The organism is Streptomyces pyxinicus (genome assembly GCF_024753135.1).
GTDB lineage: Bacteria > Actinomycetota > Actinomycetes > Streptomycetales > Streptomycetaceae > Streptomyces > Streptomyces pyxinicus.
Genome location: NZ_JANUGP010000012.1, coordinates 57,672 through 115,342, shown reverse-complemented (window position 1 = coordinate 115,342; position 57,671 = coordinate 57,672). Strand labels below are relative to the sequence as shown.

The 57,671-nt window shown below is 75.5% G+C and carries 21 protein-coding genes and 4 pseudogenes (2 of these 25 cut by a window edge); 19 read left to right on the top strand and 6 right to left on the bottom strand.

Features of this window, described 5'->3' with window-relative positions; all coding sequences use genetic code 11:
• Together NX794_RS17945 and NX794_RS17940 are read left to right on the top strand one after the other, a co-directional pair.
• A protein-coding gene (locus NX794_RS17945; protein WP_258779561.1) for a type I polyketide synthase crosses the window boundary here: on the top strand, nt 1-15,136 show its 3' portion. It extends 359 nt beyond the left edge of the window; the window shows 15,136 of its 15,495 coding nt (coding positions 360-15,495); its start codon lies beyond the left edge, outside the window; it ends in the stop codon at nt 15,134-15,136.
• Nucleotides 15,137-15,176: 40 nt separating this feature from the next.
• Nucleotides 15,177-19,046 carry a type I polyketide synthase gene (locus tag NX794_RS17940; RefSeq protein WP_258779560.1) on the top strand — a complete coding sequence of 1,290 codons (3,870 nt, stop codon included), beginning with the start codon at nt 15,177-15,179 and terminating at the stop codon, nt 19,044-19,046.
• A 64-nt stretch (nt 19,047-19,110) separates the two neighbouring features.
• On the opposite strand, the gene NX794_RS17935 is transcribed toward NX794_RS17940, so the two are convergent.
• Nucleotides 19,111-19,365: a hypothetical protein gene (locus tag NX794_RS17935; protein ID WP_258779559.1), complete on the bottom strand. Its 255-nt coding sequence runs from the start codon at nt 19,363-19,365 to the stop codon at nt 19,111-19,113.
• Between the two features lie 287 nt (nt 19,366-19,652).
• On the opposite strand from NX794_RS17935, the gene NX794_RS17930 reads away from it, so the two are divergent.
• The 7 genes and pseudogenes from NX794_RS17930 to NX794_RS17900 all read left to right on the top strand — a co-directional run bounded on the left by NX794_RS17930 (nt 19,653) and on the right by NX794_RS17900 (nt 27,372).
• Nucleotides 19,653-20,459, top strand: a complete 807-nt coding sequence (locus NX794_RS17930; protein WP_258779558.1) for an ABC transporter ATP-binding protein — start codon at nt 19,653-19,655, stop codon at nt 20,457-20,459.
• Nucleotides 20,459-22,969, top strand: a complete 2,511-nt coding sequence (locus tag NX794_RS17925) for an FtsX-like permease family protein (RefSeq protein ID WP_258779557.1) — start codon at nt 20,459-20,461, stop codon at nt 22,967-22,969. Before NX794_RS17930 ends, NX794_RS17925 begins: the two co-directional genes overlap by 1 nt.
• 86 nt (nt 22,970-23,055) lie before the next feature.
• A pseudogene (locus tag NX794_RS17920) lies at nt 23,056-24,354 on the top strand (sensor histidine kinase).
• The gene (locus NX794_RS17915; protein WP_258779556.1) at nt 24,318-24,962 is read left to right on the top strand and encodes a response regulator; all 645 of its coding nucleotides are present in this window, start codon (nt 24,318-24,320) and stop codon (nt 24,960-24,962) included. The pseudogene NX794_RS17920 and the gene NX794_RS17915 overlap by 37 nt, the downstream one beginning before the upstream one ends.
• A 129-nt stretch (nt 24,963-25,091) precedes the next feature.
• Nucleotides 25,092-25,847 (top strand): thioesterase II family protein, encoded by a 756-nt coding sequence (locus NX794_RS17910; protein ID WP_258779555.1) that lies wholly within the window; start codon nt 25,092-25,094, stop codon nt 25,845-25,847.
• Nucleotides 25,844-26,689: an SDR family oxidoreductase gene (locus NX794_RS17905; protein ID WP_258779554.1), complete on the top strand. Its 846-nt coding sequence runs from the start codon at nt 25,844-25,846 to the stop codon at nt 26,687-26,689. Before NX794_RS17910 ends, NX794_RS17905 begins: the two co-directional genes overlap by 4 nt.
• 305 nt (nt 26,690-26,994) lie before the next feature.
• Nucleotides 26,995-27,372: a hypothetical protein gene (locus NX794_RS17900; protein WP_258779553.1), complete on the top strand. Its 378-nt coding sequence runs from the start codon at nt 26,995-26,997 to the stop codon at nt 27,370-27,372.
• Here NX794_RS17900 and NX794_RS36075 read toward each other — a convergent pair.
• The 5 genes and pseudogenes from NX794_RS36075 to NX794_RS17880 all read right to left on the bottom strand — a co-directional run.
• Nucleotides 27,353-27,556 (bottom strand): annotated as a pseudogene (locus NX794_RS36075) (methylmalonyl-CoA mutase family protein); the annotation flags it as partial. The gene NX794_RS17900 and the pseudogene NX794_RS36075 sit on opposite strands and share 20 nt — an antisense overlap.
• 63 nt (nt 27,557-27,619) lie before the next feature.
• Nucleotides 27,620-28,084, bottom strand: a pseudogene (locus NX794_RS36070) (methylmalonyl-CoA mutase family protein); the annotation flags it as partial.
• A 6-nt stretch (nt 28,085-28,090) separates the two neighbouring features.
• Nucleotides 28,091-28,282, bottom strand: coding sequence for a ferredoxin (locus NX794_RS17890; RefSeq protein ID WP_258779552.1), 192 nt, complete (start codon nt 28,280-28,282; stop codon nt 28,091-28,093).
• Nucleotides 28,283-28,308: 26 nt separating this feature from the next.
• Nucleotides 28,309-29,544 (bottom strand): cytochrome P450, encoded by a 1,236-nt coding sequence (locus NX794_RS17885; RefSeq protein WP_258779551.1) that lies wholly within the window; start codon nt 29,542-29,544, stop codon nt 28,309-28,311.
• A 50-nt stretch (nt 29,545-29,594) separates the two neighbouring features.
• The gene (locus tag NX794_RS17880; RefSeq protein ID WP_258779550.1) at nt 29,595-30,827 is read right to left on the bottom strand and encodes a cytochrome P450; all 1,233 of its coding nucleotides are present in this window, start codon (nt 30,825-30,827) and stop codon (nt 29,595-29,597) included.
• 329 nt (nt 30,828-31,156) lie between these two features.
• Between NX794_RS17880 and NX794_RS17875 the strand changes: the two genes are divergently transcribed.
• From NX794_RS17875 to NX794_RS17830, 10 genes and pseudogenes are all read left to right on the top strand, one after another.
• A complete protein-coding gene (locus tag NX794_RS17875; RefSeq protein WP_428985921.1) occupies nt 31,157-32,053 on the top strand; it encodes a proline iminopeptidase-family hydrolase in 897 nt (298 codons plus the stop codon).
• Nucleotides 32,054-32,108: 55 nt separating this feature from the next.
• Complete coding sequence (locus NX794_RS17870; RefSeq protein ID WP_258779549.1) at nt 32,109-33,044, top strand: ACP S-malonyltransferase; 936 nt, start codon at nt 32,109-32,111, stop codon at nt 33,042-33,044.
• Nucleotides 33,045-33,079: 35 nt separating this feature from the next.
• Nucleotides 33,080-33,331 carry a phosphopantetheine-binding protein gene (locus tag NX794_RS17865; RefSeq protein WP_258779548.1) on the top strand — a complete coding sequence of 84 codons (252 nt, stop codon included), beginning with the start codon at nt 33,080-33,082 and terminating at the stop codon, nt 33,329-33,331.
• Nucleotides 33,332-33,357: 26 nt separating this feature from the next.
• Nucleotides 33,358-34,917 (top strand): annotated as a pseudogene (locus NX794_RS17860) (amino acid adenylation domain-containing protein).
• Nucleotides 34,914-36,440, top strand: coding sequence for an AMP-binding protein (locus NX794_RS17855; RefSeq protein ID WP_258779547.1), 1,527 nt, complete (start codon nt 34,914-34,916; stop codon nt 36,438-36,440). Before NX794_RS17860 ends, NX794_RS17855 begins: the two are co-directional and overlap by 4 nt.
• Nucleotides 36,437-37,675, top strand: a complete 1,239-nt coding sequence (locus NX794_RS17850) for a type III PLP-dependent enzyme domain-containing protein (protein ID WP_258779546.1) — start codon at nt 36,437-36,439, stop codon at nt 37,673-37,675. Before NX794_RS17855 ends, NX794_RS17850 begins: the two co-directional genes overlap by 4 nt.
• Nucleotides 37,675-38,127, top strand: coding sequence for a cobalamin B12-binding domain-containing protein (locus NX794_RS17845; protein ID WP_258779545.1), 453 nt, complete (start codon nt 37,675-37,677; stop codon nt 38,125-38,127). Before NX794_RS17850 ends, NX794_RS17845 begins: the two co-directional genes overlap by 1 nt.
• A complete protein-coding gene (locus NX794_RS17840) occupies nt 38,124-39,389 on the top strand; it encodes a methylaspartate mutase (RefSeq protein ID WP_258779544.1) in 1,266 nt (421 codons plus the stop codon). The genes NX794_RS17845 and NX794_RS17840 overlap by 4 nt, the downstream gene beginning before the upstream one ends.
• 107 nt (nt 39,390-39,496) lie before the next feature.
• Nucleotides 39,497-50,185: a type I polyketide synthase gene (locus tag NX794_RS17835; RefSeq protein WP_258779543.1), complete on the top strand. Its 10,689-nt coding sequence runs from the start codon at nt 39,497-39,499 to the stop codon at nt 50,183-50,185.
• A 112-nt stretch (nt 50,186-50,297) separates the two neighbouring features.
• Nucleotides 50,298-57,671 carry the 5' portion of a type I polyketide synthase gene (locus NX794_RS17830; protein WP_258779542.1) on the top strand. The gene runs 3,096 nt beyond the window's last position, so only the first 7,374 of its 10,470 coding nucleotides appear in the window; its start codon is at nt 50,298-50,300; its stop codon lies beyond the right edge, outside the window.

Genomic DNA, 57,671 nt, shown 5'->3' with positions numbered 1-57,671 from the left:
GGACCCCCAGCAGCGGCTGCTCCTTGAGGTGTCGTGGGAGGCACTGGAACGCGCCCGGATCGCCCCCGGCTCGGTGCACGGCGCCCGGGTCGGGGTGTTCGCGGGCACCAACGGCCAGGACTACAAGGACCTGCTGGCCCGGATGCCGCAGGACACCGAGGCCGCCCTCGGCACCGGCGTGCTGGCCGCCGTCATCTCCGGGCGCGTCTCCTACACCCTCGGCCTGGAGGGCCCGGCGGTCACCGTCGACACCGCCTGCTCCTCGGCGCTCGTCGCCGTGCACCTGGCCGTGCAGGCGCTGCGCGAGAAGGAGTGCGGCCTCGCCCTCGCGGGCGGCGCCACCGTGATGTCCACCCCGGGCAACTTCATCGCGTTCTCCCGGCAGCGCGGCCTCGCCCCGGACGGTCGCTGCAAGTCCTTCGCGGACGCCGCCGACGGCACCGGCTGGAGCGAGGGCGCCGGCATGCTGCTGCTGGAACGGCTGTCCGACGCCCGCCGCAACGGCCACGAGGTGCTGGCCGTCGTGCGCGGCTCCGCCGTCAACCAGGACGGCGCCTCCAACGGCCTCACCGCCCCCAACGGCCCCTCTCAGCAGCGCGTCATCCGGGCCGCGCTCGCCTCCGCGCGCCTCGGCCCCGCCGACGTGGACCTGCTGGAGGCGCACGGCACCGGCACCACCCTCGGCGACCCCATCGAGGCGCAGGCCCTGCTCGCCACCTACGGACAGGACCGGGCCCCCGAGACCCCGCTGTGGCTGGGCTCGGTCAAGTCGAACATCGGGCACACGCAGGCCGCCGCCGGGGTCGCCGGCATCATCAAGGCCGTCATGGCGATCCGGCACCGCGTCCTGCCGGGGACCCTGCACGCCGAGACGCCGTCCGGCAAGGTCGACTGGGACCAGGGCCAGGTCCGGCTGCTCACCGGGAACCGGCCCTGGACCGACCCCGGCCGCCCGCGCCGGGCCGCCGTCTCCTCCTTCGGCGCCAGCGGCACCAACGCCCACACCATCCTGGAGGAGGCCCCCGCCGAGACGGCGGCGACGGAGGCGGACGCACCGGCCGAGCCCGCACCGCGTACGGCGCCCCCGCTGCTGCCGTGGGTGGTGTCCGGCCGGACCGAGCGCGCCGTACGCGAGCAGGCCGCCCGCCTCCTGGCCGCCGTCGGCGCACCGGGCATGCCAGATGTGGCAGGCCCGCTGGACGCGGCGGACCCGCGAGGCGTCGCAGACCCCGTGGACGTGGCGTACTCCCTCGCCGCCACCCGCACCGCCCAGCCCTACCGGGTCGTGGCCCTCGGCGCCGACCGCGACGCGCTCCTCGCGGCCCTCACCCGGATCGCCGAGGGCGGCCAGGGTGCCGCCGCCGGCCGGGTCCACAAGGGCCGGACCGCGTTCCTGTTCACCGGGCAGGGCGCCCAGCGCGCCGGCATGGGCCGCGAACTGCACGCCCGCTTCCCGGTGTTCGCCCGTGTCTTCGACGAGATCTGCGCCCGCACCGGCGACGCCGAGCTGCGCGACCTCGTCCTCGGCGACGACCCCGCCCCGCTGCACCGCACCGCCCGCACCCAGACCGCGCTGTTCGCCTACGAGGTCGCCCTGTACCGGCTGGTGGAGTCCTGGGGTGTGCTCCCCGACCACCTCGCCGGGCACTCCGTCGGCGAGATAGCCGCCGCCCATGTCGCGGGCGTCCTCGATCTGAAGGACGCGGTCACGCTGGTCACCGCGCGCGGCCGGCTGATGGGGGCGCTGCCCGAGGGCGGCGCCATGATCGCCGTACGCGCCACCGAGGACGAGGTACGGCCGCTGCTCACCGGGCGGGTCGGCATCGCCGCCGTCAACGGACCCGACTCCGTGGTGATCTCCGGCGACGCCGACGAGGCCGAGGCGATCGCCGCCCGCTTCGACAAGAGCCGCCGGCTGAAGGTCTCGCACGCTTTCCACTCCCCGCTCATGGAACCGATGCTGGACGGCTTCCGCGCGGTCGTGGCGGGGCTCACCTTCCACCGGGCGACCCTCCCGCTGGTCTCCAACCTCACCGGCACCCCCGCGGGCCCGGACCTCGCCACCCCGGAGTACTGGGTACGGCACGTACGCGAGGCGGTCCGCTTCCACGACGGGATCCGCGCGCTCGCCGCCGAGGGCGTCACCCGCTACCTGGAGATCGGCCCGGACGCGGTGCTGACCGCCATGGCCCGCGAGTGCCTGGCCGCCGACGGCACCGACGCCGTCCTCGCCGCCGCCGGCCGCCGGGAACGGGACGAGACCGAGACCCTGCTGACCGCCCTCGGCCGGCTCTGGACGGCCGGCGCGAGCGTGGACTGGCCGGCGCTGTTCACCGGCGCCCGCACCGTCGACCTGCCGACCACCGCCTTCCAGCGCGAGCGGTTCTGGCCCGAGACGTCCGCACCGGTCGGCGACGTGGGCTCCGCCGGCCTCGACCCCGCCGACCACCCGCTGCTGGGCGCGGCCACCGTGCTCGCCGGCTCCGACGGGGCCGTGCTCACCGGCCGGCTCGCGGTCCGCACCCACCCCTGGCTCGCCGACCACGTCGTCGGCGGCGCGGTCGTCGTCCCCGGCACCGCCCTGGTCGAACTCGCCGTACGCGCCGGGGACCAGGTCGGCTGCGGCCGGCTGGAGGAACTGGCCCTGGAGGTGCCGCTGGTGCTCCCGGCGGACGACGGCACGCGCGTCCAGGTCGCCGTCGGGGCACCCGACCCGGCCGGCGCCCGCACCGTGCACGTCTACGCCCGCGCCGAGTCGCTGCCCGCCGACGCCCCCTGGACCCGGCACGCCTCCGGCCTCCTCACCGCCGCCACCGACACCCCGGGCACCCGCCTGGACGTCTGGCCCCCCGAGGACGCCGAACCCCTCGACACCACGGGCCTGTACGAGCGGCACGCCGCCGCCGGCCTGGAGTACGGGCCCGCCTTCCAGGCGCTCACGGCCGCCTGGCACCGCGACGGGGAACTCTTCGCCGAGGTACGGCTGCCCGAGCGGTCCGCCGCCGACGCGCCCCGCTTCGGCCTGCACCCGGCCGCCTTCGACGCCGCCCTGCACGCCCTCGCCCTGCTCGGTGACGGCTCGGCCGACGACACCGCCCGGCTGCCGTTCCTGTTCGCGGGCGTCACCCTGCACGCCGTCGGCGCCGCCGTGCTGCGTGCCCGGCTGGTGCCCGACGGGGAGCACGCCTTCGCCGTCGACCTCGCCGACGCGACCGGCGCCCCCGTCGCCACGGTCGCCCGGCTCGCCGCCCGCCCGTTGACGAACCTGCGCGCCGCCCGCGACACCACCGCCGACGCCCTCTTCGTCCTCGACTGGGCGCCGCTGCTCCTCGACTCCGACGCCCCCGCGGCCGAGTACCGGGTGCTGCACAGCGCCCCGGGCGCCGACGCCGACGCCGTCCGCGCCGCCCTGCACACCGCGCTCGCCGCCCTCCAGGACGCCGACCCGCGCCCGCTGGCCGTCGTCACCCGGGGCGCGGTGAGCGTCGCCGGGGAGGACGTGCCCGACCTGGCCGGTGCCGCCGTCCGGGGGCTGGTGCGCTCCGCCCAATCGGAGAACCCGGACCGGTTCGTCCTGCTCGACCTGGAACCCGGCGCGGACGCCGACGCCGTCCTGCCCGCCGTCCTCGCCTCCGGCGAACCGCAGACCGCGCTGCGGGCGGGCACCGCGTACGCGGCCCGCCTCGTGCGCGCCGAGGTCCCGTCCGACACAACTGGCTTGACTCTCGACCCCGAGGGCTCCGTGCTGCTCACGGGTGCCACCGGCGGGCTCGGCCCGGTCCTCGCCCGGCACCTGGTCATCGCGCACGGCGTCCGGCACCTCGCGCTGCTCAGCCGCTCGGGCCGCGCGGACGAGCTGATCGCCGAACTGGCCGCCCTCGGCGCCACGGCGACCGCCCACGCCTGCGACGTGGCCGACCGCGCCGCCCTCGCCGCCGTCCTGGCCGGCCTCCCGGACGGCCACCCGCCGACCGCCGTCGTCCACGCGGCCGGTGTCCTGGACGACGGCGTGGTCTCCTCGCTCACCCCCGGGCGACTGGACACCGTCCTCGCCCCGAAGGCACTGGGCGCCCTGCACCTGCACGAACTCGTCGGCGACGACGTGCCGTTGGTGCTGTTCTCGTCCGTCGCCGGCACCGTCGGCGCACCGGGCCAGGGCAACTACGCCGCCGCCAACGCCCTGTTGGACGCCCTCGCCGTCCACCGGCGGGCCCAGGGCGCGCCCGCGCTGTCCCTGGCCTGGGGTCCCTGGGCGCCGGCCGGGGGCATGACCAGCTCGCTGGCGGAAGCCGACCGCGCCCGGATGGCACGCGGCGGCATGACCGCCCTGGCGGCCGAGGACGGCACCGCCCTGTTCGACCTGGCCGTGCGCGCCGGACGTCCGGCGCTGGTGCCGGTGCGGCTGAACCTGCCCGCGCTGCGCGCACAGGGCCCGGATCTCGCCCCCGTGTTCCGGGCGCTCGCGGGCCGGCCGGTGCGCCGGGAGGCCGCCGCCGAGGGCGCCGGCGGCGGGTTCACCGAGCGGATGGCCGTACTCGGGGAGGAGGAGCGCGCCGAGGCGCTGCTGCACACGGTCCGCGCCCATGTCGCCGCCGTCCTCGGGCACACCGACCCGGTCGGCGTGGAGACCGACCGGGCCTTCAAGGACCTCGGGTTCGACTCCCTCGCCGCGATCGAGCTGCGCAACTCCCTCTCCGCCGAGCTGGGGCAGCGGCTGTCCGCCACTCTCGTCTTCGACCACCCTTCGCCCGAGGCGCTCGCCGCCCACCTCGGCACCCTCGTCGGTGGAGCCCGTACCGGCGCCCGGCGGGGTGCCCGGCGCGGCGGGACGGCGCGCGCGGACGAGCCGCTGGCCATCGTCGGCATGGCCTGCCGCTACCCCGGTGACGTGCGCGGCCCCGACGACCTGTGGCGGCTGGTCGCCGACGGCACCGACGCGATCTCCGCCTTCCCGGCGAACCGGGGCTGGGACGTGGACCGCCTGGTCGACCCCACCCGGCAGCGCCCCGACACCTCCTACGTCGGCGAGGGCGGATTCCTGCACGACGCGGGCGAGTTCGACGCCCCCTTCTTCGGCATCAGCCCCAAGGAGGCCCTGGTCATGGACCCCCAGCAGCGACTGCTGCTGGAGGCGTCCTGGCAGGCGCTGGAGCACGCCGGCATCGACCCGCTGAGCCTCAAGGGCAGCCGTACCGGAGTGTTCGCCGGGGTGCAGTACCACGACTACTTCGGCAGCTTCGGCTCCGGCAGCATCATCTCCGGCCGCGTCGCCTACACCCTCGGCCTGGAAGGGCCCTCCCTCTCCGTCGACACCGCCTGCTCCTCCTCACTGGTCGCGCTGCACCTGGCCGCGCAGTCGCTGCGGCAGGGCGAGTCCGGCCTCGCGCTGGTCGGGGGCGTGGCCGTGATGGCGACCCCGGAGACGTTCGTCGAGTTCAGCAGGCAGGGCGCGCTCGCCCCCGACGCCCGTACCCGCGCCTTCGCCGACGCGGCGGGCGGCACGGTGTGGGGCGAGGGCGTCGGCGTGCTGGTCGTGGAGCGGCTGTCCGACGCCCGCCGCAACGGGCACGAGGTGCTGGCCGTCGTGCGCGGCTCCGCCGTCAACCAGGACGGCGCCTCCAACGGCCTGACCGCCCCCAACGGACCCTCGCAGGAACGGGTCATCCTCGCGGCGCTGGAGAACGCCCGCCTGACCACCGCCGACGTCGACGTGGTCGAGGCGCACGGCACCGGTACGACCCTGGGCGACCCGATCGAGGCGGGGGCCCTGCTCGCGACCTACGGCCAGGACCGCGAGGCGCCCCTGTGGCTCGGGTCGGTCAAGTCCAACATCGGGCACACGCAGGCCGCCGCGGGTGTCGCCGGTGTCATCAAGATGGTGCAGGCCATGCGGCACGGCGTACTGCCCAGGACCCTGCACGTGGACCAGCCCTCCACCAAGGTCGACTGGGCGGCCGGCAACGTCCGGCTGCTGACCGAGCGGCGGGAGTGGCCGCAGCCGGGCCGGCCGCGCCGGGCCGGTGTCTCCTCGTTCGGGATCTCCGGCACCAACGCGCACGTCATCCTCGAACAGGCCCCGCCCGCCCCGGCCGAGCCCGCGCCCGCCGAGCCCGCGCCCGCCGAGCCCGCGCCCACCCAGCCCGCGCCCACCGCACCCGAGGGCCTCGCCGTGCCCTGGCTGCTCAGCGCCAGGACACCCGCCGCGCTCGCCGGAGGGGCCGCCGCACTCCTCGCCCACCTCGACACCCACCCCGGACTCGACCCCTCCGGCATCGGCTGGACCCTGGCCACCACCCGCGCCCGCTTCACCCACCGCGCCGCGCTCACCGGCACCGACACCGCCGAACTGCGGGGCGCGCTGGCCGCGTTGGCCGACGGCGGCACCGCCCGCGGTCTCGTCCAGGGCAGCGCCACCGGCCGCGCCCGGCCCGTGTTCGTCTTCCCCGGCCAGGGCTCCCAGTGGTCCGGCATGGCCACCCGGCTCAGCGCCGAGTCCCCGGTGTTCGCCGCCCGGATGGCGGAGTGCGCCGCCGCCCTCGGCCCGCACACCGACTGGGACTTCGACGCCGAACTGCGCGGCGAACTGGACCGCGTGGACGTCGTACAGCCTCTCCTCTGGGCCGTGATGGTGTCCCTGGCGCACACCTGGAGCAGCCACGGCGTCACCCCGGCCGCCGTCATCGGCCACTCGCAGGGTGAGATCGCCGCCGCCTGCGCGGTCGGCGCCCTCACGCTGGCGGACGGGGCCCGGGTCGTCGCCCTGCGTTCGCGGGCCATCGCCGAACACCTGTCCGGCTCGGGCGGCATGATGTCCGTCGGGGAGGGCGCCGACGCCGTCCGCGCCCGGATCGCCGCGTGGGACGGGCGGATCTCCGTCGCCGCCGTCAACGGCGCCGCCTTCACCGTGGTGTCCGGCGACCCCGACGCCCTGGACGAACTCCTCGCCCTGCTCCGGGAGGAGAAGGTCCGTGCCAAGCGCCTCCCGGTGGACTACGCCTCCCACAGCGCGCACGTCGAGACCCTGCGCGAGCGGCTGGCCGACGACCTCGCCGGCATCGCACCGCGCGCCGCGCAGGTGCCGTTCTACTCGACCGTCACCGGCGCCCCCGTCGACACCACGGAACTGGACGCCGGGTACTGGTACACCAACCTGCGCGGCACCGTCCTGTTCGAGCAGGCGGTACGCGCCGCCATCGGCGACGGACACCGGCTGTTCATCGAGTCCAGCCCGCACCCCGTACTGACCGTCGGCATCCAGGAGACCGACGACGCCGTGGCCGCCGTGGGCTCGCTGCGCCGCGACGAGGGCGGCCGGGACCGGCTGCTCGGCGCCCTCGGCGAGGCCTTCACGCACGGCGCCGCCGTCGACTGGACCGCCGTCGCCGAGGGCCGCCGCCCGCGCCGGGTCCCGCTGCCCGGCTACGCCTTCCAGCGGGAGTGGTACTGGCTCGACAGCACCGCGAACGGCGCCGACGTCACCTCCGCCGGACTCGCCCCCACCGACCACGCCCTGCTCGGCGCCGCGATGGTCCGCGCCGACCGCGAGGGCGCCGTCCTCACCGGCCGCCTCTCCCCGGGCACCCAGCCCTGGCTGGCGGACCACCGGGTCGGCGGCCGGCTGCTGTTCCCCGGCACCGGGCACCTGGAACTCGCGCTGCGCGCCGGCGACCAGGTCGGCTGCGGCGACCTCGCCGAACTCACCCTGCACGCCCCGCTGGTGCTGCCCGAGCACGGCGCCGTCCAGCTCCAGGTGGTCGTCGGCGAACCCGAGGGCGACACCCGCCCGGTGACCATCTGGTCGCGCCCCGAGCACCCCGACGAGGACCTGCCCTGGACCCGGCACGCCGACGGCCTCCTCGCCCCGACCGGCACCCTGCCCGGCACCCCCGAACCCCTCACCGCCTGGCCACCGAGGGGCGCCGAACCCGTACCCCTGGACGGCCTGTACGACGAACTCGCCGCCCTCGGCCTCGGCTACGGCCCCCTCTTCCAGGGCCTGCGCACCGCCTGGCGCACCCCGGACGCCCTGTACGCGGAGGTCGCCACCGACGCCGCCCCCGACGGCTTCGGACTGCACCCGGCGCTCGCGGACGCCGCCCTGCACACCGTCGGCCTCACCGACGCCGCCGGGGACACGGCGCTGCTGCCGTTCGCCTGGTCCGGGGTCCGGCTGCACGCCACCGGCGCGACCGCGCTGCGCGTCCGCGTCCGGCCCACCGGCGAGGGCACCGTCTCCCTGACGCTCGCCGATCCCGCCGGCGCCCCCGTCGCCACGGTCGACGCGCTCACCCTGCGTCCGCTGCGCACCGAGGCCCTGGCCGGCGCGGCCCGCTCGGCCCGCGCCGGCGCCCTGTACGCGGTGGCCTGGCAGCCGGCACCGGCCACCTCGGCACCCGTCCCCGCCCTGGAAGTTCTCCACGCCCCGGCCGGGACGAGCGCCGCCGAGACCCGCGCGGCCGTGGCGGCGGTCCTGGACGGCCTGCGCACCCGGCTCGCCGACGAGCGCCTCGCGGACACCACCCTCGTCGTCGTCACCGGCACCGACCCGGCCGGCGCGGCGGCCGGCGGCCTGGTCCGCTCGGCCCAGTCGGAGAACCCGGACCGCGTCGTGCTGGTCGAGGCGGGGCAGGAGCCGGACCCGGCGCGGCTGGCCGAGGCCGTGGCCACGGGCGAACCCCAGCTGGCCCTCCGCGACGGCGCGTTGCTGGTGCCGCGCCTGACCCGCGTCACCGACGACACCCCCGCCGACGGCAGCCTGGGCACGGGCACCGTCCTCCTCACCGGAGCCACCGGCGCCCTCGGCGGCATCCTCGCCCGGCACCTGGTCGCCGAACGGGGCGTACGACACCTGCTGCTGCTCAGCCGCGGCGGCGCCACCGGCGAGCTGGCGGCCGAACTCACCGCGCTGGGCGCCGAGGTGACGAGCGCGGCCTGCGACGTCGCCGACCGGGACGCGCTCGCCGCCGTGCTGGACGCCGTACCGGCCGACCGGCCGCTGACCGCCGTGATCCACGCGGCCGGCGTCCTCGCCGACGGCACGCTCACCTCCCTCACCCCCGAACGGCTCGACACCGTGTTCCGGCCCAAGGTGGACGCCGCCTGGCACCTGCACGAACTCACCGCCCACCTGGACCTGTCGGCGTTCGTGCTGTTCTCCTCGTCCGCCGCCACCCTCGGCTCGCCCGGCCAGGCCAATTACGCCGCCGCCAACGCCTATCTCGACGCCCTCGCCGCCCACCGCCGGGCCCTCGGCCTGCCCGGGCACTCCCTGGCCTGGGGCCTGTGGGCCGAGGCGGGCGGCATGACCGGCGCCCTGGACGACACCGACCTCACCCGGATCGCGCGCGGCGGTGTCGCCCCGCTGGCCACCGAGGAGGGCGTCGCCCTGTTCGACGCCGCCCTGCGAGGGGAGGCGCCCGCCGTGCTGCCGATGAAGCTGGAGCAGGCCGCGCTGCGCGCCCAGGGCGAGCACCTGGCCCCGCTGTTCCGGACCCTCGTGCCGGTGCGCCGGACCGCGGGCGGGCAGGGCCCGGCCGGGGGCGCGGACGCGCTGCGGGAACGGCTGGCCGGGCTGGTGGCGGGGGAGCGCGAGCCGTTCCTCACCGACCTGGTGCGGAGCCATGTCGCGACCATCCTCGGCTACCGCTCCGCCGAGGACGTCGGCCGCACCCTGGCCTTCCGGGAACTCGGCTTCGACTCGCTCGCGGCCGTGGAACTGCGCAACCGGCTCTCCGCCGCCACCGGCCTGCGGCTGCCCGCCACCCTCGTCTTCGACCGCCCCACCCCCGCCGAATTCGCCCGCCACCTGCTCGGCGAGCTGACCGGCACCCTCGCCGACGCCACCGCCCGCACCGCCCCCCGGGGCGCCGCGGCGGACGAGCCGATCGCCGTCGTCGGCATGGCCTGCCGCTTCCCCGGCGGCATCGCCTCCCCGGAGGACCTGTGGCGGCTGGTCGCCGAAGGCCGGGACGCCGTAGGGGAGTTCCCCAGCGACCGCGGCTGGGACGTCGAGACCCTGTACGACCCCACCCTCGACCGCCCCGGCACCAGCTACACCCGCCACGGCGCCTTCCTGCACGACGCCGCCGACTTCGACCCCGCCTTCTTCGCCATGGACGACGAGGAGGCCGACGTCACCGACCCGCAGCAGCGGCTGCTGCTGGAGACCTCCTGGGAGGCCCTGGAACGCGCCTCCATCGACCCGGTCACCCTGCGCGGCTCCGACACCGGCGTCTTCGCGGGCGTCATGTACCACGACTACTTCGGCAGCTTCGGCTCCGGCAGCGTCGTCTCCGGCCGGGTCGCCTACACCCTCGGCCTGGAGGGGCCCACCCTCTCCGTCGACACCGCCTGCTCCTCCTCGCTGGTCGCGCTGCACCTGGCCGCGCAGGCGCTGCGGCAGGGCGACTGCTCGCTGGCGCTGGCCGGCGGCGTGACCGTCATGGCGACACCGGGCACCTTCGTCGAGTTCAGCCGGCACCGGGGCCTGTCCCGGGACGGCCGCTGCAAGCCGTTCGCGGACGCCGCCGACGGCACCGGCTTCGGCGAGGGCGCCGGCGTCCTGCTGCTGGAACGGCTCTCCGACGCCCGCCGCAACGGCCGGAAGATCCTCGCCGTGCTGCGCGGCACCGCCGTCAACCAGGACGGCGCCTCCAACGGCATCAGCGCCCCCAGCGGCCCCGCCCAGCAGCGCGTCATCCGCCGCGCCCTGGAAGCGGCCGGCGTCAAAGCCGCCGACGTCGACGCGGTCGAGGCGCACGGCACCGGCACCACCCTCGGCGACCCCATCGAGGCCCAGGCGCTCATCGCCACCTACGGCGCCGAGCACACCGCGGAACAGCCGCTGTGGCTCGGCTCGGTCAAGTCCAACCTGGGCCACACCCAGGCCGCCGCCGGCGTCGCCGGGGTCATCAAGATGGTCGAGGCCCTGCGCCACGAGACCCTCCCGGCCAGCCTCGGCATCGACCGGCCCTCCCGGCACGTGGCGTGGGAGGGGAGCAACGTGCGGCTGCTCACCGAGTCCCGGCCCTGGCCCGACACCGGCCGGCCGCGCCGCGCGGGCGTCTCCTCCTTCGGCATCTCCGGCACCAACGCCCATGTCGTCATCGAGGCCGCCCCCGCCGAGGAGCCCGCCCCGCGGCCACCCGCGCCCCCCGTGGACACCGTGCCGTGGCTGCTGTCCGGGCACACCCCGGACGCCCTGCGCGCTCAGGCGGCCCGGCTGCTGGACCACCTGTCCGGCACCGGCGACCTGGACCCGCACCGCCTCGCCGGCGCGCTCGCCCACGCCCGTACCCGGCTCGGACACCGTGCCGCCGTCGTCGGCCGCACGTACGACGACCTCGTCGCGGGCGTCCGGGCCGTCGCCCAGGGCCGCGGAGCCGGTGTCGCCGGCACCGCGACCGACGGCCGGCTCGCGTTCCTCTTCTCCGGCCAGGGCTCCCAACTGCCCGGCATGGGCACCCGGCTCGCGGCCGGCTTCCCCGTCTTCGCCACCGCCTTCGAGGAGGTCCGCGCCCACCTGGACCCGCAGCTCGACCGGCCGCTCGCCGACGTCCTGGACTCCGCCGAGCTGCTGGAGCGCACCGCGTACACCCAGCCCGCGCTGTTCGCCGTCGAGGTCGCCCTGTACCGGCTCCTGGAGTCCTTCGGTGTCCGGCCCGACCTGCTCGCCGGGCACTCCGTCGGCGAGTTCGCCGCCGCCCATGTCGCCGGCGTACTGGACCTGAAGGACGCCTGCACGCTGGTCGCCGCCCGGGGCCGGCTGATGGGCGCGCTGCCCGAGGGCGGCGCGATGATCGCCGTGGCGGCCACCGAGGACGAGGTCGCCCCGCTGCTGGGCGACGGTGTCGGCATCGCCGCCGTCAACGGGCCCCGGTCCGTCGTGCTCTCCGGGCCCGCCGGACCGGTCCGCGCCCTCGCCGCCCGCTTCGCGCGCACCAGGGAGCTGGCCGTCAGCCACGCCTTCCACTCGACACTGATGGAACCCATGCTGGCCGAGTTCCGGGAGATCGCCGCGTCCCTGTCGTACGGCACCCTGCGCGTCCCGCTGGTGTCCACCCTCACCGGCGCCCCGGCCGCCCCCGACGAGCTGTCCACGCCCGAGTACTGGGTACGGCACGCCCGCGAGGCCGTCCGGTTCGCCGACGCCGTCACCGCCCTGCACACCGCCGGCGTCCGGCACTTCGCGGAGGTCGGCCCCGGCAGCGCGCTGACGGCTGCCGCCCGCGAGTGCCTGCCGGAGGGTACGGCCGTCGTACCGCTGCTGCGCAAGGACCGCGAGGAGACCGAGGCCCTGGTCACCGGGCTCGCCACCCTGCACATGCACGGTACCGGCGTCGACTGGACGCCCCTGCTGCCCCACCGCGACGGCTCCACTCTGCCCACCTACGCCTTCCAGCGCGGCCGGCACTGGATGACCGGCGACCTCGCCCTGCCGCGCCCGGCCGCCGGGCACCCGCTGCTCGGCACCGCCGTCGAACTCGCGGGCGCCGACAGCACCTTGTTCACCGGACACCTCTCCCTCGCCGAGCACCCGTGGCTGGCCGACCACAGCGTGGGCGGGGTGCCGCTGCTGCCGGGCACCGCCTTCCTGGAGATGGCCCTCGCCGCCGGGGCACGCGTGGACTGCGCCGCGGTGGACGAACTGACCGTCACCGAACCGCTGGTCCTCCCCGAGGACGGCGCCGTGCGCGTGCAGTGCGCGGTCGGCGAACCCGACCCGAGCGGCGCCCGCGCCTTCCGCGTGCACGCCGCGCGGGCCGACGGCGACCCCTGGACCACCCACGCCACCGGCACCCTGCGGCCCGCCGGCCCCGCACCGGCCCACGACCTCACCGCCTGGCCGCCGCCCGGCGCCGAACCGGCCGACCTGGACGGCTTCTACGACCGGCTCGCGGAACTCGGCGCCGAGTACGGCCCCCGCTTCCAGGGGCTGCGCGCGGCCTGGCGGCGCGGTGACGAGGTCTACGCCGAAGTGACCGTCCCCACGCGGGACGCCGCCTTCGGCCTGCACCCGGCGCTGCTCGACGCCGCCCTGCACGCCATCGGGCTGCGCGCGGGGGCCGAGGAGCGCATGCGGCTGCCCTTCGCCTGGGCCGGAGTCGAGCTGCTCACGCGGGGTGCGAGCGCCCTCCGGGTGCGGATCGCCCCGGCCGGCACCGGCGCCGTGCGCCTCGACGCCGCCGACGAGACCGGGCGGCCGGTTGTCCGGGTGGCCGCCCTGTCGCTGCGCGAGGTGGACCCGGGGCGGATCGCCGCTGCCGCCGCGGGCGGGCACGACGACCTGTTCACCCTGGACTGGGTGCCGGTCCCGGTGCCCGAGGCGCCGCAGGCCGGGCGATGGACCGTACTCCACGACACCGGGCGGGAGTTGGCCGGCGCGCTGGCCGGCCAGGTGGCCGAGGTGACCGTCGCGGGCGACCTCGCGCAGGCCGCCGGACAGGCGCCGGACACCCTGGTCGTCGTGCACACCGGCGGCGAGGGCGCGGAACTGGTCCGGGCCGGGCTGCGGAGGCTGCTCGCGACCGTGCGGGACTGGCTGGCCGACGCCCGGTTCGCGGACAGCACCCTGGTGCTGGTCACCCGGGGCGCGACCGGGCCCGCCCCCGAGGACGTCACCGACCCCGGTGCCGCCGCCGCGTGGGGCCTGATCCGCTCCGCCCAGTCCGAGCACCCCGGGCGGCTCGTCCTCGCCGACCTGGACGGCACGGACGCCGCACGCCGGCTGCTGCCCGCCGCCGTCGCCTCCGGTGAACCCCAACTGGCCCTGCGCGAGGGCACGGTGCGCGTGCCCCGGCTGGTGCGGGCGCCGCGCCTGCCCGAGCCCGCGGCCCCGGCCGACTTCTCCGGCGGGGTCCTGGTCACCGGCGGTACCGGCGCCCTGGGCCGGATCGTCGCGCGGCACCTGGTCACCGCGTACGGCGCCGAGCGGCTGGTGCTGCTCAGCCGAGGCGGACCGGGGGCGCCCGGTGCGGACGGCCTGCGCGAGGAGCTGACCGCGCTCGGCGCCGAGGTGACCCTGGCCGCCTGCGACGCCGCCGACCGGGCCGCCCTCGCCCGCGTCCTGGACGAGCACCCGGTCTCCGCGATCGTGCACACCGCCGGTGTCCTCGCCGACGCCGTACTCACCTCGCTCACGCCCGAACGGCTGGACGCGGTGCTGCGGCCCAAGCTGGACGCCGCCTGGAACCTGCACGAACTCACCCTCGACCGGCCCCTGTCGGCCTTCGTGCTGTTCTCCTCGGCCGCCGGCCTGCTCGGCGGCCCCGGCCAGTCCGGGTACGCCGCCGGCAACACCTTCCTCGACGCCCTCGCCTCACACCGGCGCTCGCTCGGCCTGCCCGCCGTCTCCCTCGCCTGGGGCGCCTGGACGGGCGGCGGCGGCATGGCCGACCGGCTCGGCGACACCGACTCCCGCCGGATGGCGTCCGGCGGCGTCCTGCCGCTCCAACCGGCCGAGGGGCTGGCCCTGTTCGACACCGCCGTGACCCGGGACGAGCCCGTCCTGCTGCCGGCCCGCCTCGACCTCGCCCCGCGCGAGGCGACCCGTACGGCACCGCTGCTGCGGTCACTGGTCCGCGTGCCGCGCCGGTCCGGGTCCGGAGCGTCGGCCGCCGTGTCGGCCCTGCGCCGCGAACTGGCCGCCCTCGCACCCGGGGAGCGCGCCGAACGGCTGCTGGCCGTCGTCCGTGAGGAGGCCCGGTCGGTGCTAGGCGTCGAGGACTTCGAGGACGAACTGCCCTTCAAGGACCTCGGCTTCGACTCCCTGACCGCCGTCGAGTTCCGCAACCGGCTCAACGAGGCCACCGGACTCAGGCTCACCGCCACCCTCGTCTTCGACCATCCCACGCCCGCCGTGCTCGCCGGCCACCTCGCCACCGAACTGGCCCCGCGCACCCCGGACTCCGGGCCCGGTGAGGACGACACGGTACGGGCCGCGCTCGCCGCCATTCCGGTGGCGCGGCTGCGCGAGGCCGGCCTGCTGGACAGCCTGCTCGAACTCGCCGGTGCGCGGCCCGCGTCGGACCCGGCGGACGGCTCCGGGGCCGGCGGCGCGTCGCTCGACGCCATGGACGCCGAGGACCTGATCAGCCGGGCGTTCGACGACCTCGTGGGCGACGACGACGCCCTCTGAACCGCGACCCGGACGACGCGCTCCGACAAGGAAGAGGACCATGGCCGAGGCCGACAAGCCCGACACCAGGATGGTCGAGGCCCTACGCGCCTCGCTGAAGGAGATCGAACGCCTGCGGGAGCGCAACCGCGCCCTCACCGCCGCGGCCCGGGAACCGGTCGCCGTCGTGGGCATGGCCTGCCGTTACCCGGGCGGCGTCCGCTCCCCGGAGGACCTGTGGCGGCTGGTCGCCGACGGCCGCGACGGCATCACCGGCTTCCCCGGCGACCGCGGCTGGGACCCGGACCTGTACGACCCGGAACCGGGCACGCCCGGCCGCTCGTACACCCGGGAGGGCGGGTTCCTGCACGACGCGGGCGACTTCGACGCCGCCTTCTTCGGTATCAGCCCGCACGAGGCCCTGGTCATGGACCCCCAGCAGCGGCTGCTGCTGGAAGGGTCCTGGGAGGCGCTGGAGCACGCCGGGATCGACCCGCTGTCGCTGCGCGGCAGCCGCACCGGCGTGTTCGCGGGCGTGATGTACCACGACTACTTCGGCAGCTTCGGCTCCGGAAGCATCGTCTCCGGCCGGGTCGCCTACACCCTCGGCCTGGAGGGCCCGACCCTCAGCGTCGACACCGCCTGCTCCTCGTCCCTGGTCACCCTGCACCTGGCCGCCCAGGCGCTGCGGCAGGGGGAGTGCACCCTGGCGCTGGCCGGGGGAGTGACGGTGATGGCCTCGCCGGGCACCTACGTCGAGTTCAGCCGGCAGGGCGCCCTCTCCTCGGACGGACGCTGCCGCTCCTTCGCCGACGACGCGTCCGGCACCGGGTTCTCCGAGGGCCTCGGTGTGCTGGTGCTGGAGCGGCTGAGCGACGCCCGCCGCAACGGCCACGAGGTACTGGCCGTCGTCCGCGGCTCCGCCGTCAACCAGGACGGCGCCTCCAACGGCCTGACCGCACCCAACGGACCCTCCCAACAGCGGGTCATCCGCCAGGCGTTGGCGGCGTCCCGGCTGTCGGCCTCCGACGTGGACGCGGTGGAGGCGCACGGCACGGGCACCACTCTGGGCGACCCGATCGAGGCGGGGGCCCTGCTCGCCACCTACGGCCAGGACCGGGAGACCCCGCTCTGGCTCGGCTCGGTGAAGTCCAACCTCGGGCACACGCAGGCCGCCGCCGGGGTCGCCGGTGTCATCAAGATGGTGCTGGCCATGCGGCACGGGGTGCTGCCCCGGACGCTGCACGCGGACGAGCCGTCCACCAAGGTCGACTGGGACGCCGGGCGGGTGCGCCTGCTGACCGAGGAGCGGCCCTGGCCCCGGGGTGACCGGCCGCGCCGGGCCGGGATCTCCTCGTTCGGGATCAGCGGCACCAACGCCCACACCATCATCGAGGAACCGCCCGCCGACGACACCCCGGAGGCCGGCGAAGCCGACGCCCCGGCCGTCGTCTGGCCCCTGTCCGCCCGGTCCGCGCAGGCCCTGCCCGCGCAGGCGGAGAGGCTGCACGCCTTCCTCACCGACACCGACACCGACACCGGCCGGCCCGCACCGCACCCGGCCGCCGTCGCCCGCGCCCTCGGCACCCGCCGCGCCGCGTTCGACCACCGCGCGGCCGTCACCGGCACCGGCCGCGAGCAGCTCCTGGCCGCACTGCGCGCCCTCGCCGACGGCACCCCGGCACCGGCGGCCGTGACCGGCCGGGCCAGGACCAGGACCCGCACGGCGTTCCTCTTCACCGGCCAGGGCGCCCAGCGGCTCGGCATGGGCCTCGAACTCCGCGCCCACTACCCGGTGTTCGCCGAGACCTTCGACGCGATCGACGCCCGCACCGGCCTCGGCCTGGCCGCGCTGCTCGCCGGCGACGACCCCGAGGCCCCGCACCGCACGCGGTACGCGCAGACGGCCCTGTTCGCCTACGAGGTGGCCCTGTTCCGGCTGCTGGAGTCCCTCGGTGTCCGGCCCGACGTCCTCGCCGGGCACTCCGTCGGCGAACTCGCCGCCGCCCACGTGTCCGGCGTCCTCGACCTGGACGACGCCTGCGCCCTGGTCGCCGCACGCGGCCGGCTCATGCAGGCCCTGCCCGAGGGCGGCGCCATGGTCGCCGTACAGGCCACCGAGGACGAGGTACGGCCGCTGCTGGACGACCGGGTCGGCCTGGCCGCCGTCAACGGGCCGTCGTCCGTCGTGCTCTCCGGCGAGGAGGCGGCGGTGCTGGCCGCCGCCGAGGGCTTCGCCAGGACGAAGCGGCTCACCGTCTCGCACGCCTTCCACTCGCCCCTCATGGACGGCATGCTCCACGAGTTCCGGGCCGTGGCCGAGACGCTGACCTACCACGCCCCGCGCATCCCGCTGGTGTCCACGCTCACCGGACGCCCCGCCGTCGAGGAGCAGCTGCGCGATCCCGGGTACTGGGTACGGCACGTGCGGGAGACGGTCCGGTTCGCCGATGCCGTCGCCGCGCTCTCCGCCTCGGGCGTCGGCCGGTTCGTGGAGGTCGGCCCGGACGCCGTCCTGACCGGCCTCGCCCGCGAGTGCGTGCCGGACGACGGCGCCGTCCTCGTCGCCCTCGGCCGCCGCGAGGGCGGCGAGCCGGCGAACCTGCTGTCCGGCCTGGCCCGCCTGCACACCGACGGCCTCACCCCCGACTGGGCCGCCCTCTACCCCGGCACCGCCCGCGTCGACCTGCCCACCTACGCCTTCCGGCACCGCAGGTACTGGATCGACGCCGACGTGGCCGTCACCGCCGGACCCCTCGACGCGCCCGCGACCCCAGCGGAGGCCGAGCCCCCGCGCGAGCGGCTGACCGGTGCCACGCCCGCCGCACGCGAGAGCCTGCTGACCGAGTTGATCCGGGCCCAGACCGCCGCCGTCCTCGGACACGCCGGGCCGGAGGACGTCGAACCGGACGCCGTCTTCCTGGAGATCGGCATGGACTCCGTCACGGCCGCCGAGCTGCGGAACCTCCTCGGTGCCGCGCTGGGCACACCGGTCCCGGCCGGCGCCGTCTTCGACCACCCCACCCCGGCCGCCCTCGCCGCCGCCCTGCGCGACCACCCCGGCGCCGGCGGACCAGGCCCCGCCGAGGCGGGCCGGGACCCGGAATCGGTCGGCGCCCTGGTGCGCCGCGCCGCGGCCGACGGGAGGCTGGACCGGGCCATCGACCTGCTGCGCACCGTCGCCGACATCCTCCCCGGCTTCTCCTCCCTCGCCGGGTTCGGTGACCTCCCCGATCCGGTACGGCTCGCCGCCGGCGACACCGCGCCGAGGCTGGTCTGCCTGCCCTCGCCGATGGCCCTCGGCGGCGCCCACCAGTACGCCCGCTTCGCCCGGCACTTCCAGGGCCGCCGGGACGTCCTGGTGCTGGCCGTGCCCGGCTTCGGTCCCGGCGAGCCTCTGCCGCGCACCGTGGAGGCGGTGGTGGAGACGGTCGTCGAGGGCATCCGCCGGGCCGGCCCGGACGACGAGCCGTACGTGCTCGTCGGCTACTCCTCCGGCGGACAGTTCGCGCACGCCGCCGCCGAACTGCTGGAGAAAGCCGGCCGGCCGGCCCTCGGCCTGGTGCTGCTGGACACCTACCTGCCCGGGGACGACGGCAAGGACGACCTGTGGCGGCGGATGTTCGACGGCATGCTGGACCGCGAGTCGGCCTTCGGCGGCTTCGGCGCCGCCCGGCTCGCCGCCATGAGCCGCTACAGCGACCTCATCCAGCACTGCCCGCCCGGCGCCCTGACCGCCCCGGTGCTGTTCGTCCGGCCCACCGAGTCCTTCGCGCCCGGCGCCGACGGCTGGCGCGCCACCTGGCCCGCCGAGCACCGGCCGGCCGACGTGCCCGGCACCCACTTCACCCTCCTGGAGGAGCACGCCGGAACCACCGCCGAGGCGGTGGAGACATGGCTGACGGCACTCGGCCCCGGCCCGGCCGGCTGACACCGGCGGCCGGACACGCGAGGGCGCGGGCGACCGGAAGGCCGCCCGCGTTCCGCCTTTTCCGTCACTCGCCGGCCGCACGGAAATGCGCCAGCCAGGCCTGGATATCGCAACGGATACTGGCCGGATCGACCCCTAATTGCAGGGCGATTTCATCCGCCGCCAATTCCGGCTGCCAGTCGCTGCGCTGGAGCGCCAGCCACATCGTCGTGCCGCGTGGTCCGCAACGGTGCAGCCGGCCGGTGCGCCGGCTGAACAGCTCCAGATATCCGTCGGGCCGGACCTGCGCGGTCAGTTCGTGGTCAGGCCTCCTGGCCATGGGACTTCCCATCTTCCGTGGATACGTCGGACGGATTCGACCGTACCCGTGCGCGGGCCCCGGGACACGGGTGGCAATCGGCCCTTTCACAGGTGGGTGAAATATGCGGACCAGGGGGTGAGAGCACCCCGGAAACTTCACGAATGTCCGACAGAACCTGGCGTACCGAGGTAGAGAAACCTCTACCTCGAACCGGCCGGAGAATGCCAATGTGCCGCGGCCGTCCTGTTTCTAATCTGGTTGGCAGACAGCGCGCGAGAAGCGCGATATCCCATAGGGGAGCCCGAGTGCACACTTCAGGAGACCTCCGCCACGCGGAGGCGGTGCGGCTGGACGCCGTGTCGAAGACCTATGGCCGGGGAGACAGCCAGGTGGCCGCGCTCCGCGGGCTCACCATGAGCTTCGCGGACGGCACCTTCACCGCCGTGATGGGCCCGTCCGGTTCGGGCAAGAGCACCTTCCTGCACTGCGCCGCGGGACTGGTCCAGCCCACCTCCGGCACGGTCACCGTCGGCGGCACCGACCTCGCCGGCCTCGACGACACGCAGCTGACCAAGCTGCGCCGCGACCGGATCGGCTTCATCTTCCAGTCCTTCAACCTGCTGCCCGCCCTCACGGTCCTGCAGAACATCACGCTGCCGCTGCAACTGGCCGGACAGCGCCCCGACAAGACCCTGATCCGCACCGTCGTCCAGCGCGTCGGCCTGGGCGAACGGCTCGGGCACCTGCCGTCCCAGCTCTCCGGCGGCCAGCAGCAGCGTGTCGCCATCGCCCGCGCCCTGGTCACCCGGCCCGCCGTGGTCTTCGCCGACGAACCCACCGGCGCCCTCGACACCCGCACCGCCGCGTCCGTGCTCGGACTGCTCCGCGAGTCCGTCGACACCGCCCGCCAGACCCTCGTCATGGTCACCCACGACCCGGTCGCCGCCTCCCACGCCGACCGCGTGGTCTTCCTCGCCGACGGCGCCTTCGCCGGCGAACTGCACCGGCCCACCCCGGACGCCGCTGCCGCCCGGATGACCCGGCTCGGCGCCTGGGAGGACGACACCCACCGGCCGCAGGGCGCGCCGCAGGCCTCGGGAGGACGGTACTGATGTGGCGTCTGGCACTGCGCACCCTCAAGTTCCGCAGGACGAGCTTCGTCGCGACCTTCCTCGCCATGTTCCTCGGCGCCGCCATCGTCATCGGCTGCGGCGGCCTGATGGAGACCGGCGTCCGCATGGCGGCCGACCCGCAGCGCCTGTCCGGCGCCCCGGTCGTCGTCACCGGTGAACAGAGCTACGACTCCGTCGCCCTGACCGAACGGCACCGCATCGACCCCGGGCTGGTCGTGACGGTGGCCAGGGCCGACGGCGTGCGCACGGCCGTACCCGACGTGTCGTTCCCGGCCACCGTCCTCAAGGACGGCAAGCCGCTGACCGGCAAGTCCGAGTCCTACGGCCACGGTTGGGCCGGTTCCCGGCTCACCCCCTATACCCTCGCCGCCGGTGCGTCCCCCGCCGCCGGCGGCGAGGCCGTCCTCGACGCGGACCTCGCCCGGCGCGCCGGGGCCCGGACCGGGTCCTCCGTCGACATCGTCGTCCAGGGCACCACCCGCCGGTTCACCGTGGCCGGCATCGCCGAGCAGCGCGGCGACCACAACCCCGACGCCGCCGTCTTCTTCACCGACGACGAGGCCCGCACCCTGGCCGGCGGCCGGATCGACTCCATCGGCGTGCTGCCCGCGCCGGGCAGGAGCACCGCCGCCGTCGCGGACGCGGTGCGCTCCGCCGTCGGCGACCGCGCCGAGGTGCTCACCGGTGAGCGCCGGGGCCTGGCCGAACTGCCCGGCACCCTCTCCAGCCGGCGCACCGTCGTGATCCTCGCCGCCGTGTTCGGCACCGCCGTCGTCCTGATCGTCATGTTCGGCGTCGCCTCCACCCTCGGCCTCTCCCTCCAGCAGCGGGCCCGCGAGATGGCCCTGCTGCGCGCGGTCGGCTCCACCCCGCACCAGTTGCGCCGCATGATCCTCACCGAGACCGCCTTCCTGTCGGTGGCCTCCGTGGCGCTCGCCCTGCTGCCCGGATACGGCGTCGGCCGACTGCTGTTCGGCGCCCTCACCGCCAGCGGTGTGGTGCCCTCGGCCGTCGTCTACCACGCCGGCTGGATCCCGATGGCTGTCGGAGCCGTCGTCACCGTGCTCGCGGCGGCCGGCGCCACCCGGTTCGCCGGCCGGCGGGCCGCCCGCACCGAACCCGTCGCCGCGCTCGCCGAGTCCACCGCGGGCACCCGCTGGTTCAGCACGCCCCGGCTGCTGGCCGCGCTGGTCTTCCTCGTCGGCGGCCTCAGCCTGGCCGTCACCACCGCCACCGTCATGCAGGACGGACCCACCCTCGCCAGCACCGCGGGACCGGCCTCCGTCCTGTTCTGCATCGGCCTCGCCCTGCTCGCCCCCGGCATCACCAAGGTGCTGGTCGCCATCCTGCGGCTGCCGGTCCGCGCCCTGTCGGGACTGTCCGGCTACCTGGCGCTGCGCAACGCCGCCACCGCCAACGTCCGGATGGCCGGCGCCGTCGCCCCCATCGTGCTGCTCATCGGCATCGCCACCGGCACCCTGTACATGCAGTCCACCGAGGACCACGTCTCCCGCAGCTCCTACGACCGCAACATCCTCGCCGACTACGTCCTCGACTCCACCACGGGCGGCTTCGCCCCCGGTGTCGTGGACCGGGTGCGCGCCACCGACGGGGTGCGCGCCGCCTCCGAACTCGTCACCAGCCGGGGCCTGGTGGACCGCCCGGACGGCGCGGCCGACGTCGACCTGCGCGGCGTCAGCGCCGACGGCGTACGCCAGAGCCTGGACCTGCCCACCGTCGCCGGCTCCCTCACCGCCCTGCGCGGCGACACCGTGGCCCTGTCCGACAAGAAGGCCGGCGAGTACGGCGTGAAAGTCGGCGACCGGCTGCCGATGCACCTCGGCGACGGCACCGCCGTACACCCCGTCGTCGTCGCCCTCTACCAGGACAACCCCAAGCAGGAGTACCTGACCCTGCCCGCCGCGACCCTCGCCCCGCACACCGGTGACGGGCTCCCGCACCAGATCCTGGTCCGCACCGAACCCGGTGCCGGCGCCGGGGTGCACGACCGGCTCGCCGCGCTGGCCGCCCGGGTGCCCGGCACCGAACTGGACGTCAGCTCCTCGCTCGCCGGACGGAACAACCAGATCCAGCAGATCCTCGCCTCCGCGAACTACACCATCGTCGCCATGATCGTCGGGTACGCGGCGATCACCGTCGTCAACACCCTGGTGTCGGTCACCCGCAAACGGCGCGCCGAGTTCGGGCTGCAACGCCTCACCGGGGCCACCCGCCGCCAGGTGCTGGGCATGCTGACCGTCGAGGGCGTCCTGATCGCGATCGTCGCCACCGTCCTCGGCACCCTGGCCTCCGCGACCACCATCGTGCCGTACAGCCTGGTCAAGACGGACTCCTACCTGCCGGACGGCTCCGCCGGCATCTACCTCGCCATCGTCGGCGGATCGCTGCTGCTGGTCTTCGGAGCCACGCTGCTGCCCTCTTGGCGCGGGATGCGCGAGCCCGCCGTCGAATCGGTGCAGGCCGCGTGACCCTCCCCCTGACCGGGCCGTCCCCGCTTCCCCCGGGCGGGGGCGGCCCCCTCTCGACCGGCCGCCGGGGATGGGAGCATGAGCGCATGAAGACTGTGCCGGTCACCTGGCGCGGCCGGCTCGGCCGGGCCGCCCTGGACACCCTGGTCGGCGTGGCGATCGCCGGCGGCGCCCTGCTCTCGATCGTCCTGTTCGTCACCACCGGCTACTTCATCGTCCTGTGCCTGATCGGCATCGGCTTCCTCGCCCTGCCCTACCTGACCCGGTCCGTACGCTGGCTGTGCGACCTCAACCGGCGTGCGGCGACCCGCTCCGGGGTACCGGTGGAGCGGCCCTACCGGCCCGAGCCGCAGGAGATCGAGCGGGACATCGTCGGCTGGACGCGCCGCTGCAAGTGGATCCTCGCCGACCCCGCCACCTGGCGGGACCTGCTGTGGCTGCTGCTCAACTGCGTCGTCGGACTGGTGGGGTTCGTACCGGCCGCACTCCTCTACTAAGCGGGGGAGGGCCTGTTCCTGGCCTGCGGCCTGTGGCGGCCCCTCGCCGCCGACGGACACGGCCGCTGGTACGCCTCCGTCACCGTCGACAGCTGGCCCACCGCCCTCGCCGCCGCCCTGCTCGCGCTCGTCGTCCTCACCGGCTGGGTGTTCCTCGGAGCGCCCGTCCTCAAGGGCTACGCCTACTTCGTGCGTTTCCTGCTCGGCCCGACCCGCGGCTCCCGACTCGCCCTGCGTGTCGAGCAGTTGGCCGAGACCCGGTCCGGCGCCCTCGACATCCAGGCGGCGGAACTGCGCCGTATCGAACGCGACCTGCACGACGGCGCGCAGGCCCGCCTGGTCGGCCTCGGCCTGCAACTCGGCGCCGTCGAACGCAAGATGGCCCAGGATCCGGAGCTGGCCCGCCGACTGCTGCGCGAGGCCCGCACCTCCTCCGTGCAGGCCCTGCGCGAACTGCGCGACCTGGTACGCGGCATCCACCCGCCGGTCCTCGCCGAACGCGGCCTCGGCGACGCCCTGCGCGCCCTCGGCCTCGCCAGTCCGCTCGACGTCACGGTGGTGGCCGACCTGCCCGGGCCACTGCCCGACCCGGTCGAGTCCGCCGTGTACTTCGCCGTGTCCGAACTCCTCGCCAACGCCCTCAAACACGCCGACGCCCAGCGCGTCGAGATCGTCGCCTGGCGCGCGGAGGACACCCTGCGCGCACGGGTGAGCGACGACGGCCGCGGTGGCGCGGACGTGACGGCCGGGAGCGGCCTCGCGGGCATCCGGCGCCGGCTGGCATCCTTTGACGGGACCCTGGAGATCGACAGCCCTCCGGGCGGTCCGACCGTGATGAAGCTGGAGCTGCCGTGCGCGTTGTCCTCGCCGAAGACCTCTTCCTCCTGAGGCAGGGGATCATCCAACTCCTGGAGGCGTACGACTTCGAGGTGGTCGCCGCCGTCGACAACGGCACCGACCTCGCCGCCGCGATCACCGCACACCGGCCCGACGTCGCCGTGGTCGACGTACGACTGCCCCCGACCTTCACCACCGAGGGCCTGCAGGCCGCCCTGCGCGCCCGCCGGGAACAGCCCGGCCTGCCCATCCTCGTCCTGTCCCAGCACGTCGAGCAGATGTACGCCCGCGAACTGCTCGCCGACGGCACCGGCGGCATCGGCTACCTGCTCAAAGACAGCGTGCTGGACGACGAGCAGTTCATCGACGCCGTACGGCGGGTCGCGGCCGGCGGCACCGCCATGGACCCGGCCGTCGTCGCCCAGCTCATGACCAGCCACTCCCGGGACGAACCGCTGGCCGCGCTCACCGCACGCGAACGCGAGGTGCTGGAGCTGATGGCGGAGGGCTGCTCCAACACGGCGATCGCACAGCGGCTCACCGTCACCGAGGGCGCCGCCGCGAAGCACATCTCCAACATCTTCACCAAGCTGATGCTGCCGCCCGACAGCGACAGCAACCGCCGGGTCCTCGCCGTCCTCGCCTACCTCAACGCGTGAGGCGCGCAACGCTGTCGGGGTCGGTAGGGGTGTTCCTGGCCGGTGCGGGCGGGTGAGACTGCCGGGGCACGCGCCCTGAGCCGAGGCCGCCGCCCGGCGGCCCACGCCGAGGAAGGACACACCCGCCCCATGACCACGCTCGCCGAGCAGGACCGCCTGTGGCTCCGCCGCTACCACCCCCGCCCGGACGCGCCGGCCAGGCTGGTGTGCCTGCCCCACGCCGGCGGCTCGGCGACCTTCTACCACCCGGTCTCCGCGAGCATGCCGGACTCCGTGGACGTGCTGTGTGTGCAGTACCCCGGCCGCCAGGACCGGCGCGGCGAGCCCCCCGCCACCAGCATCGGCGACCTCGCCGAGCGGATCACCGACGTCCTGCTGCCCTGGACGGACCGCCCCCTCGTCCTGTTCGGCCACAGCATGGGCGCGAGCCTCGGCTTCGAGATCGCCCGCCGCCTCGAACACGAGCACGGCATCGTCCCGCGCGCCCTGGTCGCCTCCGCCCGCCGCGCCCCCTCCTGCCCGCGCGACGAGAGCGTGCACCTGCGCGACGACGACGGGCTCGTGGAGGAGATGCGGCAGCTCAGCGGTACCGACGCGGCGATCCTCGACGACGTCGAACTCATCCGCATGGCCCTGCCCGCGATCCGCGCCGACTACCGCATCGCCGAGACCTACCGCTACGAAGCCGGCCCGAATGTGACCTGCCCGATCGTCGGCCTGGTCGGCGACGCCGACCCCAAGGTCACCGTGGCCGAGGCGCGCGCCTGGTCGCGGCACACCGACGGAACCTTCGAGTTCCGCGTGTTCGAAGGCGGCCACTTCTACCTGACCGCCCACCAGAAGGACATCCTCGCCCTCCTCGCCGACCGGGCGGCACGGCCGTGACCGCCGTCCTGATCACCGGGTGCAGCAGCGGCATCGGCCTGGAGACCGCGCTGGCGTTCGCCCGCCGGGGCGACCGGGTGCACGCCTGCGTCCGCACCCCCGGCACCGCCCGCGACCTGCTCGACCGGGCCCGCGCCGAGCACCTGACCCTGGACGTCCCGCTCCTCGACGTCACCGACGACACCTCGGTCACCGCCGCCGTCGAAGCGGTGACCGAGGCGCACGGACCCGTCGAGGTGCTGGTCAACAACGCCGGGATCGACCGCACCGGCCCCGTCGAGACCATGCCGCCCGACCTGGCGCGTACCCTGCTGGAGACCAACTTCTGGGGGCCGGCCCGCCTGGCCCGCGCCGTGCTGCCCGGGATGCGCGCCCGGGGCGGCGGCGTCATCGTCAACGTCTCCTCCCTCGCCGGCCGCACCTACGCCGTGCCGCACGGCGGGTTCTACGCCGCCAGCAAGGCCGCCCTCGGTGCCCTCAGCGAGGCCCTGTACGCCGAGGTCCGGCCCTACGGCATCCGCGTGGTCTGCCTCGAACCGGGCAGCTTCGCCTCCGCCCTCCGCCACGAGACCCCCGCCGGCCCCGGGCCCTACCACGCCGACCACGCCTGGCTGGACGGGTTCCTCGCCCGGGTGGCGGAGGGCGCCGCCGACTGCGCCGAGGTGGCCGAGGCGATCCTCGCCGCCGCCGCCGACCCCGGCACCCCGCTGCACACCGCGGTCGGCAAGGACGCGGAGGCGGCCCTCCCCTCCCTGTCCGGCCTCTCCTACGAACAGTGGCTCCCGGCCTTCCTCGCCCACGCCCAGTCCCTCACGGGGCCCCGCCCCGGGCCGGGGGAGTAGGGCGAGGGCTGTCGCGCGAGGCGACCGGCCGGTTGCCGTCGCCCCGAGGAGGCAGTCGACGGGCGCACGTTCCTTCCTGCTGGCGACCCGGATACCCATGGCGCGCGACGGCTTCGACGCATGGCCGCGCCCACTACCCGTCAGCGGCGGCCGGGATCCGCGCCGACCGGCGCAAGACCCCCCTGCGGCTGCTCGCCCCCAGGGCCGCGCGGGGACTCACCCTGCTCCGTCACCGGGGTGAGGCACTGGAGGTTTACCTGTACGACTGCCACGGCGAGGACACCGGCACCCGGACCGACCTGCTGATGCCGGCCGGCGCGGACCGCTTCGCGCCCGCCGGGACCGAGACGCCGGTCATGCACGGGGGCGGCGACACCTACCCCGGCCTGCCCATGGATGACGACCGTCCGCTCGCGGTCCTGCTCGTCACCGACACCGGGGCCCGCTTCACCGGTACCTACCCGCTCGCCCCCCTGATCGCGAAGCTGCGTCCGGTCGAGACCGACTTCCGCACCGCGGCCGCCTTCGCCGAGGGTGACGAGAACTCCGGCCCGGGCACGTCCGACCTGCTCGACCCCGCCCTCACGCCGTCCCCACGGTCCTGGGCCGTGCCGAAACACGCCCGCGAGCCACTCGGGGGCGGAACCGACCGCCACCAGGGACTCATCGCTCTCCTCCGGTGAGCGGGCGCAGTACGGCGCAGACCTCGCCCAGCGTCGCCCCGGCGGCCAGGGCCTCCTTCATCGGGTACAGCACGTTGGCCGGTCCCTCGGCCGCCGCGCGCAGGCCGGTCAGGTGGGCGTCGACGCGTTCGTCGTCCCGCCAGGCGCGGTGCTTGGCGAGGCGTTCGAGCTGCCGGGCCTCGGCGGCGGGATCGGCCGGGCAGGACGGTTCGGCCGGACGCGGGCGGGTGACGAGCGGGTCGGCGGTCCAGCGGGGGAGTTCGGCCGCGCGGTACCCGGCGAGGTCGGCGGTGAGGCGGGACGAGGGCCGGGGCAGGTCCCGGTGCAGGGTGCCGGTGAGCCGGCCGGGCCGGATGCCGCGCTCCTCCGCCACCAGCTGGTACAGCAGCAGGAGGGGCGCCGCCGGGGTGTCGGCCGTCAGCGACACCGCGACCTCGTCCAGCGGGACGCCGGCGCACAGCACCCGCATGTCGTCCAGGGAGTCGACCGCCACACCGCCCCGGCCGATCTCACCACGGGCGGCCGGCGCGTCCGAGTCCTGCCCCAGCCGGGTCGGCCGGTCGAAGCGGAGGGACAGCCCGGTGACACCCTCCGCGACCAGCCCGCGCAGCCGGGCGTTGGACTCCTCGGCCGTGCCGCCGCCCGCGTCCCCGAGCGGGGTCGGAGGGCGGCGGCCGGCGTACGCGATGGGGGAGCGGAGCCCGTCCGGCACGGGCCGTCAGCCGTCGACGCGGATGGCACGCGACGGGCACAGGTCGGCGGCCCGCAGAAGGTCCTCGCGCAGGCCCTCGGCCGGCTCCTCCCGCAGCACCAGGACCAGGCCCTCGTCGTCCTGGTCGAACACCTCGGGGCTGAGCATGGCGCACTGGCCGGACCCCACGCACCGGTCGCGTTCGGTGATGACACGCATCAGGGGTACTCCGATCGGGTCGGCCGTCACCAGGTGACGGGGAGTTCGTAGACGCCGTAGACCATGGCGTCGTCCTTGAAACGCAGTGACTCCGGGTCGGCCGCGAGACGCAGGCCGGGGATGCGGCGCAGCAGCGTGCCGTAGACGGTCTCCAGCTCCACCCGGGCCAGGTTGGCGCCGATGCACTGGTGGATGCCGTAGCCGAACGCGAGGTGGCCGCGGGCCTCCTTGCGGTGGATGTCCAGCGTGCCCGCGTCGGGGAACACCGCCTCGTCGTGGTCGGCCGCGTTGTTCAGCGCGAGGATGCCCTCGCCGGCCCGGATGGTGACCCCGCCGACCTCCACGTCCTCCAGCGCCACCCGCGCCGTACCGGAGTCGGAGATCGAGAAGACCCGCAGCAACTCCTCGACGGCGTTGGGCAGCAGCGCCGGATCGGCCCGCAACTCGGCCAGCTGCGAGGGGTGTCGCAGCAGCGCCAGCACGCCGAGGGCGATCATGTTGGCGGTGGTCTCGTGGCCGCCGACCAGCATCAGCCGGGCCATCGTCACCACGTCCACGTGGTCGGCGACCCGCTCGGCGGCGTTCTTCTCCAGGAAGCGGCTGATGAGGTCGTCACCGGGCTCGCTCTCCTTGAGGGTGACGAGCTTGTCGAGGTACGCGTCCAGCGCCTGTACGGCGGCCCCGTACTCCGCCGGGCTCAGGTCGTGGTTCATCAGCGCCGCCGACCACTCCTCGAACCGGGCGTGGTCCTCGTACGGCACCCCGAGCAGCTCGCAGATCACCAGCGAGGGCACCGGCAGTGCGAGCGCGGTGACCAGGTCCACCGGGCCGCCCGCCGCCAGCATCGCGTCGATGTGCTCGTCCACGATCTGCTGGATGCGCGGCCGCAGCTCCCGCACCCGGCGGGCGGTGAACTCCGGGATGAGCATGCGGCGTTGCGCGGTGTGCTCGGGCGGGTCCATGTTCAGCAGCATCAGCCGGACCTGCGCCAGCATCTCCTCGGGGATGTGGAACTGGTGCGGGTAGCCGGGCAGTTTGAGGTTGGAGCTGACCCGGCCGTCGCCCAGCACCCGCCGGACGTCCTCGTGCCGGGTGACCAGCCAGGTGGGTTTGCCGTTCACCTTCAGCGCGGCCCGCGAGACGGGCTCGCTCTCGCGCAGCGCGGCGTACTCGCGCGGCTCGCTGAACGGGCAGGTGCGCCGCATCGGGAACTGCGGGAGCGGCGACCCGGCCTCGGGCGCGGCTTCGGCGGACTGGGTCATGGCTGCCTTTCGGACGGTGTCGGTGACATGGCGGGGGGAGGGAGACGGCGTCACCAGGTGACGGGCAGCTCGTACAGGCCGTAGACGATGGCGTCGTCCTTGAACCGCAGCTTCTCCACCGGGGTGGCGAGCCGCAGCGTCGGGAGGCGCCGGAAGAGGGTCGTGTAGACGACGTCCAGCTCCAGGCGGGCCAGGTTCTGGCCGATGCACTGGTGGACGCCGTAGCCGAACGCGAGGTGGCTGCGGGCCTCGCGGCGCACGTCGAGGCGGTCGGGGTCGGGGAAGACCCGCTCGTCGTGGTTGGCCGCGTTGTTCAGCGGCAGGACGCCCTCGCCGGCCCGGATGGTGACATCCCCCAGCTCGATGTCCTCCAGGGCGACCCGGGCGGTGCCCGCGTCGGAGATGGAGAAGAACCGCAGCAGCTCCTCCACCGCCTTCGGCATCAGCTCCGGCTCCGCGCGGAGGGCGGCGAGCTGCTCGGGATGCTCCAGCAGGGCCAGCGTGCCCAGCGCGATCATGTTGGCGGTGGTCTCGTGCCCGGTGACCAGCATCAGCTTGGACATGCTGACGATGTCCGAGTGCTCCACGGCGGGCGTGTGCCGGTTGAACTCGATCAGCCGGCTGATCATGTCATCGCCCGGTGCGCTCTCCTTGGCGGTGACCAGGCCGTCCACGTACCGGTCCAGCTCGTAGTGGGCGCGGCCCCGGTCCTCGTCGCTGACCTCGTGGTTCATGATGGCCCAGGCCCACTCCTCGAACCGGCCGTGGTCCTCGTAGGGGACACCGAGCAGTTCGCAGATGACGAAGGACGGCACGGGCAGCGCGAAGGAGGTCACCAGGTCGACGGGGCTCTCGGCGCCCTTGGCGAGCAGCTGGTCGATCTGCTGGTCCACGATCTGCTGCACCCGCTCGCGCAGCTCCCGCATCCGCCGCACGCTGAACTCCGGTGCCAGCATGCGCCGTTGCACGGTGTGGTCCGGCGGGTCCATGGACAGGAAGGTGAGCGGCACCGACTGGAGCGTCTCCTCGGGCACCGGCACCTGAAGCGGGTAGCCGGGCAGCTTCAGGTTGGCGCTGACCCGCGCGTCGCCCAGCAGCTTCTTGTACAGGTCGTGCCGGGTGACCAGCCAGGTGCGCTTGCCGTTCACCTTCAGCCGGGCCGGGGCGACCGGCTCGCTCTCGCGCAGCTCGGCGTAGGCGGCCGGCGGGCTGAACGGGCAGGCCCGCCGCATCGGGAACTCCGGCGGCACGGCCTCGTCGGCCGGTTCGGCTGGTGCAGTCATCAGGTCCTCTTCGCACGGGAGGGAACGGAAGCGCCGGCGTCGCACCGGGTCCGGTACGGGCCGCCGACCGCCTCTCGCACGCTAGGCAGCCCCGCCCGGGGGCCCAACCCCTAGGCGCCCCTAGGGTCCGGGTCCCGGGCCCCGCACCCCCTACCACCCCACCGGGGTATCGCCTAGGGGCGGTTAGGGGTCTGGTGGCGAGCCGGTGGCGATTAGCGTCGGCAGCGGACCACGGCAGAGGCACGGACCCCCCGCCCCGGCTCTCCCGGTCCCGGCCGGCGCCCTCCGCGCCGGCCGCCGCGTCCCGCAGCCGAGCAGAGGTGGTCACCGTGTCTCCGGATCCGAGCGCGAAGGGTACGGTCCCCTTCCGGGAGTACCGGACCTGGTACCGGGTGACCGGCGAACTCGGCGCGGGACGGCCGGCGGTCGTCGCCGTGCACGGCGGACCCGGCAGCACCCACGACTACCTGCTGCCGCTGGCCGCCCTCGCCGAGGACGGCTGGCCCGTCGTCCACTACGACCAGCTCGGCAACGGCGGCTCCACCCATCTGCCCGACAAGGACGCCGGGTTCTGGACGGTCGAGCTGTTCCTGGACGAACTGGCCAACCTGGTCCAGCGGTTGGGCATCGCCGACGACTACGTGCTGTTCGGCCAGTCCTGGGGCGGCCCGCTGTGCGCCCGGCACGCCATGACGGCACCGCCCGGACTGCGCGGCCTGGTCGTCGCCGACGCGCCCGCCTCCTACCCGGTCTGGCTGAGCGAGATGGCCCGGCTGCGCGCCGGACTGCCGCCGGAGGTGGAGGAGACGCTGCGGCGGCACGAGGCGGACGGCACCTACGACAGCCCGGACTACCTGGCCGCGATGCGGGTCTTCTACGACCGCCACGTCTGCCGGCTGGACCCGTGGCCCCGCGACTTCCTGTCCTCCTTCATGGAGATCTACAACGACCCGACCGTCTACTACGCGATGAACGGACCCAACGAGTTCCACGTCATCGGGTCCCTCAAGGACTGGTCCGTCGTGGACGGCCTGCACACGATCACCGCCCCGACCCTGGTGATCAGCGGCCGGCACGACGAGGCCACCCCGGCGGTCGTCCAGCCGTACCACGACAAGATCCCCGGCGCGCGCTGGGAGATCTTCGAGGACTCCAGCCATCTGCCGCACCTGGAGGAGCCCGAGCGGTTCCGCGAGGTGCTGACCGGCTTCCTGAACAGCCTGTGACGTCCGACCGGACCTTGCGGAACCGGACCTTGTGGAAGGGGGCGGGTATCCCGCCATGGCACACGACACCGCTCTCGTCTTCCCCGGCATGGGCCCCGTCCCGTTCGCCGAGGTGGGCCGGTTCATGGTGGCCAGCCCCTTCGCCCGGGACCTGGTCGACATCGCCGACGACGCGCTGGGCTACTCGCTCGTGGACGCCTTCCGCACCTCGCCCGGCGACTACTCCGAGGCCGCCCAGGTCGCCTTCCTCGTCAACTGCCTCGCCTGCGCCCACTGGGCCCGCGCCCACCTCGGGATCGAACCGGGCATCGTCGCCGGACCCAGCTTCGGCGAGAAGGCGGCCCTCGCTCACACCGGCGCCCTCGAACTGCCCGACGCCATCCGGCTGACCGCCGAGATCGCGCGCTGCCTGGAGGAGTACTTCGCGACGGAGCACCGGGACATCGTCACCCTGTCCTTCGTCCGTGCCCCGCGCGACGGACTCGACGCGATCCTCGCCGACCTGGACGAGGCGGGGGAGTGGCACGAGATCTCCTGCCACATCGACGACGGCTTCCTGATGGTCTCCCTGTCCGAGCACCGGGTGACCTGGATGGAGGAGCGGCTGCGCGGCATCGGCAGCCTGCCGCTGTACACCATGCGGCCGCCCATGCACGCCTCGGCGTTCCGGTCGCTGCGCGCGAAGGCCGAGCGCGAGGTGGTCTCCCGGTACACCTTCGCCGACCCGAGCCTGCCCGTCGTGGCCGACCAGGACGGCAGGGTCCTGCGCACCGGCCAGGAGGTGCGCACCATGCTGCTCGACGGCTTCGACCACCCGATGAGCTGGCCGAGCGTCACCACCGCCCTGAAGGAGGCCGGGGTACGCCGCCTGTGCGTGGCCGGACCCGACAGCCTCTTCGGCCGGGTGCCCCGCACCACCCGCACCTTCGACGTCGTCGCCGCACCGCCGCGGCTGGCGATGACCCCCCGGCGCCGGACGCGCGCCGCCTGAATCCGCCCGACCCCCTCGATTCCTTGGAGACCCTCATGTGGGACGACCGGTTCGAAGAGACAGTCCGCCCCTTCCTGCCGTTCCTCGCGCCCCGGCAGCAGCTGACGCCCGAGGACGGCCTGAAGGACCTCGGCCTCGACTCGCTCGGCACCGTGCAGCTGCTCGGCACGCTGGAGGACGCCTACCAGGTCCGCTTCCGCGACAGCGCGCTGACCATGGACACCTTCCGCACCGCCGGCGTGCTCTGGGACACCGTGCAGGGCATGCTGCACACCACCGCGAGCTGACCGGGGCGGCCACCGTGGACCCCACCATGGAAGGCACCCTGTCCGGCCGGTTCCTGCGGGGCCTCGACCTCGACCCCGACCGGCCCGCCGTGCGCGCCGACGGCACCGACACCACCTACCGCGAGCTGCACGAACGCGCCTTGGTCCTGGCCGGCTCCCTGCTGGCCGGCCTGCCCGAACCGCGGGGCGCCGTGGGCGTCCTGGCCGGCAAGGGGCCCTCGGCGTACGCCGCCCTGCTGGCCGGCCTCTACAGCGGTGTCACCGTCGTACCGCTCCAGCCCGGCTTCCCCGCCGCCCGCACCCGGCGGATGGCCGAGGTCGCCGGCGTCACCGCGCTGCTCGCCGACGACGACGCCCTGCCCGCCCTGACCGCCCTGCACACCGAGGGCGTCACCCTGCCGACCCTGTTCGCACCCGGAGGACACCCGCAGCCGGCGCTCGCCGCCGACCCGGACAGCGCCCTGAAGACCCCGATGCCCGCCCGGCCCTCCGACATCGCCTACGTCCTGTTCACCTCGGGGTCCACCGGACGGCCCAAGGGCGTGCCGGTCACCCACGCCAACACCGCGCACTACTTCGGACTGCTCGACGAGCGCTACGACTTCGGACCCGAGGACGTCTTCTCGGGCACCTTCGACCTCAACTTCGACTGCGCGATGTTCGACCTGTTCTGCGCCTGGGGCGCGGGCGCCACCCTCGTCCCCATCCCGCCCCGGGCGTACGCGCGCCTGCCGGAGTTCGCGGCCGGCCACGGCCTGACGGTGTGGTTCTCGACGCCCAGCGCGATCACCCTGGTACGGCGCACCGGCGGGCTCGGCCCGGGCGTGCTGGCGTCGCTGCGGTGGAGCTTCTTCGCGGGGGAGGCGCTCAGCCGCAGGGACGCCGAGGACTAGGCCACCGCCGCGCCGGGCGCCACGGTGGAGAACCTGTACGGCCCCACCGAACTCACCATCACCATCACCGCACAGCGCTGGACGCCGGGCCGCCACCCGAACGACATGGTGCCCATCGGCGCCGTGCACCCCGGCCACCGGACGCTGCTGCTGGACCCCTCCGGGGCGCCCGCCACCGGCGACGAGGGCGAACTGTGTGTCGCCGGACCCCAGTTGACGCCCGGCTATCTCGACCCGGCCGACGACCGGGGGCGGTTCCTGGAGCACGACGGCCACCGCTTCTACCGCACCGGCGACCGCGTGCGGCGCGCCGCCGACGGCGGCTGGATCTACCTCGGCCGCCGGGACGCCCAGGTGCAGGTGCACGGCATCCGGGTGGAACTCGCCGAGGTGGACGCCGCCGCCCGCACCTGCCCCGGCGTCGAGGACGCCGTCACCGTGGCGGTGCCCGTCGACGGCACGGTGGAACTGGCCGTCTTCCACACCGGCGCGCCCGTGCCGCCCGCCCGCCTCGCCCGCCACCTGCGCGAGACGCTGCCGGCCCCGGTCGTCCCGCGCGCCTACCACCACCTGGACGCGCTCCCCCTCAACGCCAACCGCAAGACCGACCGCAGGCAGCTCGCGTCCCGGGCCACGGCCCTGCGGTCCGCCGGGACGCCGAGCCCACACGAAAGGCGGCAGACGTCGCAGTGAACGGTCAACCCACCGCGCAGGCCCGTACCGACGCCCGGGTCCACGACCTGCTGGACGAGGCCACCGCCGAGCGGCCCGACGCCCCGGCGGTCACCGACGCCACCGGCCGCTGGACCTACCGGGAACTCGCCGGCCACAGCCACGCCGTAGACGCCTGGCTGGAGGGCCACGGCATCGGCCACGGCGACCGGGTCCTCGTCCAACTGCCCAGCACCCGCGAGCTGGTCGCCCTGCTGTACGGCACCGCCCGCCGGGGCGCCGTCCTCGTCCCCGTCAACACCGGCATGAAGGACTTCCACCTGCGGGCGGTCGTCGAGAACTCCGAGCCCGCCCTCGTCGTCGTCCCCGACACCGCCGTGCGGCGCATCACCGCCCTCGCCGACGGCGTGCCGGTGCTCGGACTCGGCGAGGCCTGGCAGGGCATCACCTCCCTGCGCGCCCGGGGCGTGCACTCCGGTGGCGCCGAGGTGACGCCCGGGGACATCGCCGTCCTCGTCTACACCTCCGGCTCCACCGCCGCCCCGAAGGCGGTGATCTGCCCGCACGGCGCCATGGTCTTCGCCACCGAGGCCATCAACCTCGAACTCGGCTACCGCCCCGACGACGTGGTGTTCTGCCGCTTCCCCATCTCCTGGGACTACGGCCTCTACAAGGTGCTGCTCACCGCGGCCGGGCGCAGCGAACTCGTGCTGGCCGACGGCGAGTCCGACCTGGTGCTGCTGCGCCGCATCCGGGAGACCGGGGCCACCGTCGTCCCCATCGTGCCGTCGCTGGCCACCATGATCTGCGCCCTCGCCGCACGCGACCCCGGCCGCGAGTCCCGGGTGCGCATGTTCACCAACACCGGTGCCGCGCTGCCGAAGTCCACCGCCGACGGGCTGCGCGCCGCGTTCCCCGGCGCCGAGGTGGTCGTCCAGTTCGGGCAGACCGAGTGCAAGCGGGTCTCCGTGCTGCCGCCCGCCCACCAGGACGCCAAGCCCGACTCGGTCGGCCGCCCGCTGCCCGGCACCCGCGCCTTCGCCGTGGACGAGGACGGCCACCCGCTGCCGCCGCACCGGACCGGCGAGATCGTGGTCGAGGGCCCGCACGTCATGCCCGGCTACTGGCGGGCGCCCGAGCAGACCGCCCGCGCCTTCCGGCGCGCGCCCGACGGCGGACTGCGCCTGCACACCGGCGACTTCGGCCATGTGGACGAGGACGGCTTCCTGTACTACGAGGGCCGCCGCGACGACATGTTCAAGCACAAGGGCGTCCGGATGAGCACCACCGAGATCGAGAGCGCCGCCATGGACGTCCCCGGTGTCCGCGCCGCGGCCGTCGTCCCGCCCGCCGAGGGCCGCGCGCTCGCGGTGTTCGCCGAGGGCGACATCGATCCGCACACCCTGCTCAAGGAGCTGTCGCTGCGCCTGGAGCCCGCCAAGGTGCCCGCCGTGAGCCGGGTCGTGGACGAGCTGCCGCTGACCCCGCACGGCAAGCACGACCGCAAGCGACTCGCCCGCCTCCTGGAAGGAACCGCCCCGTGACCGCCCCCGAGGAACTCGCCGGGCGCTTCGGCACCCCGGCCTACGTCTACGACCTGGACCGGGTGGCGGCGGCCCGCGACGACCTGTTCGCCGCGCTGCCCGAGCAGGTCGAGGTGTTCTACGCCGCCAAGGCCAACCCGCACCCCGAACTCCTGCGCGAACTGCGGGCGGGCGGCACCCGCGGCTGCCGTGCCGAGATCAGCTCCGTCGGCGAACTCGACGCGGCCCTGCGCGCCGGCTTCCCCGGCGACCGGATCCTCTACACCGGCCCCGCCAAGACCACCGAGGAGATCACCGAGGCCCTCACCCGGGGCGTCCGCCTGTTCTCCACCGAGTCCCCCGGCGACCTGCGCCGCGTCGGCGAGAGCGCCCTCGAACTGGGCCTCACCGCCGACTGCCTGCTCCGCGTCAACAACGCCACCGGCGCCGCCGCCACCAGCATCCGCATGACCGGCGTACCCTCCCAGTTCGGCTTCGACAGCGAGACCCTGCCCGCCCTCGCCGCCGACCTGCGCGAGGTCCCCGGCACCACCCTCGCCGGACTGCACTTCTTCCCGCTCAGCAGCGCCAAGGACGAGGCCAGCCTGATCGCCGAGTTCCGGCACACGATCGCCTGCGCCGCCGCCCTCCAGGAGAGCCTCGGCGTCACCTTCCGCTTCCTCGACATCGGCGGCGGATTCGCCTCCCCCTACGCGGTCCAGGGCGAGCGGCCCGTCTACGGCACCCTGCGCGCCGCCCTCACCGAGGCACTGGACGCGCACTTCCCCGGCTGGCGCGCCGGCGCCCCCCAGGTGGCCTGCGAGTCCGGCCGCTACCTGGTCGCCGACAGCGGCACCCTGCTCACGAGCGTCGTCAATGTCAAGGACAGCCGCGACCAGCGCTATGTGCTGCTGGACGCCGGCATCAACACCTTCGGCGGCATGTCCGGACTCGGCCGCATCATGCCCGTCTCCGTGGAACCGCACGAGTCCACCGGCGCCGACGGTGTTCCGGCCAACCTCGCCGGACCGCTGTGCACCCCGGGCGACCTGCTCGGCCGGAACGTGCCGCTGCCCGACCCGGCACCGGACGACCTGCTCACCGTGCCCAACGCCGGCGCCTACGGGCCCACCGCCAGCCTGCTGATGTTCCTCGGCCGGCCCGCGCCCGCCGAGATCGTCGTACGCGGCGACGCCCTGGTCTCGGTCTCCCGCATCGAGCACACCCGCACCTACGACCACGGACAGGCCCTGTGATGAGCCCCTTCCCGACCACCCCCGACCCCGGCGCCCGGCCCGTCCTGGTGGCCGGCGGCATCTCCGACTCCCACACCTGGAACCTCGTCTACCTGCACCTCCTGCTGGAGGAGCACGGGCAGCGCGTGGTCAACCTCGGGCCCTGCGTCCCCGAGGACCTGCTCATCGCCGAGGCCCTGCACAGGCGCCCCGCGCTCATCGTGGTCAGCAGCGTCAACGGCCACGGCTACCACGACGGCATGCGCACCGTCGCCCGGCTGCGCGAGCACCCCGAACTCGACGCCGTGCCCGTGGTCATCGGCGGCAAGCTCGGCATCGAGGGGCCTCCCGGCGAGGAGGAGGTGGCCGCGCTGCGCGCCGCCGGCTACGACGCGGTGTTCGACGACAGCCCCGCCGGTGTCGCCGCCTTCCGGCGGACGCTGGCGGCGCTGCCGCAGCGGGCCCTGGTGTGAGCGGCGTCGGGTTCGGCGCGTTCGTGCGCCGGGCCCACGACGCCGGCCGGCTGGTGGTCCAGCCCCGGATGGGCATGAGCAGCCCGGAACGGATGCGGGCCGGGCTGCTCGCCACCCGGGACACCGCCGCGACCACCGTCGGCACCATCACCCTGGACAGCTACACCCGCGTCGGTGACCTGGACTCCGCCCGACTGGCCGTCCTGGAGGGCGTGCCGCTCAACGGCTACCCGATCGCCGGCCACGAGAGAGCCACCACCCGCGCCGTCCTCGACGGCATCCACGGCCCCGGCTTCCCGGTCCAGGTCCGGCACGGCTCGGCCGCCCCGCAGCACATCTTCCGCGCCCTGACCGCCGTCGGCCTGGACGCCTCCGAGGGCGGCCCGGTCTCCTACTGCCTGCCCTACGGCCGGGTCCCGCTGCGCGACTCCGTCGGCCACTGGCGGGCGTCCTGCGAACTGCTCGCCGCTCTGCGCGATTCGGGCGCCGAACCGCACCTGGAGACCTTCGGCGGCTGCATCCTCGGCCAGCTCTGCCCGCCCGGCCTGCTCGTCGCGGTCAGTGTCCTGGAGGCGATGTTCTTCCACCGGCACGGCATCCGCAGCATTTCGGTGAGTTACGCCCAGCAGACCGATCCGCGCCAGGACGCGGAAGCCGTCGCCGCGTTGCGCACCCTGTGCGCGCGCTTCCTCCCGCACACCGAATGGCACGTCGTCGTCTACGCCTACATGGGACTGTTCCCGGAAACCGAGCACGGCGCCTACGCGTTGCTCGGAAAAGCGGCCGAACTCGCCGTCGCCAGCGGTTCGGAACGGCTCATCGTGAAAACCGTCGCGGAATCCCGCCGTATTCCGACCGTCGCCGAGAACGTCGCCGCGCTGGAACACGCGGCGGCCGTCGCCGCCCGCACCGCCCGCGCCCCCCTGGAGGGCACCGGCACGCAGACGTACGCCGAGGCAACTGCCCTGGTGGAGGCGGTGTTGGCGTTGGACGACGACCTCGGCCGGGCCCTGTTGACGGCGTTCGCCACCGGATGCCTGGACGTGCCCTACTGTCTGCATCCCGACAACGCCGGATTCAGCCGGAGTTACATCGACGCGGACGGCCGGCTGTGCTGGTCCGACATCGGAAAGATGCCCCTGACCGGGATAGCCGACGTCCGCCCCGCCCGGGCCATCACCTCCGACGAACTGCTCGGCGCGCTGTCCCATGTCCGCCGTCGCTACGACCGCTACGACCAAGGTGAACCGGCCGTTCTGTAACCGGCCCACCCCTAGGGGTGCTTAAGGGTGTGGCCTTTCCGAGGCCGTCACTAGCGTGGGGAAAAAGGTGAGGAGAACCGGTGTCGGCCGAAAGTGGAGATGCGTGGATGAACGGGCCCGGATCCGATTCAGCCCTGGGACGACGGCTCGCCGGGACCGTCCCCGCCCGTCGGCGCAGGCTGGTCACCGAACTGGTGCGCACGGCCGCCACCGAGGCGATCGAGGCGGCCCGGCCGGGGACGGTGGACGCGCTCGACGCGGACACCCCGTTCGCCGCGCAGGGCCTCGACTCGCTCGCCGCGGTCGACCTGCACCGCCGGCTGACCGAACGCACCGGCCTGGACCTGCCGGTCGGCCTCGCCTACGACTGCCCCACCGTCCACGACCTGACCGACCGGCTGCTCGCCGAGGTCCACGGCACCCCGGCGAAGCGGCCCGAGGCGCCGCAGGCCGGCCGCGCGGCCGACGACGAGCCGATCGCCGTCGTCGGCATCGGCTGCCGCTTCCCCGGCGGCATCGACACCCCCGAGGCGCTGTGGCGGCTGCTCACCGAGGGCGGCGACGTGCTGTCCGGCTTCCCGCGCGACCGCGGCTGGGACCTCGACGCCCTCTACGATGAGGACCCCGAAGTACCCGGCAGCTCCTACGTCCGCCACGGCGGATTCCTCGACACCGCCACCGGATTCGACGCCGACTTCTTCGGCATCAGCCCCCGCGAGGCACTGGGCATGGACCCCCAGCAGCGGCTCGTGCTGGAGACCTCCTGGCAGGCCCTGGAGGACGCCGGCATCGACCCGGCCGGGCTGCGCGGCACCCCGGCCGGCATGTTCTTCGGCGCCGAGGTCCAGGAGTACGGGCCCCGCCTGCACGACGCCCCGGACGGCCTCGACGCCTACCTGCTGGCCGGCAACACCTCCAGCGTCATCTCCGGCCGCGTCGCCTACGTCCTGGGCGCCGAAGGACCGGCCGTCACCGTCGACACCGCCTGCTCCGGCTCGCTGGTCGCCGTCCACCTGGCGTGCCGCTCTCTGCGCCAGGGGGAGTCCACGCTCGCGCTCGCGGGCGGCGTCGCCGTCATGGGCGGCCCCGGCGTGTTCACCGCCTTCAGCCGGCAGCGGGGCCTCGCCCCCGACGGACGCTGCAAGGCGTTCGCCGCCGCGGCCGACGGCACCGGCTTCGCCGAGGGCGTCGGCGTCCTCGTCCTGGAACGGCTGAGCGACGCCCGCCGGGCCGGACACCGGGTCCTGGCCGTCGTCCGGGGCAGCGCCGTCAACTCCGACGGCGCCTCCAACGGCCTCACCGCGCCCAACGGCACCGCGCAGCAACGGCTGATCCGGCAGGCCCTCGCCGACGCCGGACTCGCTCCGGCGGACGTCGACCTGGTCGAGGCGCACGGCACCGGCACCCGGCTCGGCGACCCCATCGAGGCCACCGCCCTGCTCGCCGTCTACGGCCAGGACCGTGCCGAACCGCTGCGGCTGGGCTCCGTCAAGTCCAACCTCGGACACACCCAGGCCGCCTCCGGCGTCGCCGGGATGATCAAGGCGATCCTCGCCCTGCGGCACGGCGAGATCCCGGCGACCCTGCACGTCGACGCCCCCACCCCGGCCGTCAACTGGTCCTCCGGCGCCGTGGAACTCGTCACCGCACGGCAGACCTGGCCCGACACCGGCCGGGTACGGCGGGCCGGCGTGTCCTCGTTCGGCGTAAGCGGCACCAACGCGCACGTCATCCTGGAGCAGCCGGAACCCGCCCCCACCGACACGGACAGCCACCCGGAGCCGGTCGCCGGCGCCCCGCTGCCCTTCCTCCTGTCCGCACGCGGAACGGCGGCCCTGCGCGCCCGCGCCGCCGACCTGCTGCCCCTGCTCGACGCCACCGACCCGCTGGACCTCGCCCACTCCCTGGCCACCACCCGGACCGCCCTGCCCGACCGCGCCGTCCTCGTCGCCGCCGACCGCACCGAACTCCGGTCCCTCCTGGCCGACCTGGCCTCCGGAGCCACCCCGCCCACCGCCCGCGCCGACGGCGAACTCGGCTTCCTGTTCACCGGGCAGGGCAGCCAGCGGCTCGGCATGGGCCGCGAACTCGCCGCCACCCAACCGGCGTTCGCCGACGCCCTGGACGAGATCTGCGCCCACTTCGACCTCCAGCTCGAACACCCGCTGCGGGACGTCCTGTTCGCGGAGCCCGGGGGCCCCGAGGACGGGCTGCTGCACCGCACCGAGTACGCGCAGCCCGCCCTCTTCGCCGTCGAAGTCGCCCTGTACCGCCTGCTGGAGAGCTGGGGCCTCACCCCCGACCAGCTCGCCGGGCACTCCGTCGGCGAGATCGCCGCCGCCCATGTCGCCGGTGTGCTCACCCTCCAGGACGCCACCATCCTGGTCGCCGCGCGCGGCCGGCTCATGCAGCGGCTCCCCGAGGGGGGTGCCATGATCGCGGTCCGCGCCCCCGAGGCGGAGGTCGCGCCGCTGCTCACGCCGCGCACCGGGATCGCCGCCGTCAACGGGCCCGCCGCCGTGGTCGTCTCCGGGGACGCGGCCGACGTGGAGCGCATCGCCGCGGACCTCGCCGCCCGCGGTCACGACACCAAGCGGCTGCGGGTGAGCCACGCTTTCCACTCGCCGCTGATGGAACCGATGCTGGCCGAGTTCCGGCGCGTCGTCCACGTCCTGGACTACGCCGAGCCGGCGCTGCCCGTGGTCTCCACCGTCACCGGCGCGCCCGTCAGCACCGAACTGTGCGACCCCGAGTACTGGGTGGAGCACGTCCGCGCCCGGGTCCGCTTCCACGATGCCGTGCGCGCCCTCGCCGGCGCCGGGGTGCGCACGTTCCTGGAGGTCGGCCCGGACGCCGTCCTGTCCGCCATGGGCCCCGACTGCGCCGACACGCCCGGCACCGCGTTCCTGCCGGTGCTGCGGCGCGAGCGGCCCGAGACCCGCGAGGCCCTGACCGCACTCGCCGCCGCCCACGCCCGGGGCGTCCCCGTCGACTGGCGGCGGCACTTCGACGGGCTCGGCGGCCGGCGCGTCGACCTGCCCCGCTACCCCTTCCAGCGGCGCCGGTTCTGGCTGGAGCAGCGCGCCGCCACCGACGCCACGGGCCTCGGCCAGCTCCCGGCCGGCCATCCGCTGCTGGCGGCCGTGGTCGCCGTCGGCGCCGAGGGCGTCGTCCTCACCGGACGGCTGTCCACCCGTACCCAGCCGTGGCTCGCCGACCACGTCATCGCCGGGCGGGTGCTCTTCCCCGGCACCGGGTTCGTGGAACTCGCCCTGCGCGCGGGAGGTCACGTCGGCGCGCTCGGCCTGGAGGAACTGACCCTGGGCGCCCCGCTCGTGCTCGGCGCCGAGGAGGACGTCGCCGTACAGGTCGCCGTCGGCGAACCGGACGGCACCGGACGCCGGAGCGTCACCGTCCACACCCGCGCCGACGCATCCGCCGCCTGGACGCGGCACGCGGCGGGCGTCCTGACCACCGCTGCCTCCGTGCCGCCGGCCGGCCTCGACGCCTGGCCGCCCGAGGGCGCCCGACCGCTCGACACCGAGGGCGTCTACGCGAATCTCGCCGACCAGGGCTACGGCTACGGGCCCGCCTTCCAGGGGCTGCGCGCCGCCTGGCGGCACGGTGACGAGGTGTACGCCGAGGTCGCCCTGCCCGGACCGGCCGCCGCCGAGGCCACCGGGTTCGGTCTGCACCCGGCGCTGCTCGACGCCGCCCTGCACGCCGCCGACCTCGACACGCCGGCCCGCCCCGAGGTGCTGGTGCCGTTCGCCTGGACCGGCGTCACCCTGCACGCCACCGGCGCGTCCGCCCTGCGGGTGCGGATCACCCGGCGCGGCGCCGACACCCTCGCCCTGCGCCTCGCCGACCCCACCGGCGCCCCCGTGGCCGACATCGAGGGCCTCACCTCCCGCCCCGTACCGGCGAGCGACGTCCTGTACGGGGTGCGGTGGACGCCGTACCCCCGGCCGGCCGGCGTCGAACCTCTCCGGGTCGCGGTCCTGGACGGCGACCCCGACACCTCGGCGGACGCGGTGGCGCACCTGGTGCCCGGCCCCGCGATTGCCGCCGCCGGCGCGGCCCGCGACCACGTCCTCGGCGTGCTGGGACTGCTGCGCACCTGGCAGACGGACGAGCGTCTCACCGGCGCCCGGCTGGTCGTCGTCACCCCGCCCGACAGCCCCGCGCACGCGGCCGTCCGCGGCCTGGTGCGCTCCGCCCAGGCCGAGAACCCCGGCCGGTACGTCCTCGTCGAGCACGACGCCGTGCCGCCGGATGCCGACCTGCGCGCGATCCTCGCCACGGGTGAGCCCGAACTCTCCTTGCAGGATGGCAAGTTGAGCGTCCCGCGACTCGCCGTCCAGCCCCCTGAGGAGCCCGCACCCGTCGCCGACTGGGGCACCGTCCTCGTCACCGGCGGCACCGGCGGCCTCGGCGCACTGCTCGCCCGGCACCTGGTGACCGCCCACGGTGTACGCAGCCTGCTGCTGGCCGGACGCCGGGGTGCGGCGCCCGGACTGGAGGCTGAGCTGGCCTCGTTGGGCGCCGAGGTCACCGTCGCCGCCTGCGACGTCGGGGACCGTGACGCGCTGCGCCGGCTGCTCGCGAAGCACCCCGTCGACTCCGTCGTGCACGCGGCCGGCACCGTGCGCGACGGCATCGTGGACAGCCTCACCGACGAGATGGTGGACGAGGTGTTCCACGCCAAGGCGCTCGGCGCCTGGCACCTGCACGAGCTGACCCGGGATCGCGACCTCGCCCACTTCGTGCTGTTCTCCTCCCTCGCCGCCGTCCTCGACGGCCCCGGTCAGGGCAACTACGCCGCCGCCAACGCCTACCTGGACGCCCTCGCCGCCCACCGCGCCGCCCTCGGGCTGCCCGCCACCGCGCTCGCCTGGGGCCTGTGGGACACCGGCAGCGGCATGGGCGCCGCCCTGGACGACGCGGCCCGGCAGCGCATCGCCGGGTACGGCGTCCCCGGCCTCACCGCCGAACGTTCCCTGCGCCTGTTCGACGCCGCCCTCCGCTCCCGCGCGCCGCACCTGCTACCCGTGCAGCTCGACACCGCCGCCGTACGGCGCCGCCCCGACGGCATACCGCCCCTGCTCACCGGCCTCGTCCGGCCCACCGCGCCACCTGCCGCGCCCGCCGCCACGGGCGGGCGTCTCGCCGAGCTGCCCGCCGCCGACCGCGAGCGCGCCGTCCTCACCCTGGTGCGCACCGAGGTGGCGGCCGTCCTGCGCCACGACGGCCCCTCCGCCATCGACCCCGGCCGCGCCTTCACCGACCTCGGCTTCGACTCGCTCGCGGCCGTCGAACTGCGCAACCGGCTCACCACCGCGACCGGGCTGCGGCTGCCCGCCACCCTCGTCTTCGACCACCCCACCTCCCACGCCCTCGCCGACCACATCCGCGCCACCGTCTTCGGCACCGACACCGACACCGACACCGGCCCCGGCACCCGGCACGCACCCGTCCGGCGGGCCGAGGACGACGACCCGATCGTGATCGTCGGCATGAGCTGCCGCTACCCGGGCGGGGTGCGCTCCCCGGAGGACCTGTGGCGGCTCGTCGCCGACGGAGTCGACGCGGTGGGCGGGTTCCCGGCCGACCGCGGCTGGGACGCCGACGCGCTCTACGACCCGGAGCCCGGCACCCCCGGCCGCACCTACACCCGTGAGGGCGCCTTCCTGTACGACGCGGCCGAGTTCGACGCCGGCTTCTTCGGCATCGGCCCCCGCGAGGCCACCGCCATGGACCCCCAGCAGCGGCTGCTGCTGGAGGTGTCCTGGGAGGCGCTGGAGCGTTCCGCCATCGACCCGCAGCGGCTGCGCGGCTCCCGCACCGGTGTGTTCGCGGGCGTCATGTACCACGACTACGGCACCTGGCTCGCCGAGGTGCCCGACGACCTCGCCGCCTACCTCGGCAACGGCAGCCTCGGCAGCGTCGTCTCCGGCCGCGTCGCCTACGCTCTCGGACTGGAGGGCCCGGCGGTCACCGTGGACACCGCCTGCTCCTCCTCGCTGGTCACCCTGCACCTGGCCGCGCAGGCGCTGCGGCAGGGGGAGTGCGACCTCGCCCTGGCCGGCGGTGTCACCGTCATGTCCACGCCGGACACCTTCGTCGACTTCGCCCGGCAGCGCGGCCTCGCCGCCGACGGCCGCTGCAAGTCCTTCGCCCAGGGCGCGGACGGCACCGGCTGGGGCGAGGGCGTCGGCGTCCTGGTCGTGGAACGCCTCTCCGACGCCCGCCGCCACGGCCACCAGGTCCTCGCCGTCGTCCGCGGCTCCGCCGTCAACTCCGACGGCGCCTCCAACGGGCTCACCGCCCCCAACGGCCCCTCCCAGCAGCGCGTCATCCGCGCCGCCCTGGCCGCCGCCGGGCTCACCCCGGCCGACGTCGACGCCGTCGAGGCCCACGGCACCGGCACCACCCTCGGCGACCCCATCGAGGCGGGGGCCCTGCTCGCCACCTACGGCCAGGACCGCGCCGAGCCGCTCTGGCTGGGCTCCGTCAAGTCGAACATGGGGCACACCCAGGCCGCCGCCGGCGTCGCCGGGATCATCAAGATGGTGCTGGCGATGCGCCACGGCGAACTGCCGCGCACCCTGCACGTGGACGAGCCGTCCCACCAGGTCGACTGGAGCGCCGGTGCCGTGGCCCTGCTCACCGAGCGGCGGCCGTGGCCCGCCACCGGCCGGGCACGGCGGGCCGGGGTGTCCTCGTTCGGGATCAGCGGCACCAACGCCCATGTGATCCTGGAGGAGTTCACCGCCCCCGAGTCCCCGGAGCCCGACCCCGCCGCCCGCCCGCCGGTGCTGGCCCTCCCGGTCTCCGCCCGCTCGCCCGAGTCGCTGCGCGGCCAGGCCCGCCGCCTGCTCGACCTGACCGGCACCGACCCGGCCGACCTCGGTCCGGCCCTGGCCACCACCCGCGCGACGCACCCGCACCGCGCCGTCGTCCTCGCCACCGGCGCCGGGCAGGCGGCCGCCGCCCTGGACGCCCTGGCCCACGGCACCGACGCACCCGGACTCCTCGTCACCGGCTCCGCAACCGACGGCGGCCTCGCCTACCTGTTCTCCGGCCAGGGCGCCCAGCGTCCGGGCATGGGCCGCGACTGGTACGACGCCTTCCCCGTCTACGCCGAGCACTTCGACCGCGCCGCCGCCCTCTTCGACAAACACCTCGAACGGCCGCTGGCCGACGTCGTGTTCGGGGACGACACCGAGACCCTGGAGCGCACCGCCTACACCCAGGCCGCCCTGTTCACCACCCAAGTCGCCCTCTACCGGCTGCTGGAGTCCTTCGGGCTGCGCCCCGACCTGCTGGCCGGCCACTCCGTCGGCGAGTTCGCCGCCGCGCACGCCGCCGGCGTCTGGTCCTTGCAGGACGCCGTCACCGCCGTCGCCGCCCGGGGCCGGCTGATGGGCGCCCTTCCCGAGGGCGGCGCCATGATCGCCGTACCGGCCACCGAGGACGAGGTCGCCCCGCTGCTCGGCGACCGGGCCGGGCTCGCCGCCGTCAACGGACCGCGTGCCGTGGTGATCTCCGGCGACGAGGACGCCGTCACCGAGGTCGCCGCGCACTTCGCCAACACCCGCAGGCTGCGCGTCTCGCACGCCTTCCACTCGCCCCGCATGGAACCTGTGCTGGACTCCATCCGCGAGGTCATGGCCGGCCTCACGGCGGCCGAACCGGCCGTGCCGATCGTCTCCACCCTCACCGGCGCCCCGGCCACCACCGCCGAACTGGGCTCCGCCGACTACTGGGTACGGCACGTGCGCGGCACCGTGCGCTTCGCCGACGCCGTCACCACCCTGGCCGCCCGGGGCGCCGACACCTTCCTCGAACTCGGTGCCGCGCCCGTCCTCACCGCGCTGGGCCCGGACTGCCTGCCCGACGCCGAGGACACCGCGTTCGTGGCCGCCGCCCGCAAGGACACCGCGCCGCTGCCCGCGCTGCTCGCCGCCCTGGCCGCCGTCCACACCCGCGGCTCGGACGTCGACTGGGCGGTGCTGTACGGCACGTACGCCGGCCGCCGGGTCGACCTGCCCACCTACGCCTTCGACCACCGCCGTCACTGGCTGCCCACGCCGGCGGTGGCCGCCGGGGACGCGGCCGGACACGGCCTCGCCGCCGTGGACCACCCGCTGCTCAGCGCCCGCCTCGACCTCCCCGGCGACGCCGGGACCCTGCTCACCGGCCGGGTCTCCACCACCACCCACCCCGTCCTCGCCGAACACGCGGTCCTGGGCACGGTGTTGGTGCCCGGCGCCGCCCTGGTCGACCTCGCCCTGTACGCCGGACACCTCACCGGGCGCCCCGCCCTGGAGGAACTGACCCTCCAGGCGCCGCTCGTGCTGGACGGCGACACCGCCGTACACCTCCGGGTCGCGACCCGCGCCGACGGCACCGTGGAGATCCACTCCCGCGCCGAGGACGCCCCCGCCGACGACCCCTGGACCCGGCACGCCGCCGGCACCCTCACCGACACCGCCGCCGAGCCCGGCTCCCTGTCCGGCGCCTGGCCGCCGGCCGGTGCCGTCCCCCTCGACGTCACCGGCCTCTACCCCCGCCTGCACAGCGAGGGTTACGACTACGGCCCCGTCTTCCAGGGCGTACGGGCCGCCTGGCGGCACGGCGGCACCCTGCTCGCCGACCTCGAACTCCCCGACAGCGCCCGCCAGGACGCCGCCCGGCACACCCTCCACCCGGCGCTGCTGGACTCCGCCCTGCACGTCACCTCGCTGGCGGACACCGAGCAGGCCCCCGGCGCGGACGGCGCACTCGCCCTGCCCTTCGCCTGGACCGGAGTCGCCTCGCACGCGCCGGCCTCCCTCGCCGCCCGCGTCCGGGTCACCCCCGGCGCCGACGGCACCCGCATCGAGCTGGCGGACACCGGGGGCCGGCCGCTGGCCACCGTCGCGTCCTACGCCACCCGGCCCGTCACCGCCGACCGGCTGGCCCCACGCCGCGGGCGGCACCTGTACACCGTCACCGGCGAACCGCTGCCGCCTGCCGCCGGCCGCCCCGACCGCCGTACCTGGGCGGTGCTCGGCGACGACGACCTCGGACTCGGCGCCCCCCTCCACCCCCGCCTGGACGCGCTCGGCACCACCGTGCCGGACGCCGTCATCCTGCCCGTCACCGCCCCGCGCGCCGAAGGCGGCCAACTGCCGGGCGCCGTGCGGACGGTGCTGGCCCGCACCCTGGAGGCGCTGCGGGCGTGGACGGCCGACGAGCGGTACACCGGATCGGTGCTGGTCGTCCTCGCCGGGGGCGCGCTCGCCGACGCGCCGGTGCGGGGGCTGGTGCGGGCCGCGCAGGCCGAGGATCCCGGCCGGATCCTGCTCGTCACCCGGTCCGGGCCCGACACCGCCGTACCGGACCGGGCCGCGCTCGCCGCCCTGCTCGACTCCGGGGAACCGGAGGTGCGGTGGAGCGACGGCCGGGCGTACGCACCCCGGCTGGTCCGCGCCGAGGACACCGACGCGCCCGCGCCGCGGCGGCCCTGGGGCACCGTGCTGATCACCGGCGGCACCGGCGGGCTCGGCGCCCTGGTCGCCCGCCACCTGGCCACCCGGCACGGCGTCACCCGCCTGGTGCTGGCCGGCCGCCGCGGCCCCGGGGCACCCGGCGCGGCACAACTCCAGCACGAGCTGAGGGAGTCGGGCGCGACGGCGGAGGTCGTCGCCTGTGACGTCTCCGACCGTGCCGCGCTCGCCGCGCTGCTCGCCGCCCACCCCGTCGACAGCGTCGTCCACACCGCCGGCGTCCTGGACGACGGCCTCGTCACGTCCCTCACGCCGGCCCGCCTGGACACCGTGCTGCGGCCCAAGGCGGACGCCGCCTGGCACCTGCACGAGCTGACCCGGGACCGGGACCTCGCCCACTTCGTGCTGTTCTCCTCGGCCGCCGGCACCCTCGACGCCTCCGGCCAGGGCAACTACGCCGCCGCCAACGTCTTCCTCGACGCCCTCGCCGCCCACCGCGCCGCTCTCGGCCTGCCCGCCACCTCCCTGGCCTGGGGCCTGTGGTCGGGCGGCGGCATGGGCGCCGGCCTGGACACCGCCGAGGTCCAGCGGATCGCCCGCTCCGGCATCGGCGCGCTCGACCCCGGCGAGGGGCTGGAGCTGTTCGACGCGGCCGTGGCGTCCGGCAGCCCGGCCCTGGTGCCGGTACGCCTCGACACCGCCGCCCTGCGCAGGCGCGGCGACGACGTCCCGGCCGTCCTGCGCACCCTCGCCGGCGCCGGCGCCCGCCCCGCCCGCGACGACCGGGCCCGCACGCTCGGCGAACGGCTCGCCGAACTGCCCGCCGCCGACCACGCGCACACCGTGCTGGAGGCGGTCCGTACCGAGGTCGCCGCCGTCCTCGGTCATGCCGGGCCCGCCGCCGTGGAACCGCGCCGCGCCTTCACCGACCTCGGTTTCGACTCGCTCGCCGCCGTCGAACTGCGCAACCGCCTGAACGCGGTGAGCGGACTGCGCCTGCCCGCCACCTCGATCTTCGACCACCCCACGCCCGCCGCACTCGCCGGCCACCTCCTCGAACGGCTGCTGCCGGAACCGCGGGACCCCGAGCCGGCCGCCGCCACACCCGGCGACGACGCGCTCGGCGCCCTCATCTCCCGTATCCCCGTCGCTCGCATCCGCGCGGCCGGCCTGCTCGACGGCCTCCTCGCACTGTCCGAGCCCGTCACCGCCACCGCGCCCGCCGACCCGGTGCTGGACATCAAGTCCATGGCCGTCGCCGACCTGGTACGTGCCGCGCTCGACCGCAGCGGCGGCACGTGATCCCACCCCGGTGCCGGCCGACGCGCCGCGTCCGGCACCCGGTCACCACCCCACCGGCGCACCCCCCGCCGCGTCACCAGCGCCACCGAGCCAGCAGGGAGCGACACCGACCGTGGACACATCCGTCGAGCAGATCGTCGAGGCGCTGCGCGAGTCATTGCTTGAGAACGAGCGGCTGCGGCGGGAGAACGCCGACATCACCGAGGCGGCCCGGGAGCCCGTCGCCATCGTCGCGATGAGCTGCCGCTACCCCGGTGGCGTCAGCACCCCCGAGGAGCTGTGGCGGCTGGTCGACGCCGGCACGGACGCCGTCGGCGACTTCCCCGACGACCGCGGCTGGGACGTCGACGCCATCTACGACCCCGACCCCGACGCCCCCGGCCGCACTCACGTCCGCGAGGGCGGCTTCCTGTACGGCGCTGCCGGGTTCGACCCCGGCTTCTTCGGCATCAGCCCGCGCGAGGCCCTCGCCATGGACCCCCAGCAACGGCTGCTGCTGGAGACCGCCTGGGAGGCCTTCGAACGCGCCGGCATCGACCCGGGCACCCTGCGCGGCACCCGCACCGGCATCTACGCCGGCGTCATGTACCACGACTACGGCAGCTGGCTCACCGACGTCCCCGAGGGCGTCGAGGGCTACCTCGGCAACGGCAACCTGGGCAGCGTCGCCTCCGGCCGGGTCTCCTACACCCTCGGTCTGGAGGGGCCCGCCGTCACCGTCGACACTGCCTGCTCCTCCTCGCTGGTCGCCCTGCACCTCGCCGTGCAGGCCCTGCGCACCGGCGAGAGCGACCTCGCCCTCGCGGGCGGTGTGACGGTCATGTCCACCCCGGACACCTTCATCGACTTCTCCCGGCAGCGCGGCCTCGCGGCCGACGGCCGCTGCAAGTCCTTCGCCGACGGCGCGGACGGCACCGGCTGGGGCGAGGGCGCCGGCCTGCTGCTCCTGGAACGGCTCGCCGACGCCCGCCGCCACGGGCACCGGGTGCTGGCCGTGGTGCGCGGTACGGCGGTCAACCAGGACGGCGCCTCCAACGGGCTCACCGCCCCCAACGGCCCCTCCCAGCAGCGCGTCATCCGCGCCGCCCTCGCCGACGCCCGCCTGGAACCCCGCCAGGTGCACGCCGTCGAGGCCCACGGCACCGGCACCCCGCTCGGCGACCCCATCGAGGCGGGAGCCCTGCTCGCGACCTACGGCCAGGGCCGCGCGGAACCCCTGTGGCTGGGCTCGGTCAAGTCCAACATCGGGCACACCCAGGCCGCCGCCGGGGTCGCGGGGGTCATCAAGATGGTGATGGCCATGCGGCACGGCCGGCTGCCGAAGACCCTGCACGCCGACCACCCCACCTCCCAGGTCGACTGGGCGGCCGGCGCCGTCGAACTGCTCGCCGAGGCCCGCGACTGGCCCGCCGACGGAGAGCCCCGCCGCGCGGCCGTCTCCTCCTTCGGCATCAGCGGCACCAACGCCCACGTCATCGTCGAGGCCGCACCCGAACCAGAGCCCCGCCCCGGGGAACCCGCCTGGACCGGTCCGCTCCCGCTGGTGCTGTCCGGCAAGACCCCCCAGGGGCTCGCCGCCCAGGCCCGCCGCCTCCTCGACCACCTCGCCACCGGCACCGACCCGGTGCCCGACGTGGCCCACACCCTCGCCACCGGCCGGGCCGCACTGGACGAGCGCGCCGTCGTCACCGGCGCCGGCCTGCCCGCCCTCACCGCCGGACTCACCGCCCTCGCCGAGGGCGCCGACACCGCGCCGAACGTGGTGCGCGGCCGGCCGGCGGGGGAGTCCCGCACCGTGTTCGTCTTCCCCGGCCAGGGCTCCCAGTGGACCGGCATGGCCGCCGAACTGCTCGACGGCTCACCGGTGTTCGCGGCCCGCATGGCCGAGTGCGCCGAAGCCCTCGCACCCGTCACCGACTGGGACCTGATCGAGACCGTGCGCTCCCGGCAACCGCTGGACCGCGTGGACGTCGTCCAGCCCGTGCTCTGGGCGATCATGGTCTCGCTGGCCGCGCTGTGGCGCGCGCACGGCGTCCACCCCGCCGGGGTCGTCGGCCACTCCCAGGGCGAGATCGCCGCCGCCTGCGTCGCCGGCGCGCTCTCCCTCCCGGACGGCGCCCGCGTGGTGGCGCTGCGCAGCCAGGCCATCGCCCGCGACCTGTCCGGGCGGGGCGGCATGATGTCGGTGGCCCTGCCCGAGGACCGGGTACGCGAGCTGATCGCCGGCCACGACGGGCGCGTGTCGGTGGCCGCCGTCAACGGCGCCGCCTCCGTGGTGCTGTCCGGCGACGCCGACGCCCTGGACGCGCTCCGGGACGCGATCGTGGCCGACGGCGGCCGGGCCAAACGGCTCCCGGTGGACTACGCCTCGCACAGCGCGCACGTCGAGTCCATCCGGGACCGGCTCCTCGCCGACCTCGCGGACGTGCGCCCCCGGCCCGCCGAGGTGCCGTTCTACTCCACCGTCACCGGGGACCGCGCCGACACCACCGGCCTGGACGCCGGCTACTGGTACACCAACCTGCGCCAGAGCGTGCTCTTCGAACCGGCCACCCGGGCCCTGCTGGAGGCCGGGTACGGGGTGTTCGTGGAGTGCGGCCCGCACCCGGTGCTGCTGCACTCCCTCGCCGAGACCGCCGACACGGCCGGCGCCGACCTCATCGGACTCGGCTCGCTGCGCCGCGACGACGGCGGCCCCGAGCGGGTCCTGACCGCCCTCGGCGAGGCCTTCGTCGCGGGCGTCCCCGTCGACTGGTCGGCCGTCTTCGCCGGCCTGCCGGTACGCCCCGCCGACCTGCCCACCTACGCCTTCCAGCGCGAGCGGTACTGGCTCGGCCGGTCCGCCACCGCCGGGGACGTCACCGCCGCCGGGCTCGCCACCACCGGCCACCCGCTGCTGGGCGCCGCCGTGCCCGTCGCCGAGGGCGGCACCCTGTTCACCGGCCGCCTCTGCGTCGCCACCCACCCGTGGCTCGCCGACCACGCCGTGTCCGGCACCCCCCTGCTGCCGGGCACCGCCCTGGTCGAGCTGGCCCTCGGCGCCGGGCGCGACCTCGGCTGGGGGCACCTGGCCGAACTCACCCTCCAGGCACCGCTGATCCTCCCCGAGCGGGGCGCCGTGCAGCTCCAACTGCACGTGGCCGCCGCCGACGCCACCGGGCACCGCGCACTCACCGTGCACTCCCGGCCCGAAAGCACCGAGGGCGCCGAGGAGACCGTCTGGACGCCGCACGCCACCGGGCTGCTCGCCCCGGGGACCGCCCCGCCCGCCTTCGACCTCACGGCCTGGCCGCCCCCGGGCGCCGTCCCGGTACCCGTCGAGGACGCCTACGCCCGCCTCGCCGGGCTCGGTTACGACTACGGCCCCGCCTTCCAGGGCCTGCGCGCCGCCTGGCGGCGCGGCGAGGAGACCTTCGCCGAGGTCGAACTCCCGGTCGAGGCAGGCGGGTTCGCGCTGCACCCGGCCCTGTTCGACGCCGCCCTGCACGCCGACGGCCTCGGCGGTGACGCGCCGGGCGGTGCCCGGCTGCCGTTCACCTGGACCGGCGTCTCGCTGTACGCGGCCAGCGCGAGCGCCCTGCGGGTCCGCCTGCACGGTACCGACACCCTGTCCCTCCAGCTCGCCGACCCGGCCGGCGCCCCGGTCGCGGAGGTCGAGGCCCTGGTCTCCCGCCCCGTCGACCCGGCCGCCCTCGCCCCGTCCGCCCGCGTGGCCGACCTGTACCGCCTGGACTGGCCCGCCCTGCCGGTCCCCGCCGCGCCCGCACCCGAGTACGCCGTCCTGGGCGACAGCCCCCTCGAACCGGTGCCCGGCTGGGTGGTGCTGCCGGCCGGCGGCGACGACGAGCCGATCGGCGGCGCCCACCGCGCGACCGAACGGGTCCTGACCGCCGTACAGGACTGGCTCGCCGACGAACGCACGGCGCACGCACGCCTGTTGGTGCTCACCCGGGGTGCCGTGGCGGTGGGGGAGGAGGACGTCACCGACCTGGCGGGCGCCGCCGTGTGGGGCCTGGTGCGGGCAGCGCAGGGCGAACACCCGGGCCGTTTCGTGCTGGTGGACCGCCCCGACGGCGACGCCGCCGCCGTGACCGCGGCGGCCGCGAGCGGAGAACCCCAACTCGCCCTGCGCGAGGGCACGGTGCACACGCCCCGGCTCACCCGCGCCACCGTGGGCGGCCCGGCGCCGGCCCTCGACCCCGACGGCACGGTCCTGATCACCGGCGGCACCGGTGTGCTCGGCGCCCTCGTCGCCCGGCACCTGGTGGCCGAGCACGGGATACGCCACCTGGTGCTGGCCGGCCGCAGCGGCACCGCCGCCGAGGACTTCACCGGCCTGGACGCCGAGATCACCGTCGCCCGCTGCGACGCCGCCGACCGGGACCAACTGGCCGCTCTCATCACCGGGATACCGGCCGCCCACGCGCTGACGGCGGTCGTACACCTGGCCGGCACCCTCGACGACGGACTGGTCACCGACCAGACCCCGGCCCGCCTGGACGCCGTACTGCGCCCCAAGGCCGACGCCGCCTGGCACCTGCACGAGCTCACCCGCGACCTGGACCTCGCCGCGTTCGTGCTGTTCTCCTCGGCCGCCGGCACCGTGGACGGCGCCGGGCAGTCCGGCTACGCCGCCGCGAACGCCTTCCTCGACGCCCTCGCCGTCCACCGCCGCGCCCTCGGTCTGCCCGCACACTCCCTGGCCTGGGGATTCTGGGAGCAGCGCACCGGCCTGACCGCCCACCTCACCGACGCCGACATCGAGCGCATGGCCCGGGCCGGCGTCCGACCCCTGCCCACCGAGGACGGCCTGCGCCTGCTGGACGCCGCCCTGGCCTGCGCCGATCCGCTGCTGGTCCCGATCGGCCTGGACCCGGCCGCCCTGCGCCGCGCCGGCGACGTCCCGGCCGTCCTGCGCGCCCTGGTGCCCGCCCCGGCCCTGCGCACCGCGGCCGGCCGGGCGGGCGACGCCTCCTTCGCCGACCGGCTCGCCGCCCTCGGCCCCGCCGAACGCGACGCGGCCCTCACGGAACTGGTCCGCACCCACGTCGCCGCCGTCCTCGGCCACGGCGACGACATGACCCTCGACCCGCGCCGCTCCTTCCGCGAGTCCGGCTTCGACTCCCTCACCGCCGTCGAACTCCGCAACCGCCTCGGAGGCGCCGTCGGCCTGCGCCTGCCCGCCACCCTCGTCTTCGACCATCCGGACGCGGGTGCCCTCGTGGCCCACCTGAGGTCCGAACTCCTCGGTGCCGAGGCCGAGTCCGGGGACACCCCGGCCATCCGCGAGGTGGACGAGCCGGTCGCGATCGTCGCCATGGCCTGCCGCTACCCCGGTGGCGTCAGCACCCCCGAGGACCTGTGGCGGCTGCTCGCCGACGGCGGCGACGGCATCGGCGCCTTCCCCGCCGACCGCGGCTGGGACCTCGACGCCCTGTACGACCCGGAACCCGGCAAGGCCGGCCACTCCGCCACCCGGACGGGCGGATTCCTGTACGACGCCGCCGACTTCGACCCCGACTTCTTCGGCATCGGCCCCCGCGAGGCCCTCGCCATGGACCCGCAGCAGCGGCTGCTGCTGGAGACGTCCTGGGAGGCGCTGGAGCGGGCCGGCATCGACCCGCACGCCGTGCGCGGCAGCCGTACCGGTGTCTTCGCGGGCGTCATGTACCACGACTACGGCAGCCGCCTGCACCGGGTCCCGGAGTCCGTGCGCGACTACCTGGGCAACGGCAGCCTCGGCAGCGTGGCCTCCGGCCGGGTCGCCTACGCCCTCGGCCTGGAGGGCCCGACCCTCACCGTCGACACGGCCTGCTCCTCGTCGCTGGTCGCGCTGCACCTGGCCGCGCAGGCGCTGCGGCAGGGCGAGTGCACCCTCGCCCTGGCCGGCGGGGTCTCGGTGATGTCGACCGTCGACACGTTCGTGGACTTCAGCAGGCAGCGCAACCTCGCCGCCGACGGCCACGCCAAGTCCTTCGCCGACGCCGCCGACGGCACGGCCCTGTCCGAGGGCGCCGGCATGCTCGTCCTGGAGCGCCTGTCGGACGCCCGCCGCCACGGCCACCCGGTGCTCGCGCTGGTCCGGGGCAGCGCGGTGAACCAGGACGGCGCCTCCAACGGCCTGACCGCCCCCAACGGTCCCTCTCAACAGCGCGTGATCCGGCAGGCGTTGGCGTCCGCGGGGCTGTCGCCCGCCGACGTGGACGCCGTGGAGGCGCACGGCACGGGCACGACCCTGGGCGACCCGATCGAGGCCCAGGCCCTGCTCGCGACCTACGGCCAGGACCGTGCGGAGCCCCTGTGGCTGGGCTCGGTCAAGTCCAACATCGGGCACACCCAGGCCGCCGCCGGTGTCGCGGGCGTCATGAAGATGGTGCTGGCGATGCGCCACGGTGTGCTGCCGCGCACCCTGCACGTGGACCGGCCGTCCACCCAGGTCGACTGGGACGCGGGCCGGGTCAGCCTGCTGACGGAGGACCGGCCGTGGCCGGACACCGGCCGCCCGCGCCGCGCCGGCGTGTCGTCCTTCGGGATCAGCGGCACCAACGTGCACACCGTCATCGAGGAGGCACCGGCCGAGGACCCCGCGCCCGGCGCGCCCCCGGCACCGCCACTGCCGCTGGTGGTCTCCGGCGCCACCCCCGAGGCCCTCGCCGCGCAGGCCGCCCGGCTGCGCGCGGTCGCCGGCCGGCCACTGCCCGACCTCGCCCGCTCCCTGGCCACCGGCCGCGCCGCGCTCACCCACCGGGCCGCGCTCGTGGCCCGCGACGAGGACGAACTCTGGTCAGCCCTGGACGCGTTGGCCGGCGGTGCCGCCTCGGACAGCGTGATCAGCGGCCGGCCCGTCGCGGGCGGGACCGCCGTCCTGTTCACCGGGCAGGGCGCGCAGCGCGTCGGCATGGGACGCGGCCTGTACGACGCCCACCCCGCCTTCCGGGAGGCGCTCGACGCCGCCTGCCAGGCCCTCGACGCCCACCTCGACCGCCCGCTGCGGGACGTGATGTGGGCCGGGCCCGGCACCGGCGAGGCGGCCCTGCTCGACCACACCGTCTACACCCAGAGCGCCCTGTTCGCCGTGGAAGTCGCCCTGTACCGGCTGCTGGAAGCCTACGGCGTGCGCCCCGACTGGCTCGCCGGGCACTCCATCGGCGAGCTGGCCGCCGCCCATGCGGCCGGGGTCTGGGAGCTGGCGGACGCCGCCCGGCTGGTGGCCGCGCGCGGCCGGCTGATGCAGGCCCTGCCCGCGGGCGGCGCGATGCTCGCCGTCGACGCCACCGAGGCGGAGGTGCTGCCCCACCTCGGCCCCGAGGTGTCCCTCGCCGCCGTCAACGGGCCGCGCGCGGTGGTGGTCTCCGGCACCGAGGCCGCCGTCACCGCCGTCGCCGAGGCCTTCGCCGGACGCCGTACCAAACGGCTGCGGGTCAGCCACGCCTTCCACTCGCCGCTGATGGACCCGATGCTCGCCGAGTTCGAGAAGACCGCCCGC

Coding starts and splice junctions, on each gene's coding strand:
- NX794_RS17885 (WP_258779551.1), bottom strand. CDS start 29,544: ATGACCCAGTCCGCCGAAGCCGCGCCCGAGGCCGGGTCGCCGCTCCCG.
- NX794_RS17940 (WP_258779560.1), top strand. CDS start 15,177: ATGGCCGAGGCCGACAAGCCCGACACCAGGATGGTCGAGGCCCTACGC.
- NX794_RS17925 (WP_258779557.1), top strand. CDS start 20,459: ATGTGGCGTCTGGCACTGCGCACCCTCAAGTTCCGCAGGACGAGCTTC.
- NX794_RS17865 (WP_258779548.1), top strand. CDS start 33,080: ATGTGGGACGACCGGTTCGAAGAGACAGTCCGCCCCTTCCTGCCGTTC.
- NX794_RS17835 (WP_258779543.1), top strand. CDS start 39,497: ATGAACGGGCCCGGATCCGATTCAGCCCTGGGACGACGGCTCGCCGGG.
- NX794_RS17870 (WP_258779549.1), top strand. CDS start 32,109: ATGGCACACGACACCGCTCTCGTCTTCCCCGGCATGGGCCCCGTCCCG.
- NX794_RS17880 (WP_258779550.1), bottom strand. CDS start 30,827: ATGACTGCACCAGCCGAACCGGCCGACGAGGCCGTGCCGCCGGAGTTC.
- NX794_RS17845 (WP_258779545.1), top strand. CDS start 37,675: ATGAGCCCCTTCCCGACCACCCCCGACCCCGGCGCCCGGCCCGTCCTG.
- NX794_RS17935 (WP_258779559.1), bottom strand. CDS start 19,365: ATGGCCAGGAGGCCTGACCACGAACTGACCGCGCAGGTCCGGCCCGAC.
- NX794_RS17900 (WP_258779553.1), top strand. CDS start 26,995: ATGCCGGCCGGCGCGGACCGCTTCGCGCCCGCCGGGACCGAGACGCCG.
- NX794_RS17890 (WP_258779552.1), bottom strand. CDS start 28,282: ATGCGTGTCATCACCGAACGCGACCGGTGCGTGGGGTCCGGCCAGTGC.
- NX794_RS17910 (WP_258779555.1), top strand. CDS start 25,092: ATGACCACGCTCGCCGAGCAGGACCGCCTGTGGCTCCGCCGCTACCAC.